Below are 57,671 nucleotides of genomic sequence, written 5' to 3'. Positions count from 1 at the left end.
GCGATGTTTCTCAGGTGTCATGACTTGCGGTTGCCATTGGCGTGGCCACCCATATTCAGCAGTTTCAGAGAGTAGCACCACATATGGCTGAATGGGAAGCTGCGTGGCGTCACTAATCGCCTCGGCATCCAACTGGGTGACGCGCATTGGCCAGCGCTCTGCTTCAATAAACGTCTCGCTCGCGCCCCAAACTCCGCTGAGTTGTGGTTGATAAAAAAATCCGTTCACGGTTAATTCACCTTGTGGAAGCTCTAAATCGGGTAGCTGTTCGCGATTTTGTCCCCAGGGAACCCAACCCAAATTGACCATGACAAAACGTGTTGTGTCATCGGCAAACTGTGCTTTGAGCAACCCAATAATTTGATAGCCAGCTTGTCCGTTTAAGATTTGATTGTCGAGTAACAGATAGCGGTTTAAAAACGTACCAGTTATCGAAACCTCAACGTAGCGATTGAGGGAGTCGATAGGATCTTGCAGAGCATTTAAGTGAATCGAGGTGATTTGCCGTGCGTCGTAATCAGCAAATAATTGTTCTTTTTCGGCTGCGCGGTCGAGCTGCCAGAATCCAAGCTTGACCAAAGTGATAATTGCCAGCACAGTGAGCAGTATCGCGATGAGTTTACTGGGACGTATTTTTTTACGCATGGTAAGCCCAACCGGAAACTTCTCGATAGGAAACGATGATGGTCATTACTGCAAAAATCATATTGGTACTACTCATGTTATTTATGGTCGTTAATTTGTTTCGCGCTTTATTTGCGATGTTGCGTAACGACCCGACCAAGCCATCAATGACAAAATACTTAGGCCAGCGCGTGCTGTTTTCAGCAATTGCGATTGTGTTGATCGTGATACTACTGGCATCCGGTGTGTTGGTGCCAAATCCGCGGCCGTACTGACGTGGTGCGCCAGTACGGCGTTAGTTACTCCAGTGACGTTAACGTTATAAAACGTACACAAATATAAATAGGCACACCCAAACCACATCAACAAAGTGCCAATACCAGCTGGTTGCTTGGAAGGCGAAGTGATTGTCTGGCGTGAAGTGTCCTTTGATAACGCGCAAGAACATGATGATCAACATCAAGGTACCTAAGGTTACATGCATACCGTGGAAGCCGGTGAGCATGTAGAAGGTGTTCCCGTAAATACCGGAGTCGAGTGTTAACCCAAGTTCTTCATAAGCATGCACATATTCGGCGCCTTGCAAGTACAAGAAGATACAACCCAAAATAATGGTAATACCTAAGAACAACGTCAGTTGCTTACGATTATTCTTCTCTAACCCAACATGCGCAAAATGACAGGTCACACTCGAAACGATTAAGATGATCGTGTTGTAGAGTGGTAAACCCATCCAACCCATCGCACCCGATTCGGTGCCGCCTGGGGTTTGCGTTAACGGCCAATGTGCTTCAAATGCTGGCCACAATACTTCATTGGTCATCGCATTATTGCTGGCGCCACCAAGCCATTCGACGGCAATCACACGAGCATAAAACAAAGCGCCAAAGAACGCGGCGAAGAACATAATTTCAGAGAAGATAAACCAACTCATACCTTGGCGGTAAGAATGGCCGAGCTGATTGCTATATAAGCCTGACATTGATTCATTGATTTGGTCGCGGAACCAACCAAATAACATCACAATGAGTACGGCAATGCCGCCAAATAGAACATTTGCGCCCCAGCCGTCGGTTACTTCATTTTTCATATCGATAACGGTGTGACCCGCACCAAAAGCGATCAAACCTAAACCTACAGCCCCAACAATGGGCCAAGGACTTGACGCTGGTACGTAATATTTTTCATGTTGTTGTGCCATAAAACGAATCCTCAGTCTGCCGACGTTGCTGCGTCAAATGAAGCGAGCACGTCCGGTTGAGCATTGGCTGTCATATCGTACATGGTGTATGACAAAGTCAACGTGTGTATGTGGTCAGGAATGTCTGGGTCTAAATAAAACTGCATTGGCATTTTGGTATCTGCACCGGCAGCTAGAGGTTGCTGGTTAAAACAAAAACATTCGGTTTTGTTCAGATATAACCCCGCTTCGCCGGGTGCAACAGAGGGGATTGCTTGAGCTACCATGTTTTGTCCGGTGGGATTACTTGCCAAAAAGTTGACGACTTTGGTTTCGCCTGGATGAACTCGAACAGATTTCACTTCCGGTTCAAAACCCCAAGGCATTCCTTTATTTACCCGAGTAATAAATTGCACATTGATGGTGCGCGAAGTGTCTACGCTACGAACGTTTGCAGCGGCCTGCTCATTTTTGGTGCGGCCGTTGAATCCGGTAATATCGCAGAACACTTCATACAACGGCACCAGTGCAAAGCCGAAACCAAACATGCCGACAACGACAAACAATAAGCGTCGCACAACGCGCGCATTATCTGCGCGCGGTGCTGGGTTTGGTGTTGGGCTATTGGTCGTCATGACTACTTCACCTCAGGTGGTGTTTCAAAGGTGTGGTATGGCGCCGGTGACGGTACTGTCCACTCGAGACCTTCTGCACCATCCCATGGTTTGGCAGGTGCTTTCTCACCACCGCGAACACATTTGATGACCACAGCTAGGAAAATCAGCTGCGATAAACCAAATGCAAAGCCACCAATACTAACGATTTGGTTAATATCAGCGAACTGTAGCGAGTAGTCTGGAATACGGCGTGGCATACCAGCAAGACCTGCGAAGTGCATTGGGAAGAACAGCACGTTCACGGAAATTAGCGAGCACCAGAAATGCCACTTCGCTAACGTTTCGTCGTACATGTGACCAGTCCACTTCGGTAACCAGTAATATGCTGCTGCCATAATCGAGAAGATGGCTCCGCTCACCAATACGTAGTGGAAGTGAGCCACTACGAAATAGGTATCGTGATACTGGAAGTCTACTGGTGTAATCGCAAGCATCAAGCCGGAGAATCCACCGATGGTAAACAAGATCACAAATGCTAACGCGAACAGCATTGGGGTTTCAAAGCTGATAGACCCACGCCACATGGTCGCAACCCAGTTAAACACTTTCACACCGGTTGGCACCGAGATAAGCATGGTGGCGTACATGAAGAAGATTTCCGCGGCTACCGGCATACCCGTTGTAAACATATGGTGTGCCCAAACGAGGAAGCTCAAGCCCGCAATTGCTGCGGTTGCGTAGACCATCGACGAATAACCAAATAGTTTCTTACGAGAAAATGCAGGGATAATCGCCGAGACAATACCGAATGACGGCAAAATCATGATGTACACTTCAGGGTGACCGAAGAACCAGAAAATATGCTGGAACAACACTGGATCGCCACCACCAGCTGCATCGAAGAAGCTAGTACCGAAGTACTTATCTGTTAACACCATGGTCACCGCACCAGCAAGTACTGGCATGACCGCAATCAATAAGAATGCAGTAATGAACCATGTCCACACAAACAACGGCATCTTCATATAGGTCATACCCGGCGCACGCATGTTCATAATGGTCACGATCACGTTAATTGCGCCCATAATCGACGAAATACCCATGATGTGTACTGAGAACACGAATAACGCCGTGGAATCGCTACTGTAGGTGGTTGAAAGTGGCGCGTAGAACGTCCAGCCGAATGCTGGGCCACCGCCTTCCATAAACAATGAAGCGAGAAGGATTGCAAACGCGAATGGAAGAATCCAAAAACTCCAGTTGTTCATACGCGGCAATGCCATATCTGGCGCACCAATCATCATTGGTACCATCCAGTTTGCAAGGCCAGTAAATGCAGGCATAACCGCACCGAACACCATAATCAGACCATGTACAGTCGTCATCTGGTTAAAGAAGTGCGGGTCGACAAGTTGTAAACCAGGTTGGAAGAGCTCGGCGCGAATGACCATCGCCATGGAACCGCCAACCAAAAACATAATAAAACTGAACCATAAGTACATTGAACCAATGTCTTTGTGGTTCGTCGTGAATAACCAACGGGTAATACCCGATGGCGCGTGGTGGTGATGATCGTGATGATCCATCTCGCCAGCAACTGTGCTCATATCGGGTCTCCCCTACTTATTCAAATATTCATTAACGTCAGCGGCCTGAATCAGGTCGCCAGTATTATTACCCCAAGCATTACGCTCATAGGTGATAACGGCCGCAAGTTCACGCAAGCTTAACTGATTACCAAAGGCCTGCATGGCTGTGCCAGCTTTACCATTGACGACGATGTTGATGTGACCAGGTTTGTCGTTCATCACCATCGCAGTGCCTTTCAAGCTCGGGAATACGCCAGGAATGCCTTCACCGTTAGGCTGGTGACATGCCGCGCAGCTACCAAGATAGACGCGCTCACCCAATTCCATAAGCTCGTCTTTGCTCATCGACATTGAAAGTAAACGTTGCTCTTCTTCTTTGGCGGCTTTAGCGATGGCTTCTTGTTCGCTGATCCAAGCCTCGAATTCAGCAGGCTCTTTGGCGATAACGACAACTGGCATAAAGCCATGGTCTTTACCACACAGTTCAGCACACTGGCCGCGATAGATGCCGGGTTCGTCGATTTTCGTCCAAGCCTCGTTGATAAAGCCTGGGTTCGCGTCTTTCTTCACCGCAAAATCAGGAACCCACCAGGAGTGGATAACGTCGTCTGAAGTGACTAAGAAGCGAACTTTTGTATCGGTTGGTAGAACCAATGGACGGTCAACTTCCAACAGATAGTTTTCGCCTTTCTCTAGACGGTTGTTGATTTGATCTTGGCGGGTTGCAAGTAAACTAAAATATTCAACATCACGGTCGAAATATTTGTAGTGCCATTTCCACTGTGAGCCGGTTACGAGAACAGTCACCTCAGCTTCAGACGCGTCTTCCATCGCAAACAGTGTCTTGGTAGCTGGAATGGCCATACCGACCAGAATCAAAAATGGAATAACGGTCCACAGAATTTCTACTTTAACGTTCTCATGAAACGTAGCAGGTTTGTGGCCTTTCGATTTGCGGTGCAAAATCATTGAAACAAACATTGCGCCGAAAACGATGACACCTATCACACAGCAAATATAAAAAATTGTCATGTGTAGGTCGTACACGCGTTGACTGATCTCGGTAACCCCTTGAGTCAGGTTCAACTGCGATTGCGCACTAGCAGCAAGTGGAATACTTGCTAATAGCGCAGTGATGAGTCTAGTACTCACGCGACATCTCCTCTCATTCTTCCGACGTGGTTTTCCCACGAATACACCGAAGTGCGAGCCTGAAGAACAACGAGGTGAGTAGAAAAAGGAACAGCATTTCAAAAGAAAATCGCTTTCCCCACTAACCCTTTGTTGTTATGTATCAAAGTTTATTATTGTTTATTGTGTTAGCAGTTAATGCACATTCAAAATACCATTTTCTGGTGAAAAAGAAACCGCCATTTCGAATAATTTTTACATTCAAGTATAAAAAAAGGGCTGCACTGCAGCCCTCAACTGACAACCTTCACAAGCAGGATTAGTGGAGTGGGGGAAGTGAAGGTAAATCGTTAAAGACAAAACTGTGTGTATGGCTGACTTTACTCGCCATTTTTAGACGCTGTTGCATGCGTGGTGACATTTCACCTAACCAGCTCAATACCAAGCTGCTGGTACCCGCTAGTAACGCCTGTTCAGTTGCCCATTCACGTTCATCTTGATTGCGACCGTGAACCCAGCGAATCCGAGTGCGGCTAATACCTGCTGCCACGAGTTGCTCAATCACTTCACGACGTGCGCCGATAACGGTCACCCATTGATGAGTGCGAAGCGATAAAGCATGCAAACGCGGTAACACACTTTCCAAATCAGTTTGACTGGCAGAAAGCTCTGGTGCACCCGACCAAATATCGAATGCTGATTCATTAAATTGATTGCCAAATTGATTTCTCATAACCATGCTCCGTTACGGATCACACCAACAGCTAACCCTTCTATGGTGAAGTACTGGTGAGTGAGATCGACTTGAATAGGTGAAAACTCGTCATTCTCTGGGTGCAACAGAATCATGTTGCCGCGACGCTCAAAGCGTTTCACAGTGACGTCGTCTTCAACGCGAGCCACAACAATCTGTCCGTTGCGTGCTTCATGTGTTTTGTGAACAGCAAGCAAATCGCCGTCCAAAATACCGATATCTTTCATGCTCATACCGTTAACGCGCAGTAAGAAGTCGGCGTGCGGTTTGAACAGGTTTTGGTCAACCTGATAGTGGCTCTCAATGTGCTCTTGCGCCAAAATGGGTTCGCCAGCAGCGACCTGACCTATAAGAGGTAGTCCTTCAGGTACATCTTCGTCCTCGACACCGATGAGACGAATGCCGCGTGACATACCCGGCATCATTTCAATCACACCTTTCTTCGCAAGCGCTTTCAGATGTTCTTCAGCAGCATTCGCTGATTTGAAACCAAGGAGCTGCGCAATTTCAGCGCGTGTTGGTGGCATTCCTGTCGCATCAATATTGTCTTTGATGAGACTCAGAATCTGCTGCTGTCGTGGCGTTAATGGTCGCATGTGAATACCTGTTTATCTATACAGTGATACTGTGAGTATATACAGGTGTTTTCGTTTCGCAACTTTTTTGTGCAAAATTTTTTCATTCAGACAAATTCAAGCAACAGTGGTATGCTTTATACGTTTGTATTTTGTGGGGATATTGCATGAGTCTGAAAGGCTTTTGGCGCGGCATAATGTATTGGCCAGTACGCTGGTTAACGCGCTTTGAAACAATTCTTGATGACGCGACAGCGCAGATTGTTGGCGACAATAATGTGGTCTATGTCATGCGCTCAACGTCGAACACCGACATGTTGGTGGCACAGCGTGCGTTGAAGCAGGCAGGCTTACCTGATCCAACCGAAGACTTGCTGATTAATGGTCAGCAGTTGGCTCGGGTCATGTTTTTGGATCAAACCGACCATGGTTCGGCCGAAAAAGCGATTGAGGATTTTGAAAAGTTAATTGCAGCCCATCAGCAAGATCAGCAACTGAACGTGAAAGTGGTTCCAATCGGGTTATTTTGGGGGCGCAAACCTGGCCAAGAAGCGCGCCAAGGTCATACTATGGTCGCCGATATTGATAACCCGGGTCACTGGCGTAAATTTTGGCTGACGATGTTTTCAGGTCGCCATATTTTAATTCGCGCGAGTTCACCAGTGCAGTTACGTGACATGGCAGAACAGCACGGGTCTACGCAACGCTTAGCGCATAAACTGGCGCGCGTGGCGCGTGTTCATTTTGTGCGCCTTCGCCATGCAGTAGCCGGACCGAAAATGACTGAACGAGCAGTAGTTATACAAGATTTGTTGGATACACCTGCGCTTCAGCAAGCTATTGCAGATGAAGCTCGCAGTAAAAAGATCTCTGTACCGCAAGCGCGAAAAACTGCGGAAAAATACCTTCATGAGATTGCTGCAAGTTACAGTGACACCTTAGTCCGCTTGCTTGACCGTTTCATGACTTGGTGCTGGAGCCGGATTTATAACGGCATCCACATTGAGGGCGGCGAACGTATTCGTGAGCTTGCAGAAGCGGGGCACGAAATTGTGTATGTGCCATGCCATCGTTCGCACATGGATTACTTATTATTAAGTTATGTGATTTATAAAGAAGGCTTGGTTCCACCGCACATCGCGGCTGGCGTGAACCTGGATTTCTTCCCAGCTGGCCCGTTGTTCCGTCGTGGCGGTGCATTCTTTATCCGCCGCAGCTTCCGCGGTAACAAACTTTATTCGACGGTATTCCGTGAGTATTTAAACCGCTTATTTCAAAAAGGGTACCCGGTTGAATATTTCACTGAGGGTGGACGCAGTCGTACCGGACGTTTATTACCGCCGAAAACGGGTATGGTCGCGATGACGGTGCAAGGAATGCTACGCGGTCAACAACGCCCGATGTCGCTCGTTCCAGTTTACTTAGGCTACGAGCATGTGATGGAAGTTGGCACCTACCTCAAAGAATTAAAAGGTAAATCGAAAGAGAAAGAATCGGTGTGGCAGGTGCTGAGCAGTTTGCGGCACTTGCGTAATTTCGGACAAGGCTATGTAAGCTTCGGCGAACCGATTAATCTTGGTGAAGCGCTTGAAAAGCTACAACCGAATTGGCGTGATTCAATCACCACCGGGGCTGAAGAGCCGGAGCGTCCGAAATGGTTGACCCCGACGGTTAATTTACTTGCAGACCAGATCATGTGCAGAATAAACAATGCCGCTGCGTTTAACAGTGTGAACTTATGTGCGCTGGCCATTCTGAGCTCGGAGCACCATGCGCTGACTCGTGAGGAGCTGGTGAGTCAGCTCAACCTGTACACACGCATTATGCGTGAAGTGCCCTACAGTAAAGATGCCTATGTGCCGGAAGAAGACGGTGAACAGCTGTGGCAACTGGCGAAGAAGCATGACAAGTTTATTGTTGAAGCGGATGGTATCGGCGAGTTGATTCGTCTCGATGGCTCCACTGCCATCGCCATGACGTATTATCGCAACAATATTATGCATATGGTGATTGTTCCAGCATTATTAGCGGCCTTTGCGCTTGGTCATAAACGCTTCACTGCTGAAGCTGCGGGCAAGTTATTAACCGAGTTACATCCATTGCTACAAAACGAATTGTTTATTAGCCATAACGCGGACGACATGACATTTTGGGTCAATGCGTTACTTGAGCAATATGTGCAATGTGGGTTGTTAACTGAGGCTGGCGAGGGTGTTTATGCGGTCGCCAAACGTGACTCACGCGCGTATTCACAGTTAGTGTTGTTGGCGCGTAGTTCAAGTGAAACGGCACAACGCTATGCCATTGTGTTGGAATTACTCCAGCAAGCACAACCGATTTCGCGCAGCGATCTAGAGCACCATTCAGTACAGCTCGCTGAGCGGTTGAGCTCGATTCATGGGGTGAATGCGCCGGAGTTCTTCGATAAAAAAGTACTCAGCACACTCATTGGTACGCTGAAATCCGAAGGTTATTTTAGTGTGATTGATTCTGGTGAAATGATGGCTGACCAGCGCGTCGGCGAGCTCAGCGACGCCGTTGATTTGTTGCTTGAACCTGCGGTTCTACAAACCATTCGTCAATCAGTGCAACAGTTGGTGAAGGCTGAACGTTAATCCGCTCGGCCTTAAACCTATTAAAACCAATAATGCGCAGCAACAGCGAGAGTTAATACCCAACCCACGTTGTTGTTGTGCAAAAATGCTTGAAAGCAACGCCCAGGCTCACGATACCAAATCAGGTAGTGTTGCCAGATAAATAGTAAGACAATCACGGCTAAGCCGGCCCAGTAAACCCAGCCAAACAACAATAAGTAACCCAGCCATCCAAGCAGTGCCAGCGTGATGAGTTGCAGCACAGCAATAGCAAACTTGTCGTGCCCACCAAACAAAATCGCAGTCGATTTCACGCCAATTTTAAGATCATCAGCACGGTCAGCCATCGCGTACTCAGTGTCGTATGCCACAGTCCAAGCGATATTGGCAACAAACAGTATCCAAGCAATCAGTGGCAGCCCTTGGTCTAACGCGGTAAATGGCATTAAGACCCCAAAGCTAAAAGCGATACCTAACACCACTTGAGGTAACTGGGTAAAGCGTTTGCAAAACGGATATAAAGTGGCGACGCCTGCAGCGGCAAAACTCATCAAAATAGTGGCCTGGTTAAATTGCAGAACAATCACAAATGCAATCAGTATCAGCAGACCAAATAGAGCAAGTGCATGCCACGGTTTAAGCTCGCCGGTGGCGAGTGGACGTAATTTCGTGCGGCTCACATGACCGTCTATATTGCGATCCGCGTAATCGTTGATCACACAACCGGCGGAGCGCATCACGAACACACCTAACATAAATAGTACTACGGTGCGTAGCGGTGGATTGCCGTCACCAGCAATTAGTAGCGCAACGAGTGTCGGCCAGCCGAGCAACAGGCTACCAATCGGGCGATCGGCGCGCATCAAACGCCAGCATGCACTAATAAACTGACCAGCTTTGATCATGACTGTATGTCCTCATTTGCGAGCTTGGCGGGAATCGACTCGCCAATAAAAACCTCAGCAACTAAAACCTTTTGTCCGGCAGCTTTAAAACAACTGCGGCGTCCCCAGAGTTGTTGCGCCGGATAACCTAACTGTTGGTTCAACCGGCCAATCGGTGAGTCTGGGGAAAACTTGGCAACTTCGATGGCGCCACGTTCTAAGTCGGGCTGCGCAAATAAATGCGCACCCAATGGGTTATTGCCAAGCTGACCGAGTTGTAATGCTTGTTCATCTAGTGCGCGTTGCGGAAATACACTGCGAGCAAATACCCAGGGCTTGCCATCACAGCAAAGTAAGACTTCGCGTATGGCAGCATGTTCATCATCACCGAGCCACCGTGCTTCGTCGCTGCGAATGGTGCCAGGTTGCTGGCCTATCACGCGTACTTCAAAGTTTGCGCAATGCTGCTTCAGTTTTGCGGTGAGCGAGTTGGGGTCAAGTAGCCAAGCTTGAAGCGCAGCGCTTTCGGGCAATGTCGCCGAGTTTGCTAACAGCCAATCAGCTTTTTGATGATGACGAATAATTGGAAAATCAAATTCGGTTTCCACAACAACATCCATGAATGTTACTTCTGACCGTAAATAGTTAAGGCGCGGATACCGGCGCCGACTAACAGGCCAGCAATCAAGCCAGCGGTGTGCGCGGTGTTGGCAATGTTCACCCACAATAGGCCGGTGTAGCCAATTACCAGCCACACTAACATGAAGATAATCAGGCCATTGGGCAAAAATAACGGGTGTCTTGGATTCTTCCATCCAACGACCGTTGCAATACCAAACAAGCCATACACCACACCCGAGAGACCACCAAAATAAGGGCCGCTTTCAATAAATTGCGAGGTGTTTGAGGCAAGGGCGCAAAACAGGAACGCTAGAATCAGCCATTTACTGCCGTAATAACGCTCAAAGCGGCCGCCAAGATACCACCACCAAAACACATTAAAAACAATATGCAAGACACTAAAGTGCAATAAGGCTGGGGTGAAAAAGCGCCACGGTTGTGTCCATGGCATGGCTTCATAACTATCTGGATTAAATAGAAACGCTCCAAGAATCGGTTCTGCCAACGGCGTGAGTAACCCGATAAAGGTTAAGATAACCACTGCGGCATAGCCGGTAGTAAACCATCCGGCCTGTTGCAGCAACTGCTGAAAAAAGCTTGGCGGTGCCTCTGTATTTGCGTGCTCTTGAATATCCTCGAGCACTTCCGCTACCGCTTCTTGTGGATTTTCTTTGAATGCTTGAATTAGTGCTTTCGCGTGCGCATGATAACTGGATACCGTTAACCATAGCTCTAATTCATCGCCATGTTCACTGACCGTTACCGGAACGTTATGGCGTTGCAAGTAGGCGTACAACATAGCCATTTCGTCGGCATTGCGCGTGGTCAGTAATTTTTTCATTTAACTACGCTCCACCGCCTCAGGAAACGCTTGAGCCCAAGCGGTCATGCCACCATCGAGGCTACTAACGGACTCGACTCCCTGGTGGGCGAGATATTGTGCCGCACCTTGGCTACTGTTGCCGTGATAGCAGACGACCACCACCTGGTCATGGTCGTCTAAATCGTCAAGAAACTGCTGAACATTGGCGTCAGTTAAACGCATCGAACCAGGAATATGCGCTGCAGCATATGAGCGCTCATCGCGGATATCCACAAACCGCGCCGTTTTGGAATTCCATAATTCATGCGCTGTTAGCGTGTTAATACGTTTAAAATCTGCCATGTTCTAATCCTTGATTGAGTGCCTTAGCTCCAGTCTAAAACAACTTTCCCAGACTGACCTGACGTCATGATATCAAACCCTTTCTGGAAATCGTCCACTGGCATACTGTGCGTCAAAATGGGTGAGAGGTCGAGCCCCGATTGTAGCAAGCTGGCCATTTTGTACCAGGTTTCAAACATTTCGCGACCATAAATACCTTTGATCACCAACCCTTTGAAAATTACTTGGTTCCAATCAATGGCAACGCTGGTTGGCGGGATACCAAGCATGGCAATCTTGCCGCCATGATTCATGGTCTCAAGCATTTGCGCAAACGCTGAAGGAACCCCAGACATTTCAAGACCAACATCGAAGCCTTCTTTCATGCCGAGCTCATTCATCACGTCTTTGAGCTTTTCTTTACTCACATCAACCGCTCGGGTAGCGCCCATTTTCTTGGCGAGGTCGAGACGGTATTCGTTTACATCGGTAATCACAACGTGGCGCGCGCCAACGTGACGAGCCACGGCTGCGGCCATAATTCCAATTGGACCAGCACCGGTTATTAACACGTCTTCACCGACTAAATCGAAAGCAAGTGCGGTATGTACGGCATTACCGAACGGATCAAAGATTGCAGCTAAATCATCGCTAATATCATCCGGCAATTTGAATGCGTTCTCGGCAGGAATCACTAAGTACTCGGCAAACGCGCCAGGGCGATTTACACCTACACCGACGGTGTTGCGACACAAGTGACGGCGTCCAGCACGGCAGTTGCGGCAGTGACCACACGTGATATGGCCTTCGCCCGAAACCCGGTCACCTTTGTTGAAGCCGCGAACGCCTTCACCCATGGCCTCAACCACGCCAACATATTCATGGCCGACAACCATCGGTACCGGAATCGTTTTTTGTGACCATTCGTCCCACTTATAGATGTGTACGTCGGTGCCACAAATGGCGGTTTTCTTAATGCGGATAAGCAAATCGTTGTAGCCGTATTCCGGCTTCTCAACGTCGGTCATCCAAATACCAGGTTCAGCGTGCAATTTCGCCAATGCTTTCATAAATCGTTCCCTTCAGCCTTTTAAAAAGACGATTAAATAATGCCGAGATCTTTACCAATGCGCGTGAATGCGTCAATGGCACGATCGAGTTGCTCACGAGTGTGCGCTGCAGACATTTGCGTACGGATACGCGCTTTGCCACGCGGCACTACTGGGAATGAAAAACCAACCACATAAATGCCTTCTTTCAACATGCGATCAGCCATTTCTGAAGCCAAGCGGGCATCACCAATCATTACTGGAATAATGGCGTGGTCAGCACCACTCAAAGTGAACCCAGCTTTGGTCATTTCGCTGCGGAAGTAGTTAGCGTTATCCCAAAGTTTTTGACGAAGATCATGGCCGTTTTCCAACATTTCAAGTACGCGAATCGACGCTTGTACAATGGCTGGGGCAACTGAGTTTGAGAATAGGTATGGGCGTGAACGCTGACGTAACCAATCAATCACTGGTTTTTTACCAGAGGTATAACCGCCTGATGCGCCACCTAGTGCCTTACCTAAAGTACCGGTAATGATATCGACGCGACCTAATACGTTGCAGTACTCGTGTGTACCTTTACCGTTTTCGCCCAAGAAACCAGTCGCGTGACAATCATCCATCATCACCAGAGCGCCGTATTCGTCTGCTAAATCGCAAATACCGTTTAAGTTCGCAATCACACCATCCATTGAGAACACACCGTCGGTCGCCACCAAAATATTACGTGCGCCGTCGGCTTTCGCTTGTTTGAGTTGCGCTTCTAAGTCTGCCATGTCGTTATTTTTGTAACGGTAACGCTTGGCTTTGCTTAAGCGAATGCCATCGATAATCGAGGCATGGTTAAGCTCGTCACTGATAATCGCGTCTTCAGGGCCCATTAATGTTTCAAAAAGGCCACCGTTGGCATCAAAACATGACGAGTACAAAATGGTATCTTCAGTACCTAAAAAGTTACTGAGTTTCGCTTCTAGAGTTTTATGAATATCTTGTGTACCACAAATGAAACGGACCGATGCCGTACCAAAACCATGTTCATCCAAGCCTTGCTTCGCAGCTTTAATCAGCTCAGCATTATTGGCTAAACCGAGGTAGTTATTCGCACAAAAGTTTAATACGGACTCGCCGTCACCCACTTCAATTTCAGCGTCTTGGTCGCCAAGAATAATGCGTTCGTTTTTGTATAAACCTTCGTTTTTCAGCTCTTCGAGTTGCGTTTCAAGCTGTTGATAAAAATCTTGCTTCATGTAATTCTCCGTGCTTTAGACCTGACGGGTGAACTTAAGTCTGTTTACTTAAGCTGTTACGATAAGCATAGTTTACCTGATCAGCAGGGGGCTGCGCATCCTCATTTCATCAGCTGGAGAAATTTCATGCATAAACGCGCCATTTATCCTGGGACCTTTGATCCGATTACGAATGGTCATGCTGACTTAATTGAACGAGCCGCAAACTTGTTTAGTGAAATTATTGTCGGTGTTGCGAATAGTCCCAGCAAAAAGCCGATGTTTACGCTTGAAGAGCGCGTTGAGCTTGTGCGTCAAGTGACAGCCGAGTTACCGAATGTTACCGTGGTTGGCTTTAGTGGTTTATTGGTGGATTTTGCCAAAGAGCAGGGCGCGACAGTACTGATTCGCGGTTTACGTGCGGTGTCGGATTTCGAATATGAGTTTCAGCTGGCAAATATGAATCGACGCTTGTTTCCAGGCTTAGAAAGTGTGTTTTTAACACCGGCTGAAGAAAATTCATTTATTTCATCCACGCTGGTTAAAGAAGTGGCAATTCACCACGGTGATGTGCGCCAGTTTACTGACGCGCGTGTAGCCGAGGCTTTAGAAAATAAGATCAAAGCGCGCAAGTAAGTGCTTGCTTACAGCGCGACATCGACAAATACCCAAGCCAATAACAGTGGGCAGATAAAACGTAAATGCCAGAACAATAAGCGGTAGCGCCATGACGTTGCCGCTAACTCGCGAACTCGGTTGCTACGCTGCCAAAACCATCCCAATACAATAAAGTAAAACAGCCCCGATAACGGTAATTGGAATTGTGTGACATAGGTCACCACCCAATTAAAGAGCGGTTCAAACCAAATCACCAAAGCACAGCCAATTAGCGCAATAATCGCTGCAATAATACGCGCGGCTTGGCGACGATTCAGCGGATGCGTTTCTATCGCATACGCAATGGGGACTTCGGCGGTCGCAATCGTTGAAGTGAGTGCCGCAATGCTCAACAGCGCAAAAAAGCCGAATCCTAACCAAGCGCCGGCATAGCCTAATTGCGTGAACAAATCAGGAAGCACTTGAAAGATCAGCCGACCTTCGCCGATCAGCTGCTCGCCCTCGGTGACGCTTAAGCCTTGTGCCATAGCCACGTAGAGTGCAGGGATTATTAATAGACCAGCCAAGAACGCGACTAATGTATCGAGCGCAGCGACACTCCAAGTCAGACGGCCAATACGGGTGCCTTTTTGCAAGTAACTCCCATAAATCATCATGCCGCCCAAGCCGATGGACAAGCTAAAAAACGCCTGACCCATGGCAGACACTAACAGGTCGGCATTCCACATCGCTGCAAAATCGGGAATTAAATAAGCTCTGAAGCCATCGGCTGAGCCAGGTAAGGTGCTCATGAAACCAATCAAGCCAATTAATAGCAACACCAGTAACGGCATGAGGCGGCGTGACCAACGCTCAATACCTTGCTGGACGCCATTGATGACGATACCAAAGGTAAGTGCGACAAAAACTAAGAGCAAAATGATATCGCGCAGCATCGAAGCATCAGCAAAAAACGGCGTTAACTCGGTTAATTGCAGAGCAGTGAGTAAAAAGGTGAAACCTTCGGCAAGCATCCAAGCGGCGACTAAATGGTAGAAACTCAGCATTAAAATCGCGCCGATAACGTTCAAATAACCCATTGTTTTACCGCTGATTGCGGTGATAGGGCGTGCCGTGGTACTCAATGTGCTGAGTGCTTTTACAGGGTTCGCTTGCGCGGCATGGCCTAGGCTTAACTCGGTATATAACGCCGGTACCGCAAGTATCACAACAACCAGTAGATAGACGAGTAGAAATGCAGCGCCGCCGTGATTTGCAACTTGGCTGGGGAAGCCCCAAATATTGCCAAGACCAATAGCAGAGCCTGCTGCAGCGAGAACGAAGCCTATCCGTGTGTGAAAACTATCGCGCATATTTTAACCATAACTTTTGCGGTAAAAGGCGCCATTCTAGCCTTAAAATGGCGACAAAGACTATCATTTTTGCGTGTTTGAGGTTAGAATCGCGCCCCAAGTTTACTTTTCAAATTTTTGCTCAAACCAGACCCGCAGGAGTCCGTCACATGACTGATCTGGATTTAGGCCATTACGGCATCACAGACGTCACTGAAATTGTCCATAACCCTTCTTACGAGCAGTTGTTCGAAGAAGAAACACGCACCGACCTTCAAGGTTTCGAGAAAGGTGTTGTCACCGATCTTGGCGCTGTTGCCGTCGATACGGGTATTTTCACTGGTCGCTCGCCAAAGGACAAATACATTGTACGTGATGACACCACCAAAGATACATTGTGGTGGGCGGATCAAGGTAAGAACGATAACAAAGCAATTACCCCTGAAATTTGGGCTGATTTAAAAGAAACGGTAACGGGTCAACTATCTGGCAAGCGTTTGTTTGTTGTTGATACCTACTGTGGCGCAAACGAAGATACGCGTTTGGCCGTTCGATTTATTACCGAAGTGGCATGGCAAGCCCACTTCGTGAAGAACATGTTTATTCGTCCATCAGCGGAAGAACTAGAAAACTTCACCCCTGATTTTGTGGTTATGAATGGTGCAAAATGCATCAACCACAAATGGCAAGAACACGGTCTTAACTCTGAAAACTTCGTTGCCTTTAACTTAACTGAGCGTATTCAGTTAATCGGCGGTACTTGGTACGGCGGCGAAATGAAGAAAGGTATGTTCTCAATCATGAACTATTACCTGCCACTTCAGGGTATTGCTTCAATGCACTGTTCTGCGAACGTTGGTGAAGATGGCGACGTCGCTATTTTCTTCGGTCTTTCGGGAACCGGTAAAACAACCTTATCAACCGATCCAAAGCGTCAGCTTATCGGCGATGACGAACATGGTTGGGACGACGATGGCGTCTTTAACTTCGAGGGCGGTTGTTATGCGAAAACTATCAACTTGTCAGCTGAAGCCGAGCCAGATATCTACAACGCAATTCGCCGTGACGCCTTGTTAGAAAACGTGACCGTTCGCGAAGACAGTAGCGTTGATTTTGATGACAATTCAAAAACTGAAAATACCCGTGTGTCGTACCCGATTTATCACATCGATAACATCGTGAAGCCAGTGTCGAAAGCCGGTCATGCGCAAAAAGTTATTTTCCTAACAGCGGATGCGTTTGGTGTATTACCACCTGTTTCTAAGCTGACGAAAGAGCAAACTGAATACTATTTCTTGTCCGGCTTTACCGCTAAGCTAGCGGGTACAGAGCGCGGTATTACTGAGCCAACGCCAACCTTCTCGAGCTGTTTCGGCGCGGCATTCTTAACGCTGCACCCAACGCAGTACGCTGAAGTATTGGTGAAGCGTATGGAAGCATCTGGTGCGGAAGCCTACTTGGTGAATACCGGTTGGAACGGCACGGGCAAACGTATTTCAATTCAAGCGACGCGCGCTATCATTGATTCGATTCTAGACGGCAGCATTGAAGATGCGGAATTTGTACAGTTGCCATACTTTAATCTAGCAATGCCAACAGCACTTGAAGGCGTTCAAGAGCAACACATCCTTGACCCGCGTAACACCTACGAAGATAAGGGTGACTGGGATGTGAAAGCTAAAGACTTGGCGCAGCGTTTTGTTGCGAACTTTGAAAAGTTCACTGACAACGCAGAAGGTAAAGCTCTCGTTGCTGCAGGCCCTCAGTTGTAGCAATAAGCTTTCGCATAAATAAAAGAGGCAGCTGACGCTGCCTTTTTTATTGTTTGTTCTAAACAATTGAGGCTAATGCACTGCGGCTCGAGCCGCTTTACCTAAGCGAGTACAATTGCGTCCGTCATGCTTTGCCTGATAAAGCCCGTTATCGGCACGCTGAACAATCGAAATGATGGTGTCTTCATCGAGACAATCGGTACAACCAATACTGACGGTTAAGTGAAGCTTTTGTTCGGTGAAACGATGCTCAGCTACCGCAATACGGATTTTTTCCGCTAATTCAACAGCACCTTCTTCATCGGTATTTGGCGCAATAACTAAAAACTCTTCACCACCCCAGCGCCCGAGGATATCGCTGGCTCTGATCTGAGCAGATAAAACTTGGCTGAGCTCTTTAAGTACTTGATCGCCAACAAGGTGTCCATAGTTGTCGTTAAGTGTTTTGAAATGATCGGTATCAAGAATCAGTACAGCAAGCTCATGCTGATAACGATGCGCACGCTCTAGCTCTTGTTCGAGCACATCATCTAAGTGCGAGCGGTTTTTCAATTGTGTCAGCGTGTCGGTTCTTGCGAGCACTTCAAGCTCACGATTGCGCTTTGCTAGAAAATTAAAAGCTTCTTCGCGTGACTTTTCATAATGGCGCGAGATGGTGAGCACTGCGACTAACGCCAGCGCAATATTAAACACGGCTGGTAGATTAATTGCGTAACTTGGCCACTGTGGAGAAAACCAGATGATAAACGCCACTAAAGCGGCAAGGAAGCCTCCGCTGACATAAAGCCCTAAACGTAAACCAAGTAAGAAAAACGCAAGCAAGGGCACCATGCTAAACCAAATAAATGAATAGTTGCGGCCGTGCGCTAAAACGAAATACATTCCGAGAAAGATGACAATAATGCCAATTAGCAGACGAGCGCTGCGCTCAATATTCAGGTGCTTGCGAAGATCAATTTGTAACGCCAAGATACCGCCGAAAAGTATTGCATCGGCGGCGGCCATCAGCAGATAGTCAAACAGAAAAATATTCAGAAAAAAGAATATGCCGGTATAAAGTTGCAGAATAAATTGAATATTCTGCATTAACTTCACTCGCCAGTAGCGCAGGTCTTCTGGCTGAAAAGGGTGGGGGATAACCCACCACCCTTTGTTAAATAGTCGCTTAAGACCTGCCATGAATACCCCTACTTCAGTTTTTCAGCATGTGGCAGTTCATGTGCTGGCGCTTCTTTATTACCTTCAACCAAGAAGTGCTGCATCCAACGCATTAAACGCATAGCATAGTCCAGTTGCGCCGCAACACGGCGGTTACCGTGACCTTCGCCGGGGTATAGGACTAAGCGTACCGGAACATTTCCGTGAGTTTTCAAGTAACGATAAAGCTCCATCGACTGGCTTGGATGTACACGGGTGTCTTCTTTACCGTGCATAATCAAGATAGGCGTACGTGCTTTTTCAGCGTGATAAATCGGGCTGCGCTCTAAGTACCACTGCCATTTTTCCCATGGGTAACTGCGCGCGTGAACGGCATGCATTTCTTTGGCGATATCGGTCGTACCAAACTTAGAAATGTTATCGCTGATACCAACGAACATGACGCTTGCGGCAAAGTGCTCGGTAAGTGCCGTGGCACCCCATGCCGACGCAAAACCACCATAAGAACCGCCGGTGATACCCACTTTCTTCGCATCAACTAAGCCCATTTTGACTAAGTGATCTTTACCGTCAACTAAGTCGTCAAACTCTTTGCCAGCATAATCATTTTGACCAAGCTTCGAGAATTCAACACCGCGTCCGGTACTGCCTCGATAGTTCGGGAAAAATAACGCATAGCCTTGCTGGGCGGCATATTTTACTGGGCTACCGTAACGATCCAGCCAACCATTACTGTAGTGCGCTTCCGGGCCACCATGCACAACCATGATCAGTGGATAGCGCTGACCTTCTTGATAATCGGTTGGGTACACAACAATACCTTCAAGATCTAAGCCGTCACGCGCCTTGTAACTTACTGTTTCTTGGCGCGGCATGGTGATGTCGGCTAACCAAGGGTTGGAGTCGGTGAGGCGTTCAATACGTTGACCACTAATGCGGAACAATTCAGTTGGGTGTGCGGCGCTATGCGCTCGAACAAGAACATCTTCGTGACCCGGCGTAACCTCAATATCAACCGCAACAAGCTTGCTGGGTTCCATTAAAATACGTGTCTCGAGCCATTGCATGGTCAGCGCTTGCACTTCACTTTGCGTGCCGCGGTGGCCTAACCAAACCAATTCGTCGTTTCGACGCCAAGCGATGTCTTGCACATGCCCTTGATAATCCGGCAGGACCTCTTTGCGTTCATTCTGCTTGCTGGTGTCGTATACGTATAAACGGCCATCAGCTGGATCATTATAATCAGCCGCACCAATCACCGCTAAGTAGCGACCGTCAGGCGAAAATTCTGCTTTGCCGAGTTTCCCAACCGACTCAAATGCACTGACTTGCTTACCTGAAAAATCAAGTAGCTGATATTGGCTACTCATATAATTGTCATCAACTAGGGCAGTTGGTGCGACACGAACTAACAATTGTTCATGACCCGGACGAAACGCAACAGACAGGACTTGCTGTGAGTTTGTCAGCTGTACTGGCTTGGCATTTTCGGTTTGCGTGTCATAAAGCCACAAATGCGTGAACTCATGCTCTTCTTCATAAACTTCAGCTTTGAAACCTTTTTTTGCGAGCTTGGCTTTCGTGTCATCAGCTTTGCTGCGGGCGCGAAAGGCAATGTAGCGTCCATCAGCGCTGATCGCGTAGCTACTGATGGCGGCATCATGACTAAGTGCAAGCTGCGCTTCGCCACCTGTGGTTGCCATTTTATAAAGGCTCGTATGCTTCACATCATCGCGTTTTGCTAAGAAGTAAATTGTTTGCCCATTGAAGCTCACTGCGCCGAGACTTTCTTTACCGGTAATAAAGGGCACGCTCACAGAGTTACCGCGCACGGTATAAAGTTCAATGTAAGAACTGCCGTCGTCATCAACGTATGGTTGGCGTGGTACCACTCGAGTGAAGGCCGCTAATTGTCCATCAGCGGCAAGAGCCGCACTATTTATTGATTTAACGGTAATGGTTTCTTCTAACGTAATATCTCGTGCATAGGTAGAAAATGACATTACCGCAGCGACTAATACAAGACTAATGCTGCGCAGCATGATGTACTCCTCGTTGCTTTGTTGTTCACTGATTATTCATAATTATTTAGCAATCTTACCAGCAAAATTATTGACTTCCCACGAAATAACGCCAATCTGTTAACAACATTTTAAGGTTTTGGAAAGTACATGGTTGACCAATTACTTATCGGCGCAATTATTATTGGTGCCCTGGTTCTGTTTGTCTGGGACCGCTGGCGCTATGACCTGGTGGCAATGTTTGCCCTATTAGTGGCGGCCGCCCTAGGGTTGGTGCCAACCAATGAAGTGTTTGCAGGGTTCGGTAATGCGGCTGTTATCACCGTGGCTGCAGTATTGGTCATTAGTCATGCAATGTGGCGATCGGGCGTGGTCGATGCATTAGCTTCTTTAATGAAGCGAGTGGGTGATACAGCCTGGATTCAAATGCTTGCGCTCACCAGCATTACCGCATTTTGCTCTGCGTTCATCAGTAATACCGGTACCATGGCCATCATGATTCCAGTTGCGCTGCAGTTATCGCGAAGCGGGTTAGGTCATGCTTCAAAGGTATTGATGCCAATGGCATTCGGTTCATTGTTGGGCGGTACGGTGACCATGATTGGTACGCCATCCAACATTATTGTGGCGGATATTCGCCGTGAATCGATTGGTGCAAGCTTCGGTATATTTGATTTTACTGCTGTTGGCGTTTCACTCACAGTTATCGGTTTAGGTTTCATGTGGCTGACTAGCAAATGGTTAGTACCGAAGACAAATAGCCGTGATAGTGCTAATTCGCCTTACGATATGAGCTCATACATGACAGAACTGTGGGTACCTCAGAGTGCAAGCTATGTTGGTCAAACGCTGTACGAGCTGGAAAGCCGCATAAAAGAAAACTTTGCGGTCGTGGCTATCAAACAAGATAAAACGGTGATGACTGCGCCGCCGCGCTATTACCGTATTAAAGCCGAAGACGTGCTGATTGTAGAAGCTGATACCGATACATTGCAGCAGATTATCGACGCGACGGGCTTTGAATTAAATGCAGAAGAAGAACTTGCGGATCGATTTTTGATTTCCGATGAAGTACAGGTCGTTGAGGGCGTTGTGGGTCCGGATTCACGCCTGGTGGGGCGTTCTGCCGCTGATTTACGCCTGCGTCATCGGTTTGGCGTGAACGTGTTAGCCGTTGCGCGTCAAGGGCAGCCGGTTAAGCCAAATCTGGCAAATATACGCTTCAAACCAGGCGATGTTTTATTGTTGCAAGGCGACGCTGAAATTCTCACCGATGTGTTTCGTCGTTTTGGTTGTTTCCCGTTGGCACAGCGCAGTATGCGTATTGGTGCCGGTAAAAAACTATTCACACCACTGGCGATATTCGCTACCGCAATTATGCTCAGTGCGCTGGGAGTTCTCTCCGTGCCAGTTGCGTTCACTGCCGCTGCTGGCGCAATGGTACTTGCGAATATCATTCCGCTGCGCGAGTTGTATGAAAACGTCGATTGGCCGATCGTGGTGTTGCTCGGGGCGACCATTCCGTTAGGTGGTGCGCTTGAACGCAGCGGTGCGGCGCATACGTTGGCAGATTGGGCACTTATGGTGAGTAGTGATGCTCCGGCAGCCGTGGCGCTGACAATTTTATTGGTGGTCACGCTCGCGTTATCTAACATCATCAATAATGCGGCTGCGGCGGTATTAATGGCGCCCATCGCCTTAAATATGGCAACCGGCCTCGACGTTTCCGTTGACCCGTTTTTGATGGTAGTTGCGATTGGTGCGGCGTTACCATTTATTACGCCAATTGGTCATCAATCAAATATTTTGGTGATGGGGCCGGGGGGGTATGCGTTTGGTGATTACTGGAAACTCGGTTTACCGTTAACCATTGTGTTGTGCGTTGCTACAGTGCCGCTGATTCTCTGGTTTTGGCCACTTGCCGCGTAGCCTCAGCACCGCGCGCAACCACGCGCAATTGCGCAATCGTTTGCTCGGTTAAGCGCTGGCGCTCTTTGGCGTCAGCATCAAGTGCATCGGCTCCAGCACTGAATACAATGCGAACAATCGCATCCGCTTGCAACTCGGCTAATTCACGGTCGAATTGTTGCTCATCAACTAAATAATCGACTAATTCGGCCGTGAAGTGTTCAACTTCGCGGGTTACTGCCAAGCGGAAATCACGTGAATTGCCGGATTTTTCCTGCAATAACAGACGAAAAATAGCGGTGTTGTTGATCACAAACTCCATAAACGTCGTCACCGACGCGCGGATAATCGAGCCACCTTTAGCAATTTGTTGGCGTGATTGACGTAATAATTGCCGCAGTGTCAGGCCGCCTTCGTCAACCAAGGTCAGCCCAAGCTCTTCCATGTTTTGAAAGTGACGGTAAAACGAAGTCGGTGCAATACCTGCCTCGCGCGCAACTTCCCGTAAACTCAAACTCGCATATCCGTGTTCAGCGCTGAGCTGATTCATCGCCGCTTGAATAAGGGCTCGACGGGTTTTTTCTTTTTGGGCTGCGCGAACACCGGCCATAGCATGGAACTCTCGTTAATTTTAGTCGTCGAACAGATTATGTCAGTGAACGCGTGTTCACGCAATTCAACGTTTTTCGACCGAATTTACTTGCACTGAATATAAAGCATAGGTAAATTGAGCGAACACGTGTTCACTGAATGCGCGAGTTTTTCTTTTTAGTAATTAAGTTGGTTCATATATGTCGTCACATCCTGGTTCAGCAACTGCTGAAAAACCTCCCATCATTTGGCTTAACTTCAGTGTTTTTGCCATTACTTTTTTAGTCGCCGCAATTGGTGTGCCATGGTATGGCTTAACGCACGGTTTTTCGGCTGGGCTGATTGCTGGATTGATCGGTACCATCGTGTTCGCTGGTATTTCGATCACGGCTGGCTATCACCGGTTATGGGCGCATCGCACATACGATGCGCACTGGTCATTGCGAATCCTTTTCGCTTTAGGTGGTGCTTTAGCGGTGCAAAACAGTGCTTTGCACTGGTCGTCTGATCATCGTGAACACCACAAACATGTGGACGATAACGACAAAGACCCTTATTCAGCGAAGCGCGGTTTTTGGTACTCGCACATCGGTTGGATGCTGCGTGAATATCAAGCATCGCGTTATAGCAACTACGACAACGTCAAAGATCTGCAGAAAGATCCGATTGTGATGTGGCAGCATCGCCACTACCTGTTGCTGACCATTTTGACTTCAGTTGGCTGGCCGATCGCTTTGGGCTTGATGCTCGGTGATGTGTGGGGTGCAGTCATTTTAGTCGGCTTCGCGCGTTTGGTGATTAACCATCACACCACGTTCTTTATCAACTCACTGGCACATATTTGGGGTAAGCAAACTTACACCGATCGCAATACGGCGCGTGATAATGGTGTATTAGCCTTATTAACCTTTGGTGAGGGCTATCACAATTACCATCATATTTTCTCTGCGGATTACCGCAACGGGATTCGTTGGTGGCATTTTGATCCAACGAAATGGTTGATTCGTGCGTGCTCATGGGTTGGATTAACCTCGAACCTAAAGCGGACAAATGGCTATCAGGTTGAGAAAGCGCGACTCGAGATGCAGTTTAAGAAAGCCAAAGAAAAAGCTCAGATTTCTTGTGAAACGACAATGGCAAAACTACACGATGAATTTGATCTCATGGTCGTAAAACTGCGTGATTACTACCAAGTGCGCAAGCAATTACTTGATACAAAAGCGAAAGCAATGGTTGATGGGATGCATGTACCAACGCTTGCGGAATTGCAGGCTAAAGCTGAAATCATGCGCGTGGCATTCCAAACGCACAAACAAGAATTTCAAGAGTTACTGCAGCGCACGATGCGAGCGCCGCAAACCGTTTAAAAGTATAACGGAAATAAAAAACCGACCTCAGTGAAGTGACCCCCAGTAATTGGAATGTCCAACTTTATGGGGTCACTTCACTGAGGTCGGTTTTTTTTCGAGCTAGAAGCCGCTATTTTTTCGCTTTTGCAAAGGCCTCGGCAAATGCAGAACCCATCGCTGAATTGGCACTAGACTGCGCAGCCGGTTGTGGTCGTGATTGACCGCCAGCATTGCGCGGCTTGTGCGTTGGCGATTTAGTTGAACTCGCTTTCGCTTGGTTTGGCGCTGCAGGTGTTGGCTCATCGCTAAGGCGCATAGTGAGGCTAATGCGTTTGCGTGGCACGTCGACTTCCAACACTTTTACTTTGACAATATCGCCGGCTTTGACGATTTCACGCGGATCACTGACAAATTTATCTGATAGCGCCGACACATGCACTAAGCCATCTTGGTGCACGCCGATATCGACAAAAGCGCCAAAAGCGGCAACGTTACTAACCACACCTTCAAGCGTCATGCCCGGTTTCAGATCTTTGATATCATCCACGCCTTCTTTAAAGCTCGCGGTTTTAAACTCTGGGCGAGGGTCACGACCGGGTTTATCGAGCTCGCGCAAAATATCTTGCACGGTTGGTAAGCCAAATTTGTCGTCGATATAATCCTTTGCATTGAGCTGCTTCAAAAAGCTGCTTTCACCGATAATATCGCTGACTTGTTTTTGGTTTTGCGCGGCAATACGTTCAACGACGGGATACGCTTCAGGATGCACAGCCGAGCTATCGAGCGGTTGTTCACCGTTCATGATGCGTAAGAAGCCTGCCGCCTGTTCAAACGATTTCGGCCCCATACGGGCAACTTTGAGCAATTGCTGGCGGGTTGCAAAGCGTCCGTTGCTATCGCGATGAGCAACAATATTTTGTGCTAAGGTTTTGGTCAAACCTGCAACGCGAGCGAGTAATGCAACGGATGCTGTATTTAAATCGACGCCGACTGCGTTGACACAATCCTCGACAACGGCATCAAGACTTTGCGCAAGCTGAGCTTGGCTGACGTCGTGTTGATATTGGCCAACACCTATTGATTTCGGCTCAATTTTCACGAGTTCGGCAAGAGGGTCTTGTAAACGTCGAGCTATTGAAACTGCCCCACGCAATGACACATCAAGTTCAGGGAATTCTTGTGCGGCAAGTTCTGAAGCCGAGTAAACCGATGCACCAGCTTCGTTCACAATCACTTTATTGGCTTTAATTTCTGGATTGGCTTTGAGCATTTCGCCAACTAATTTGTCGGTTTCGCGAGAGTAGGTGCCGTTGCCAATCGAAATAAGTTCAACTTTATGCTGCTTACACATGCCGGCTAGCGTGCGCATCGCTTTATCCACTTGGTTTTGTGGTTGGAACGGGAATACCGTATTGGTACCAAGTACCTTGCCGGTGCTATCCACGACAGCAACTTTAATCCCCGTGCGTACACCGGGATCAAGCCCCATAGTGACTTTGTCACCGGCAGGCGCGGCCATGAGTAAATCTTTGAGGTTATTGGCAAAAATTTGAATGGCATCGGTCTCGGCGCGCTCACGAACCGAACCAAATAATTCGGTTTCCATGTGCAATAGAATTTTAATGCGCCAGGTCCACTGGACTGTTTGTTGTAGCCAAGCATCGGCGGCACGGCCTTTATCTTGCCAATCGATATGCGCTGCAATCAGTTGCTCGCCGTAGCTACGAGCCTTCGGGTCGTCTTGTTGCGGATCGGGGTTTAACTTCAGTTGCAAGATGCCTTCATTACGACCACGGAATAGGGCTAACGCGCGATGCGAAGGTATCTTCTTCAGTGCTTCACTAAATTCAAAATAATCACGATACTTAGCGCCCTCAGACTCTTTACCCGGCGCTACTGTGCTCGTGATTTCAGCGTTATTCCATAAATAATCACGCACCTTTTTCAATAAGGCTGCGTCTTCGGCAAAACGCTCCATAAGAATAAAACGCGCACCTTCGAGTACGGCTTTTTCGTCGGCAAAGCCAGCTTCGCTATTGAAATATTTCTGCGCTTCAACGTCAGGTGTTAATTGTGGGTCACTAAACAGCGCATCAGCAAGTGGTTCAAGCCCAGCCTCAATGGCAATTTGCCCTTTGGTACGGCGCTTCGGCTTATACGGCAGATATAGGTCTTCAAGTTCGGTTTTCGAATTGGTTTCTTGTATGGCCTGTGCAAGTTCCGCCGTGAGCTTACCTTGCTCTTTTATGCTGCTCAGAATCACCGCTCGGCGTTCTTCAAGTTCGCGCAAGTAGGTCAGGCGTTGTGCTAGATTACGCAACTGCGTGTCATCTAGACCGCCCGTTGCTTCTTTTCGGTAACGCGCAATAAAAGGTACCGTGGCACCGTCATCTAATAGCGCGATAGCAGCTTGCACTTGCTGCGAACCGACCGCTAACTCGTTCGCGATTTGCTGAGTAATCGAGCTCATAACTTCTCTCATGATGTCGTGTATTAATTTAAGAATCGGGCAAGTATATCAGGCTGCTTCTTGCTTGTGTGTGATTCGATGTAGAGAAAGCGTAAATGCACCACTTTTCACACTAGGAACGCGTCAAAATGTAATCGATTTTGGTTACAATCCATGCTTTTGGACCGTTTGGGGTGATGACAGTGAACTCGTCATCGAGTTGCTTACCAAGCGCTGCCCGGGCCATAGGTGCATCAATCGAAATCACATCGTTGCGCTGATAAATCTCATCGGGCCCGGCGATAATGAAAGTGCGTTGCTGGCCATCGTCGTCTTCAACAGTGACGGTTGCGCCGAAGAAGACTTTACCTTCTTGCTGCGGTGAATAATCAACAATTTTGAGCTGTTCTAAGCGCTTGCGCAAAAATCGAATACGCTTGTCGATTTGCCGTAATTTCTGCTTATTGTACTTGTAGTCTGCGTTTTCACTGCGGTCGCCAAGGCTGGCTGCCCACGCGACCTTTTCGGTCGTTTCGCGACGCTCAACGCGCCATAAATGATCAAGTTCTTGTTGCAACTGCAGATAGCCAGAACGGCTAATTAAATTTGTCTTCATGTTGTGGCAATAAGCTCTTAAAAATAGGGTTGAATCAAAAGCTGGAGTTTACGACGAAGCGCAGTGAAATCAAATAGTCGCCTCATGGCACTGAAACCTTTCGTTACAAGCCTTTGTTGGCAAAAGAATTTGCTTCGCATATAGTTCACATAGTAACAGGAATAGTTGCCTACAAGAGCAAAACCTTATGAGCCAAGAAACGTTTAAAATTATTGTCGTGGATGACGACGCGCGTTTGCGTAGCCTGTTAGAGCGGTATTTAACCGAGCAGGGCTTTCATGTGCGAGCCGCGGGTAGTAGTGACCAGATGGATCGTTTATTAGAGCGCGAAAACTTCCATCTGATGGTGCTCGATTTAATGCTACCAGGTGAAGATGGATTATCAATTTGCCGACGTTTACGCCAACAAAATAACGAGATTCCCATTGTGATGCTCACGGCGAAAGGCGATGAGGTGGATCGTATTATCGGGCTTGAGCTTGGCGCCGATGATTATCTAGCCAAACCATTCAATCCACGTGAGCTGTTAGCGCGTGTGCGAGCGGTATTGCGTCGACGCGGGAAAGAAATTCCCGGCGCACCAAGTGCTGAAGATGAAGAAATTCGCTTTGGTGAATTTCGTTTAAACTTAGGCACCCGCGAAATGTTTCGTGGAAATGAGCCTATGCCATTAACCAGCGGCGAGTTCGCGGTATTGAAAGCATTAGTGACGCATCCACGCCAACCTATGTCGCGTGATAAATTAATGAATCAGGCACGCGGCCGTGACTACAGTGCGCTTGAGCGTAGTATTGACGTACAAGTGTCACGCTTGCGCCGTATGCTCGAAGCTGACCCGGCAAGCCCACGTTACATACAAACCGTTTGGGGGTTAGGCTACGTGTTTGTACCGGATGGTAAAGATTCCGGTAAACCGGCCTAGTATGAAGTTTTTCCCGCGCTCTGCATTTGCTCGTACGGTGGCGTTAATCGCCGCCTTGCTTCTCGTCAACCAAGTAGTCTCGTACATCATGATTGGGTTGTACGTGGTCAAGCCGAGTATGCAGCAAATTAGCAGTGTGGTTGCCCGACAAGTGCAAGGAATCATGGCGCTTGATGACTGGTTTAACGAAACCGACATATCGCCCGAGCAACAACAACTATTGGCGTTGAAATATACCGAAGCTACCGGAATTGAAGGGATTAGCGAAGACAAGGCCGTGGATTATGGCCTAGCGCAAACCACCACGTACAACTTTTTATCGGCCCAATTATCCGATTTACTCCAAGCCAACACCGAAGTACGAATCTCGCAAGGCGATGCCTATCGAGTCTGGATCCGCACCGAAGGTCTGCCGGGCTACTGGTTAGTAATTCAACTAGATAGCTTTGATGAAGCCCGCTTCTCGCCGATGTTATTCTATTTGGTCCTCATTGGCGCTTTGAGTGTGTTCGGCGGCATGGTGTTTACCAACTGGCAAAATCGCCCTCTAAAAGCGCTTGAAGCGGCCGCGAAGAAAATTGGTCAGGGCGATTACCCAGATGATTTGCCGGAGCGAGGTTCGAGCGAAATTATTGCGGTAACTCAAGCGTTTAATCAAATGACTCAAGGCGTGAAGCAACTCGAACAAGATCGTGCATTGTTGATGGCCGGGGTGTCGCACGACTTACGCACGCCGCTAACGCGTATTCGTTTAGCCACAGAGATGATGCCGCCAAGTGAAGATTACTTAGCTGAGGGTATTATCAACGATATCGACGATATGAATGCGATTATCGATCAGTTCATTGATTACGTTCGCAGTGATACTTCCGCTGATAACGACCAACAAAACTTAAATTATATCGTTGAAGACGTGGTTGCCCACGTGCCAGATTCTTGGCATAGCAAAATTGAGGTGATTTACAATGAGATGCCAGAGGTGCTCGTACGTGAAGTCTCAATTAAACGCGTCTTGCTCAATCTACTCGAAAACGCGGAGCGCTACGGTCACGAGAAAGTGCTTATCGAGACCGGCTATGACCAACAACGTCATATGGCATGGATAAAAGTGTGTGATGACGGACCGGGAATTCCAGCGAATCAAATTGAATATCTGCTACAGCCATTTACCCAAGCCGATAAGGCTCGTTCCACCAAAGGTTCAGGCCTCGGGCTTGCGATAGTGAAGCGGCTGGTAGAACGTCATCACGGTCGTGTGCTGTTTGGTAGCAGTCAACGGCTCGGCGGACTTTGTGTGCGGGTAGAGATACCCGCACAAACGCCAACTGCGAATTAACCGCGTACGCGGTTTAAGCCATTCAGTGCGGCGACGCGATAAGCTTCCGCCATCGTCGGATAATTAAAGGTTGTGTTGACGAAATACTCAATGGTATTGCCGGCACCTTTTTGTTCCATAATGGCTTGGCCGATGTGAATGATTTCAGCCGCCCGTTCACCGAAGCAATGAATACCCAGTACTTCATTGGTCTCGCGATGAAAAAGAATCTTCAAACTTCCCACCGCCATATTGGAAATTTGCGCCCGCGCTAGGTGTTTAAATTGTGCGCGACCCACTTCATAAGGCACTTTCTGCGCAGTGAGCTCTTCTTCGGTTTTCCCGACCGAGCTAATTTCAGGAATGGTATAAATGCCGGTTGGAATATCACTGATTAAACGTTGATCGCATTCACCGTCAATCATCGCCGTGGCACAAATGCGGCCTTGATCATAGGCTGCGCTCGCTAACGAGGGATAACCAATGATATCGCCGACGGCATAAATATTATCGACCGTCGTTTGATAGTGATTATTCACTTCAAGTTGACCGCGGTAATTCGGCTTTAAATTAACCTTTGCAACGTTGAGCGATTCAATATTGCCCGACCGACCATTTGCAAACAACAAGCAATCCGCGTCTATTCGCTTACCTGACTTGGTATAGAGCGTGACGCCGTCAGCGTGGCCTTCTATACGTTCATACTCTTCGTTATGCCGAATCACGACGCCGCTGTTGCGCAAGTGATAACTCAACGCATCTGAAATTTCGGCATCAAGGAAGCTTAACAGCCGCTCACGCGTGTTGATTAAATCAACTTTGACGCCCAAGCCACGAAAGATACTCGCGTATTCAGAACCAATGACGCCCGCACCGTAAATAATAATGCTACGCGGCTCATGTTCTAAATCGAGTACGGTATCGGAGTCATAAATTCGGGCATGCGAAAAGTCCACATCAGGCGGATGATATGGACGGGAACCGGTTGCAATAACAACTTGTTTGGTCGTAATAAATTCTATAGTGCCATCAGTTTGCGTGATTTTTAACCGGTTTTCATTTTCAAAAGCAGCGGTACCGTGAATCACCGTGACTCCATTGCGCTCGTAAAAGCTACTGCGCAATCGCACTTGTTTGCGGATAACCCCTTGCGCATGTTTCAGAATCTCAGCAAAGGTTAACCCACGTTGAATGCGCTCTGCGGCAAACAATGGATTCGCATTGTATTCAATGAGTCGACTGACAGAATGGCGCAAGGCTTTTGAGGGAATCGTGCCCCAGTGGGTACAGCCACCACCGATTGAGCTGTGCTTTTCAACCATTGCAACTTTACGGCCATTTTTCGCGAGTTGCATGGCGGCACCTTCGCCACCTGGGCCACTGCCTATCACTACCGCGTCAAATTGCAGATCTGCCTGACTCATCAAATGCTCCTTCTGGTTGTACCGCTTGCTTCTTTGCCGTTATAGTAACGAAAAGCCGATGTATTTAGCCAGTAATATGGAATTCTTATGGCGCATAAACCAGTTCCAGAAATTTTAACTCGCCAAATTGTAGCAACCAGCCGCCTATTGCGCATCGAAGCGGTCGATTTGCGTTTCAGTAACGGTGTTGAACGGCAATTCGAACGTATGGCCAGTAGTGGTCGTGGTGCCGTCATGATTGTCCCTTTTGTTGATGACGAAACATTGATGCTGGTACGAGAATATGCCGCAGGCCTCCACAATTATCAGCTGGGCTTCCCGAAAGGATTGATCGACCCCGGCGAAACGCCAGAAGATGCCGCAAACCGTGAGCTCAAAGAAGAGATCGGTTTCGGTGCCAAGCAACTAATCCCGCTCAAAAGTGTCACCATGGCGCCGCAATTTTTCGCGGCTACGATGCATATTTTCATCGCTCGCGACCTATATCCTGAAAGTCTGCCAGGCGATGAGCCGGAGCCGCTCGAGCAGGTACCGTGGTTGCTGAGCAAAGCGGACGCGTTATTAGAACAAGAAGATTTTACCGAGGCGCGTAGTATTGCGGCCTTATTAATGACGTTGCGGGAGCTGACCAAGTGACAACAACGAGTTCGATCGAGCAATTACAGGGCTGGCTGCAAGGCGCCGCTGATATTGCGATGCGCGCTGGCGATTTGATTCTTGAATTATATGAAGAACAAGCCTATGAAATGTATGAGAAAGATGATGAATCGCCAGTAACGAGCGCGGATTTTGCCGCCAATCGGCTGATTGTTGATGGATTGGCTGCGCTCACACCGGATATTCCCGTGCTTTCTGAAGAGGGTTCGCATTTAGCGTTTGAAGAGCGTCGAAAGTGGCCGCGCTATTGGATGATTGACCCGATTGATGGCACACAAGAATTTATTGCCCGCAGTGGTGATTTTGGCGTGATCATTGCCTTGGTTGAGTACAACCAACCGGTGCTAGGGGTGATTTACTGGCCCGCTGGCGATGTGCTGTACACCGCCCAGCGTGGGCAGGGTGCTTTTCGCCGTGATGTACATGGCATACAACGTATTCAAGTTCGTCGCCTTGCCGATCCGCTCAATGACGTTTTGCATTTAGCAATAAGTCGGCGTCAACCACGCGAGCGGGTGTTGCAACGCATGACCAGCGATCGCGAGTTACAATTGGTTCCAGCCGGGAGTTGTTCACTTAAAGCCTGTATGATTGCCGAAGGGCGTGCCGATTGCTTTTTGCGGGTTGGACCGACGGGTGAATGGGATACGGCAGCTGCCGAAGTCATTGTCGGTGAAGCGGGCGGGCGTATTGTCAGCGAGAGCTTCACTCCGCTCACCTATAATCAAGAAGCCAATTTAGGTAATCCAAATTTTATTATTTTGGGCGACCCAGAAGTGCCATGGCAGCACGTGTTTACTCATCATCGAAACGCTGATTAGCCGGTAAAATATTCACCGTTTCGTGTAACTCCGACCAAACTAATACGGCCTCGCCCGAACGTAATTGGCGACGAACATCCTCGACTTTTTCTTCGAGGGATTTTTCTTCGTCGCCATAATCAGTGCCTTCGCGCAGCACAAACATCTCGATTAAGTTTGTTAACGTCTCGGGGTCGATTTGTTGCCATGGGATTTGCATTAATCTTGTGCCTCTTGTAGCGCTTCCTCAGCCGTCATCCATTCTTCTTCGGCTACCGCGAGATTGGCTTGTGCCTGCGCTTGTTGCTGCAGAATATCGGCTAATTCCGCTTTGCGTGCCGCTTCATAGAGTCCGGTGTCCGCGAGCAATGCGTTAAGCTCAGCCAATTTTTGTTCGGCTTGATGAAGTGTCTTTTCTGCTTTGATCACGCGATCTTTTAGTGGCTTCAGTGCTTGTCGTCGTTCCGCGGCTTGACGTTTCTCGGCTTTCTTGTCCGCCTTTCCGCTCCCGTTGTTGGTACTTGAAACTGATAGTTGTGCCTGCTGCTTCAGCCAATCATGGTAGGCATCTAAATCACCAGCAAATGGCTCGACTTGCTGGTGCGCAACCAAATAGAATTCATCGACTGTGGTGCGCAATAAATGACGGTCGTGCGACACAATAACCATAGCGCCGGTGAAATCTTGCAGTGCATAAACGAGTGCCTCACGCATGTTGCTATCTAGATGGTTGGTTGGCTCATCGAGTAATAACAGATTCGGTTTTTGATAGACAATCAGCGCCAACACTAAGCGTGCCTTTTCGCCGCCTGACATGGGGCCGACCAGGCTGGTGGCCGCATTGCCAGAGAATCCGAAGCCACCAATAAAATCTCGCAGCTGCTGTTCGGTTGCAAATTTATCCAACCGCTGCAGATGCTGTAACGGTGTTGCTTGCGCATCAAGCGTTTCAAGTTGGTGCTGTGCGAAATAGCCGAGTTTTACGCCTGGATTTAGGGCAACAACACCACCTTGTGCCGTTAACTCTCCAGCAAGCAGTTTGACTAGGGTCGATTTACCGGCGCCATTGCGACCCAGCAGACCAATACGACTGCCGGGCACGAGGTTAAACTGAATATTCTTCAAAATAACCGTATCGCCATAGCCAGCTTGCACTTTATCCAGCGTTAATAATGGATTGGGTAATTGCTCCGGCTCTTTAAAGCTAAATTGAAAGCCGCTGGCGGCGCGTAACGGTGCACTTGCTTGCAAACGCTCAAGCGCTTTAATTCGGCTTTGTGCTTGTTTTGCTTTGCTCGCTTTGTAACGAAAACGGTCAATGTAACTCTGCAGATGTTTACGTTGCGCTTGTTCTTTCTCAAATTGTGCTTGTTGCTGTGCCAGTTGCTCGGCCTGCTGGCGCTCAAAACTACTGTAGTTGCCGCTGAAACTGGTTGCGCGCTGATGCTCTATCAGCACAATTTGTTGTGCAATCGCATCAAGGAAATCGCGGTCGTGCGAAATGACAATAAGTGTGCCAGGAAAGCGCTGCAACCAATCTTCGAGCCAAAAAATCGCATCAACATCCAAGTGGTTGGTCGGCTCATCGAGTAAAAGTAAATCGGCTCGCGCAATCAATGCTTGCGCTAAGTTGAGTCGCATCCGCCAACCACCAGAAAATGACTTCACCGGTGCATAGATTTGTTCAGGTTGAAAACCTAATCCTGACAATAGAGCGGCCGCGCGCGCTGGCGCTTCATAACCACCAATGGTGGCTATGGCATCATGCAAGAGACCAATCGCGTTGCCATCGTGCTTCGCTTCGGCGTCAGCTAATTGTTTTTCGAGATCACGGAGCTCTTTATCGCCATCAAGTACGTACTCAATAGCGGACTGTTCAAGCGCTGGGGTTTCTTGCTTTACACTGGCAATACGCCAACCGCTTGGCAACTCACAGGAGCCTTGCTCAACACTAAGTTCGCCGCGCAGTAGGGCAAACAATGATGATTTACCCGTACCATTGCGGCCCACAAGGCCCACGTGGTGGCCAGGGAATATGGTAATGTTGGCGTCTTCGAGCAATAACTTGCCGCCGCGCATTAACGACATCGCGCGAATGTTTATCATGGGTAGTCCTAAACTTGGTGTTCGACTCAGTTTCTGCGACAATTATACCTGATAGCCACAGAGGTGAATATGACTCAAACTCGTAAACGTTTTATCGCTGGCGCTGAATGTCCAGCATGTCATGCGCACGACACATTGTTGCTCAAAATAACCGGCGAGCAAGAAGAAGTCAGTTGTGTTGAGTGCGGCCACACGTTTTCCGAGCGTGGAGCAAAGCCACCAGCGGCACAGCAAGCCCCCGCAAATGCACCAACCGCATCGGGTAAGAGTGTCGAATCAGAAAGCATTATCGGAATTTTCAAACCCGAATAATTGCCATTGCAGAGCTTGTGATTAGCCGCTACTGTAATGTTTCTTACATTCATCAAAAGGTATGGTCATGAATCATCTCGTCTATGCGGGTGTTTGGGTTATCTTAGCCACAGTGATGGTGCAATGGATTATCGCCAGTGGCAGCAAGGCTAAGCAGCCGGGCGCTATTCCCGGCAAAATTAATGAAAGTCTGAGCCATCATTCCTTTGTTTTTCGTGCTCATCGCACATTTCAAAACAGTATTGAGAATGTTCCGTTCTTTCTTGGCGCTGTATTCCTCGCAATTTTCACCGGTGTCGACTCACAGTGGTTCGCCATATCGGTTTGGGCATTTGCATTCGCCCGTATCATTCATATGTTGCTGTACTACGGTATTGCGACAGAGCGGAATCCGAGCCCGCGTAGTTATTTTTTCATGATTGGCATCATCGCGAATATTGCCGTGTTAGTGCAAATCGCCATTAAATTATTGGCTTAAAACGAGATTCAAAAGGTTCAACAATGACAGAGCAGCAGTACCCAATCGGCACGCCTGGGCAACCATGGGGTGCCGAAGAAAAGCAGCAATGGCTACAACAACAATCTGTTAAGCGCTCATACTTTGACGATGTTGTAACGCAAATTAATCAACTGCATGATCAATTTGATGTCGAACAGTATGGTGCGTTGGAATATCCCAATAATACGTTCCCGTTGTTTTTGCTGAAAACGCGTGATTGGGATGATAAGAAACCAAATGTTTTGGTCACCGGCGGTGTGCATGGCTACGAAACATCGGGTGTTCATGGTGCTTTAGCATTTGCCAAGCAACATGCTGAGCATTACAACCAATGGTTCAACATTCTGATTGCGCCTTGTATTAGCCCATGGGGATATGAAACCATCAATCGTTGGAATCCGTCGGCGATTGATCCGAATCGTTCGTTTAAAGAAAATAGTCCTGCGGGCGAGTGCGCCGCAATCATGGATTATCTTGCCAGTCATAAGCTTGAGTTTGTCATGCATATCGATTTGCATGAAACCACTGATACTGATAATTCTGAGTTTCGCCCAGCGCTTGCTGCTCGCGACGGTAAAGTAAATACCAATTGGAATATTCCGGATGGTTTTTATACGGTGGGTAACTCGGAAAAACCAACCCCAGAATTCCAAAGGGCGATTATAGATTCCGTACGTCAGGTAACTCATATCGCGCCGGCCGATGACGAAGGCAAAATCATTGGTGCACCTGTCGAACAAGAGGGCGTGATTCACTACGCTGGTAAAGAGCTCGGTTTATGTATGGGCTTAACCGATGCGCCTTACGTGAGCACAACCGAAGTATATCCTGATAGCGCCAATGCCTCTCCAGAAGAGTGTATTGAAGCGCAAGTTGCCGCTGTCAAAGGTGCTTTAGAATACATGCGCAAGCAATAATTAAAAGAATCGTTATTTTTGCAAACGGAATGCAGTACTACGTAGATGAGCCCAACATCACGTAGACCGAACATTATAAGGGCAAATAAAAAGGAAAAATAACATGAATTGGTATCTTGCCGTTCTAAAAAAATATGCCGTGTTCAGTGGTCGCGCGCGCCGCTCTGAATATTGGTTCTTTGTTTTGTTTAACGTCATTATTGGATTTGTGCTTGGCTTCATTGATGGCATTTTAGGGCTCGGTAACCCAGAGGCCGGTGTGGGTGTGCTGGGGACAATTTATAGCTTAGCTGTACTAATACCATCGATTGCAGTTGGTGTGCGTCGTTTGCATGACACCGACCGGTCAGGTTGGTGGTTATTGATTGGCTTAATTCCGCTGATTGGTGCCATTGTATTGATTGTCTTCTTTGTCATGGATAGCACGCCAGGCGACAACCGCTTTGGTCCAAATCCAAAGGCCGTTGCATGAAGCCAAGAATCTCCTTTATTACCTTAACGGTGGATAATTTGGAGCAAGCCGTCGCGTTTTATCGCGACGGCTTAGGCTGGCCAACGGAAGGTATTATTGGCGAGCAATACGAAAATGGTGCTGCGGCATTTTTTAAGCTTGAAAATAACTTGATGTTTGCGCTGTGGCCGCGCCAAAGTTTGGCGAATGATAGCGGTTTACCGGTGGGTAAAGCCGAACCTACGCATGTTTTGTTGGCACACAATGTTGATTCAGAAGCCGCTGTTGATGCTGTTCTTTATGAAGCGAAAGCGGCAGGTGCAAGTTGGGTCAAGCTGGCGCAAACCACTTCATGGGGCGGTTATGCAGGCTACTTTATGGACCCCGAAAAACATTTATGGGAAGTGGTATACAATCCGTATATATGACAACTGATCACACCGCGCATATTATCGCTCAGACCAAAGCTTGGGTTGACCAAGTTATCGTCCAATTTAATTTATGTCCTTTTGCCCGCCGTGAAGTTGAGCAGGAAACTATCCATTATCACGTAGAACCGAGCGCCGATTTAGCTCGGCAACTGCAAACGTTATTGCAACTGCTTAAACAACTCGACACCAACACTGACATTGCGACCACCCTGTTAGTTTTGCCCGAAGGCGTTGACGATTTTGATGATTATCTTGATTTAGTTGATTACGCAGAGCGTTTACTCGAACTTGAAGGGTACGATGGCATTTACCAACTGGCGACCTTTCATCCTCACTATCAATTTGCCGATAGCGATGCTGATGATGCTGCCAACTATACCAATCGTGCACCATACCCAATGTTGCATGTGCTGCGTGAAGAAAGCGTCGCCAATGCGCTAGCAAGTTACACCAAGCCCGAGCGTATTCCTGAACGCAATATTGATTTTGCTCGGCAAAAAGGCGCTGAATTTTTTGCTAAAATTCTTGCAGATATCAAGAAATCAAAACAATAACGTAAGACGATTGTGGAGGACATATGCAAACTCAATGGCATGCCATGTCACCTGCAGATGTTCTTCAACAAACGCACAGTAACCTGCAGGGCTTAACGCCAGAAGAAGCGCAACGGCGACTCCAACAGCAAGGTCCGAATACGCTCCCGACGGTCAAATCTGAACCAGCATGGCGACGATTAGCACGGCAATTTCATAACGTCCTCATATATGTCCTCATTGGGGCAACTGTCGTCACGCTATTACTTCAGCATTATGTTGATGCAGGGGTTATTTTCGCCGTCATCATTATCAACGCAATTATTGGTTATTACCAAGAAGGCAAGGCTGAGTCAGCGATTGCCGGCTTGCGCCATATGCTGGCACCGACTGCGGTAGTGATTCGTGAGGGCAAGCAACACCACATTCCAGCTGAGCAGTTAGTTGTCGGGGATATCGTGATTCTCGAGGCAGGGGCGCGAGTGCCCGGGGATTTACGGTTACTCGAAACGCACAGCCTGCAGGTTCAAGAGGCGGTACTGACCGGCGAATCTGAAGCAGTGAGTAAGCAAATCGACCTACTTCCGGAGCAAACTCCGTTAGGTAGTCGTGCTTGTATGGCGTATCTCGGCACTTGGGTGACCACCGGTCACGCGCAAGGTGTTGTCACCGCTACGGGTTCGAATACTGAGTTTGGGCATATTGGCGTGATGCTTAGTGAAGTATCGCGGTTAACGACACCGCTTGTTGAGCAAACCGCACGCTTTTCAAAGTGGCTGACCTTGCTGATATTAATCAGCGCTGGAATTTTGCTCGCCTATGCCAGTTGGTTAGATCTCAAACCCTTTGCTGAACTGTTTATGATTATGGTGAGTATCGCCGTCGCCGCAATTCCTGAGGGGTTGCCGGCGGTGATGACCATTACATTAGCGGTCGGGGTGCAAGCGATGGCGAAGCGTCATGCCATCGTGCGTCACCTTCCTAGTATTGAAACCTTGGGCGCGGTTTCAGTGATTTGTACTGACAAAACCGGAACCTTAACGCGCAACGAAATGATGGTTGCTGCGTTAACGACCGCAACAGCTCAGCTCAATGTATCTGGTGACGGTTATTCCCCAGATGGCGAGGTTCTGGATGCCGCCACGCCGGTGTCGAATCATCCCAATAGTCCGATAAACGATGCTGGCAGAATTGCTTTGTTGTGTAACGATGCGCAATTGCATCAAGCGGACGACGGCTGGCAGGTTGCGGGCGACCCAATGGAAGGAGCGTTACTTGCGTTTGCGGCAAAACTCGGTTGGTCGCTTGATCACGATCGTCGCCAATGGCATCGCCATGATGAAGTTCCGTTCGATGCAGAATCGCGTTATATGGCCACCTTAAATCATGATCACCGCGGTAACGCTTTCATTCATGTTAAAGGCGCTCCAGAGCAGGTGCTCAGCATGTGTTCACACCAGCTTGTTGGCAATCAATCGGAACATTTGGTTCAAGAATATTGGCTGAATCAGGCACAACAACTTGCCGCTCAGGGGCTACGGGTACTAGCGCTGGCGCAACGCCAAGTTGCTGACACAAAAGTGGTGCTGGAACAGAACGACGTAATTCAGGGCTTAACCTTGGTCGGTCTTGTTGGTTTGATTGATCCTCCACGGGCCGAGACAATTGCCGCCATTCAACAGTGTCAGCAAGCCGGTATTGGGGTCAAAATGATTACTGGTGATCATCCAGGAACGGCCGTAGCGATTGCACGGCAAGTTGGCATTGAAAACGCTCACCATGTACTCACCGGCACCGACCTAGACTTGCTATCCGACAGTGACTTTAGTGCGGCGGTGCGACACACCCATGTGTTTGCGCGGACGAGTCCTGCGCATAAATTACGGCTGGTTCAAGCATTGCAGGAGCAGCAGCATATTGTTGCCATGACCGGTGATGGGGTAAACGACGCGCCTGCTTTAAAACGAGCCGATGTCGGCATCGTGATGGGAATTCGTGGTAGTGAAGCCACCAAGCAAGCTGCTGATGTCGTGCTCACGGATGATAACTTCGCCTCAATCGTTGCGGCTATTCGGCAAGGGCGTACTGTTTACGACAATCTCAAAAAGGTTATTAGTTGGGATATACCGACCAGTGTCGGGGAGTCGATGGCAATTATCATTGCCTTATTGCTTGGTTTGGCGTTACCGATTACGCCAGTGCAATTATTATGGGTCAATTTGGTGACGGCGATTACCTTAGGGCTGACATTAGCGTTTGAACCGACTGAACCTAATAGTATGCATCGCCCTCCACGGCAACGCTCCGAACCACTGCTGCGCGGCGCTTTGGTTTGGCATGTTGTGTTTGTTTCGGTGTTATTTGTGGCCGCACTTTATGGCGCGTTTCAATACGCACTCAATCAAGGGCAGAGTATTGAAGTCGCGCGCAGTATGGCGCTCAATACCGCGGTTGTGCTTGAAATTTTCCACTTGTTCTTTATCCGTAACATATACGGCCCTTCACTGACGTGGCGGGCGTTGCGTGGCACGCAGCCTTTATGGCTAGCTGTGGGCCTTATTTTATTGGCCCAAGCTTTGGTTACTTATGTCTCTCCGTTACAAAAACTCCTAGGTATTGAAGCGTTAAGCTGGCAGCAAGTCGGTTTGGTCATGTGTCTTGGGGTAGCGCTACTTTTGATTGTTGAAATCGAGAAGCAAATTCGCATTCGTTTATTTAACTGGCGACTTTAAATTCCCCCTCAAGAATTGTGGTTATCTGCCGATAACTAAAGTCATCTCAAGTTGTAAAATAGGCCAGCGAATACCCATGAACTTATCAACGTTGCTCGGCATGCTCTCAGGCATTGCCATTGTTGTCCTTTCAATTTTCTTAACCGCAGCGGATGCTTGGGCATTTGTGAATTTGCCAGGTCTTGCCATCGTACTTGGTGGTACCTTCGCCGCAACCTTATTGGCGTATCCATTACGAGAAGTGGTGCGGGTATTCAAAATTTTATGGATTGTGCTTCGCAATGAGAAAATGTACGCCCACGATGACCAAAAAGAGCTGGTTGAAGTGGCACGGCAACTCGTTCAAGGGCGTATTGCTAACGCCGAAGATCAATTGGCTCAGGTTAAGAATCCGTTTTTAAAAACCGGTTTGCAACTCCTTATTGATCGTACGCCAACACAAGACATCGCTGAGCTACTGGAATGGCGTATCTTAAAAATGAAAATTAAAGAGCGCGCCGAAGCACAGGTGTATCGCACCATGGCGGCATTTGCACCAGCATTCGGGATGTTGGGAACCTTGGTTGGCCTCGTCAACATGCTACATGGCATGGGCAGTAGTAGCATGACGGAAATCGGCGTGGATATGGCGTTTGCATTGTTGACGACATTATATGGCGTGGTATTAGCCAATATGTTCTTTAAGCCAATAGCGATTAAATTTGAACGTCGTACCGAGCGTCGCGTACAGCTGATGAACATGATTCTTGAAGGTATTTTGCTTATCGCTCGCGGACGCAGTCCTGGCTATATTCGCGAATATTTGGCAACGTTCTTTGCCCATGTCGAAGACGAGTTAGATATCGACGAGCACCAAGCCTTACAGAATAACGCTGCGGCTCCGGCACAAGAGCGGAGTTAAGCATGGCACCTGAACCGACGTTAAATGACTTAATGGAACGTCACGCTGGTGCGCCGGTCGCAACCAATCGTGAACGCGAGCAAAGCACCGATGATGGCGCACAAAATATTACGAGTCGAATGCTCAGCCGCACCCCTAAAAGTCACCTCGATGAATTGCCCGACGCGAATCAGGAGGAAGACAGCTGGGTAACCACCTATATGGATTTGCTGACGTTGCTACTCGTGCTATTTGTCGTTCTATTAGCGAATGCTGATTTGTCAGGTGATAAGCAATCAGCACAGCCAAGCATGGCTGCACAGAGTGGGTTAGGTGCTATGCAGTCGCGTATTCAAGAGCAGTTTGCTGGCGCTGGATTGGGTGACTCGGTTAATGTAAGTCTATCGCCAGGTAAACTGAATATCCGCTTGAACGACAAAATCTTATTCGACAGTGGTGAAGCCGAGTTTAATCAACAAGCCGCACGTGTCATGCAACCGTTACTGAGTACATTAGCCGATTCCAATCTGCAGATTAGTGTTGAAGGTCATACTGATAATATTCCTATCAGTACGGCACGTTTTCCGAGTAATTGGGAGCTATCAGCCGCTCGAGCTATCTCGGTTGTACGTTTTCTGCAAAACAATGGCATTGCCGCTCAGCGCCTTCGTGCCATTGGTTATGCTGATAGTCAGCCGTTACAACCAAATGACACCGCAGAGGGACGTAGTGAAAACCGTCGCGTGAATCTCATTTTGACCGAAGCACCGACGTCTCCTGAGGAATAAGCAAAGATTTACTTAATCCTTTCATAAATCGGATTGTCCGTATTTGCGCTGCTCGCTATGATGCATCCGTTATTTTAACGGTAAGCTAAGTGGGGAGCGCAACCATGTACAAGTTCTTATTGGGTCTCATTATGAGTACGATGGTGATATTGGTGGCATGTAGCCCGCAAGAACAGGAAACGTTCACTCAGTCACCGCGCGGCCAAGAGCCGTCTACGGCAACGGTTAAGCATCACGCGGGAGCCCCTTCTTCACAGCGCGTACAAGCCGAATTACCTGTTTTTCAACTTTAACCGTACCACTGCGTTGCCGCTCAAGTGCCCAATCGATATGCTCGGCAACCATCGCAGATACAGCTGAACGCCTTTGCTCAAGCGCCACTATAATATCGGTATCCGTTGGCGCATTTCCCATCGCAACGGCTAAATTGCGTAACCAACAGTCGTAACCAATACGCCGAATCGGCGAACCTTCAGTGCGCTTCAGAAAGGTCTCTTCATCCCATTGCCACAACTCAAGTAGCTCTGGCGCATGCAAATCTTTTCGTGGTGAAAAGTCACCTTCGTCGGTCAATTGCGCATAGCGATTCCAAGGGCAAATCAGTTGACAATCATCGCAACCGTAAATGCGGTTGCCCATCAGAGGTCGGTACTCCTCAGGAATACTGTCACGTAACTCAATCGTTAAGTAAGAAATACAGCGCCGCGCATCAAGCACATAAGGTTCGACAATGGCTTGGGTGGGGCAAATGGTAATGCAGGCACTGCAACTACCACATTTTTCCTCAACTTCTCGGTCGGTCGGTAGCGGAAGGTTCACCAGTAATTCACCGAGGAAAAACCACGACCCGCTGCCTTCATCAAGCACCAGTGTGTGTTTTCCTCGCCAGCCAAGCCCTGCTTTAATCGCCAGCGGCTTTTCCATGATTGGAGCCGAGTCGACAAATGGACGAAAGTCGAGTTCAGCGCAGGCCTCTTGAATGCGATCGCCAAGTTGCTTGAGGCGTTTGCGCATTAATTTGTGGTAATCACGGCCCAGTGCGTAGCGGCTGATATAGCCTAGTCGCGGGTTATTCAGTGTTTTAGCGAAGCCAGCTTCGGCGGGTAAGTAGTTCATACGAACAGAAATAGCGCGAACTGAGCCTTCATGCAGTTGATCAGGGCTCGTACGCAATTCTTCATGGCGCGCCATCCATTCCATATCACCATGCATACCTTGCTCTAACCAACGGCGCAGATGCTCACGTTCGGTACTGAGATCGACATCGGTAATACCAACTTTTTGGAAGCCTAATTCAGCGCCCCAACGTTTAATATCTTCGGCTAGTTGGTGATAATCCATAGAATTCGATTTATCCTCTACACTAATACGCAGCGTGATGTGGCGCTAACATAGCAAAAACGGCCAAAGGATGCACCGATGTCAGTTGATTTAACCAGCATGATCTACACCGCAGAACAAGTGCGCGATGGCGAGCAAGATGCTGCCGCACAATGTGACGTGAGTATGGCACAACTGATGCAGCGCGCCGCACAAGCGTGCCTTGATGTTATTCAACACAAACGAGCTGCCCCTGCCAACCTATTGATCTTATGCGGACCCGGTAATAACGGCGGCGACGGTTGGGTGTTAGCTCGCCTAGCACAACAAGCGGGCTACCGAGTTCAGATTGCGGCAACCGAGCCGCGTTCAGAATTAGCGAAGCTAGCCGCACAAGCGTGGCGTGATCAAGGTGGCACCGTTATCGATTTAGCAACGTTAACAGCAATGCATGTTGAAAGCGCTGATGTGATTATTGATGCCATGCTTGGCAACGGGCTGGATCGTGAGTTGTCGATGTTGTTTATTGAGGCGGTCGATCTCATTAATCGGCGCAACTCTGCTGGCTGGGTGTTATCCATTGATGTTCCTACCGGGTTAAATAGCGATACCGGTGTGGCAATGCCGACAGCAGTGAAAGCAAGCTGCACGGTAACCATGATTGCTTTGAAAACCGGTTTGGTTACCGGCGCTGCAGCGACCTATTGCGGTGAGCTTATACTTGCCGATCTCGGTGTCAGCCGCGCGTTTTTTAAAACCCCTCCAACATTGCGGGCGATTGAAAGCTCTTTAGTAAGTGAGCACTTACATCCACGCAACAAATCTGCGCACAAGGGCGATTTTGGTCATGTTCTGATTGTCGGTGGTGGCCCTGGTATGAGTGGTGCTGCGTTGCTTGCCGGACAAGCGGCGTTGCGATGCGGTGCCGGTAAGGTATCGATTGCCTGTCACAAAGAGTCGCACTTAGCGATTGCAGCGGCGCAATCGGAATTAATGGTTCATGCCGTCGATAACGATTTATCTGCTTTATTAAAACGCGCGACGGTGGTGGTAATTGGGCCTGGACTAGGTCAAAGCCTTTGGGCTCGTGCTTTGGTTGAGCAGGTTGCGCAATGGCAAGGCGCCGTTGCGTGGGATGCTGATGCGCTGAATAGCCTTGCGGCGCAGCCCATCGCTAAGCCTGCCGCAAGTGTCTGGTTGTTCACGCCACACCCTGGCGAAGCCGCGCGTTTGCTTAACCTTAGTACAAGTGATGTCAACGCGAATCGATTGCGCGCACTTACACAAATTTGTCAGAACTTTCAGGCGTATACTCTACTCAAAGGAGCAGGCACTTTAGTGAAATCGCCACAACAGCAAGACGCATGGGTGTGTCGGCGCGGCTCACCGGCATTAGCAGTTGGTGGTAGTGGTGATGTGTTAAGTGGTGTAGTAGGCGCGTTGCTGGCGCAACAAACAGCTGAACAAATCCCTATTGATGAGGTGTTGGCTATCGCCGCGTGGTTGCACGCTGTGGCCGGCGAAATGGCTGCGCAGCGAGGAGAACGTGGTACACTACCGAGCGATTTATTGGGTGAGCTGCGCACCCTTGTGAATCCGCACCAAGGCATTAAAATCGGCGCTTAAAAACTTGAATGAGTAGGGGTTCATGCACAAGCACAGGTTATTTTTAAAAGATGAAGCGGCGTTACTCGAAGCTGCGCGAAAGTTGGCGAATGCCGTTAAAGCGCATGAAGACAGTGTGGCAGAAAGCGCACTGACGATTTATTTGTTAGGTGAGCTCGGGGCAGGGAAAACCACCTTTAGCCGTGGTTTTATTCAACAACTTGGGCATCAGGGCCACGTCAAAAGCCCAACGTATACCCTTGTGGAAAGTTACGACTTAGCACCATGGCAGATTAATCATTTCGATTTGTATCGGCTTGCTGATCCAGAAGAGCTTGAATTTATGGGCATCCGTGATTACCTTGGGACTCATAGAATCATTCTCGCGGAATGGCCGCAGCGTGGCGAAGGTTATTTGCCGCAGCCAGATATAATTATAACGATTGATTATGCGGATACGGCGCGATCAATCACGTTAGAAGCGCTAACAGAACGAGGCCGAGAGTTACTCGATACCATGTAATGCGAAACTTTTTAGCGAAAGTGGCGATGTTGTGTTGCTTGCTGAGCAGCGCAGCTTACGCGAACGAGATTGAAAATATTCGGATTTGGCCTGCGCCAGACAATACCCGTGTTGTCTTTGATATGGGTGCGGCCGCCGATTATAGCTATTTCACGCTCTACCAAGCGCCGCCTTACCGCTTAGTGATTGATTTCAATGCGACGAAGCTGAATGTTGATTTAGCCAAGCTACAAAATGAATCGTTGTTGATCAATAAAGTTCGTACCAGCACCCCAAAAGATAAAAACTCAACCCGCATTGTCATCGAGCTGACTGATAAAATTGATGCGATTGTGTTTCCGTTGGCAGCGAACGACCGTTATGGCGAACGCTTGGTGATTGACCTGCCGGGACGTTCCATTGAGCGCCGCACGGAAGCTTTAACGGTTGAGCAATTGAAAGAACGTAAAGTCACCATCGCCATTGACGCCGGTCACGGCGGTGATGACCCCGGTTCGATTGGCCCACGTGGAACTTATGAGAAACATGTGGTGCTGAAAATTGCCAAAGCACTTGCTGACATCATTAACCAAGACAGCGCCATGCAGGCTTATCTGATTCGCTCAGGCGACTATTATGTGGGCTTGAAAGCCAGAACGCGCAAAGCCGAAGATATTAAGGCTGACTTGCTGGTGTCGATTCATGCGGATGCGTTTACCAGTCCGAAACCACGCGGTGCCTCGGTGTGGGTGCTGTCTACTCGGCGGGCAAATAACGAAATGGGTCGGATGCTCGAGGATAAAGAGCGCATGTCGGATGTTCTCGGTGGGGTCGATATGCGTCTTGAAGAAGATGACACCTACGGATATATCAGCAAAACTATTCTCGATTTAAGTATGGGCCATGCCATGAGCACAGGTTATGAGATGGCTAAAGAAGTTATCGCTGAAATGAAGCGTGTGGCGCACATGCATAAGCATGAACCTCAGCACGCCAGTCTAGCGGTATTAACTTCAGGAAATGTACCGTCGATGCTGGTTGAAACGGGCTTCATTTCGAACCCGCAAGAAGAACAGCAATTACTCACGAATAAGCATCAGCAACAACTGGCGCGCGCTATTTATCAAGGGGTACGCAACTATTTTCAGCGGCGACCTCCTGATGGCACCTTGTTTGCGACCAGCCGCAGTCGCACGCATATTGTTCGCTCTGGTGAGTCGTTGTCGGTTTTAGCACAACGCTACAACACCACAGTGAAAGCCATTAAAGATCGTAATAGTCTTTCAAGTAACGTGCTACATATTGGCCAGAAGCTAGAAATTCCGTCTTCATAAATTAGGTTTTAGACATGCCTATTCAATTACTGCCAATTAGTCTGGCGAACCAGATTGCGGCAGGAGAAGTGATTGAACGCCCCGCATCCGTTGTTAAAGAATTAGTCGAAAACTGCCTTGACGCGGGCGCGACAGAAATAACCATCGACATCGAGCAGGGTGGACGGCGGCGTATACGCGTACGCGATAATGGTGGTGGTATTCCGCGCGACGAGTTAGCGCTTGCTTTAAGCCGACATGCCACCAGTAAAATTAGTTCGCTAAGTGATTTAGAAGCGATTCAAAGCCTAGGCTTCCGTGGCGAAGCATTAGCAAGTATCAGTTCGGTTTCGCGATTAACTTTAACCTCCAAAACGCCAACAGCCGAGCAAGCATGGCAAGCGTGGGTAGAGGGGCGCGATATGCAGGCCGAGCTAGCGCCGGCAAGTCACCCGCAAGGCACCACCGTTGATGTGCAGGATTTATTTTTCAATACGCCAGCGCGGCGAAAATTTTTACGTACCGACAAAACCGAATTCGGTCATATTGATGAAGTGCTAAGGCGTATAGCTTTAGCGCGTTTTGATGTGCGATTTCAATTGCTCCATAACGACAAAATAGTGCGTCAATATGTGGCTGTGCAAAGCCCAGAGCAATACATAAAACGCGTAGGACAAGTCTGCGGTGGAACCTTTACTTCCGACGTCTTGGCTATTGATGAGCAATCGGGACCCGTTCGATTGTGGGGCTGGGTGGCACCGGCGAATGCTTGCCGCCATCAGGCCGATGTACAGTACTTTTATGTGAATGGCCGCATGATGCGCGACCGACTGTTAGGGCATGCCGTGCGTCAAGCGTACGGTGATAGCTTAACCGATGATAGGGCGCCGACGTTTGTCTTATATCTTGAGCTACCTGCCCAAGATGTGGACGTGAACGTACACCCAGCAAAACATGAAGTGCGATTTCACCAAGCCCGCCAGATTCATGATTTTGTGCTAACTGCGGTGCGCCAAGCGATTGCTGCACAGCAACCGCAACCAAGTGCAGAACCGATAAATCGCGCGCAACACGGCTACACGGAAAGCTCTGCCGCTTTGGCGCAGCAAGTGCGAGAATTACAGCCACAGCACCGTGAAATCTTTCCGACTCGAGCATCGGTATCACCAACTCAAGTTGCCAGTTATGCCGATTTCGTAACGCCGGCAAAATCACCGACGCCTATTGCAGCACACGGCAGTACCGAAACGAATAAAGTGCTGACCATCATTCAGCAACGGTTTGCGTTGGTCGAGCGAGAGTCTTTAGCACTGCTCAACTTGCAACAGGTGCAACATTATTTTTTACAGCAACAATTAAACCAACAAGCTAAAATTGGTTTGGCTGGCCAGCCGCTGCTAATCCCTGTGAAACTGTCTGACCCAGACATTGTGTCGGCATTAAAATCAGCGGACTTGAAACAGCTGGCTCTGCTTGGTGTGCGTCTTGAAATTGGCAAGCAATCGGTGACAGTGCTCGATGTCCCATCGGCACTGCGACAAACAGATATCGCGACAAGTATGCGAACGTTACTCAGCAAATTAGACAATCAGCAAGAACTTATCGCTTGGTTGGCATTGCACCAAGTGCAATCGCATTACTCTTTGGCACAAGCAGAGCACTGGCTTGCCTATACGCTTGAGCTAAACGACAGCCCAGCGTCATTTTGGTTAGCTGTATCGTTACCGCAAATCCCGGAGGCCTTACGATGACGCAGCCACATGTGATTTGTCTGTATGGCCCAACAGCAGCCGGTAAAACTGGGTTAGCAATAGCGCTCACGAAACATTTACCGTGTGATATCGTTTCGGTGGATTCTGCGTTGATTTATCGCGGGATGGATATTGGTACCGCGAAACCAACCGCCGAAGAGTTAGCGCAAGCACCGCATCGTTTAATTGATATTTGCGACCCTGCTGAGAATTATTCGGCAGCACAATTTGCTGCGGATTCGCGTCGCGAAATCGATCAAATTATTGCCGCCGGCCGAATTCCATTGCTGGTTGGCGGTACCATGCTGTACTTCAAAGCATTACTTGAAGGTATGTCAAAATTGCCAGAGGCTGATGCTGCGATTCGAGCTGAGTTAAATCAGCAATTGGAACAGCAGGGCCTTGAAGCGTTGCATGCTGAATTGCAGAAAATTGACCCAACCAGTGCGCAACGCATCCATCCTAACGATCCACAGCGATTATTGCGCGCGCTCGAGGTGTATCGAATTAGTGGCAAAACGCTGACTGAATTAACGGCGACGCGTGACGGCGCATTACCCTATCCGATTATTCAAATGGCAGTCGCGCCAAGTGATCGTGCGGTGCTCCATGAACGTATTGCGTTAAGATTTCGTCAAATGGTGGAACAAGGCTTTCTTAATGAGGTCGAAGCACTACGACGACGGTCTGATTTACATATCGATTTACCTTCGATACGTTGTGTTGGTTACCGTCAGGCTTGGCAGTATCTCGATGGCGACTATGATTACGAAGAAATGATTAATCGCGGCATTTTTGCCACTCGTCAGTTAGCCAAGCGACAATTGACATGGTTACGGAAATGGCCTGGTGTTCATTGGCTTGATACTGAGTCACCAACGTTGGTGACAGATGCTTTAGCAATTTGTGCAAAACCAGCGCAGTTATTTACACAAAACAACCTTGAAAACTAAAACATTCACCTTATATTCAGTATAAGCTGAAATAAAATACAGTCTGCTGTGAAATTGCGGGAATTCAACTATATTAGAAGTGACTGGCATGAGCGGGCGGTAAGTTGTTGCCAGACACAAACAATAACAAAAAAGGAAATCGAATATGGCTAAGGGGCAAACTTTACAAGACCCGTTTTTGAATGCGTTGCGCCGTGAACGCGTTCCGGTGTCAATTTACCTCGTTAATGGAATTAAGTTACAAGGCCAAATTGAATCATTTGACCAATTTGTCATTTTATTGAAAAACACGGTAAGCCAAATGGTTTACAAGCATGCCATCTCGACTGTTGTTCCTGCGCGTATTCCGCAGAACTATCTGCCTATTGGCGAAAACAGCGAAGAGGCAATTGATTAAGACAACCAATAAGGAGCAGTGATAGCTTGTTTGATAGGTTTGAAAGTGGTGAGCGGGCTATCCTGGTCCACGTTGATTTCCCAGCCGAAATCGATCGTGAAGACCTTTCTGAACTCAAACTATTAGTGTCATCCGCTGGCGTGGAAACTCTCGGCGTGGTGACAGCTTCGCGTAGTACCCCTAGCTCAAGGTTCTTTGTCGGCTCTGGTAAAGCGGAAGAAATTGCCGATCAGGTTAAATTGCTCGACGCCAATATCGTCATATTCAATCATAGTTTAAGCCCAACCCAAGAGCGTAACCTCGAGAAATTGTGTGAGTGTCGCGTGCTCGATCGTACCGGTTTGATCCTTGATATCTTCGCGCAGCGTGCGCGTACTCACGAGGGTAAGCTACAGGTCGAGTTGGCGCAGCTTCGCCATATATCAACCCGTTTGGTTCGTGGTTGGACCCACTTGGAACGCCAAAAAGGTGGTATTGGTTTACGCGGGCCGGGTGAAACTCAGCTAGAAACCGACCGGCGATTAATTCGCGGTCGTATCAAAAATATTTTAGGTCGGCTTGAAAAAGTGCAAAAGCAGCGCGAGCAAGGTCGTCGTGCACGCCAGCGCGCGGAGATTCCGACGGTTTCGTTGGTTGGTTATACGAACGCCGGCAAATCCACGCTATTCAATCGGATTACGGAAGCGCAAGTGTACGCCGCCGACCAATTGTTTGCTACGCTCGACCCAACCCTGCGTAAACTTGAGTTGCCCGATGTTGGACCGATTATCCTGGCTGACACGGTAGGTTTTATTCGTCATTTGCCCCACGAGCTTGTCGCTGCATTTAAAGCGACGTTACAAGAGACACAAGAAGCCGATTTATTGCTTCATGTGATTGATGTGGCAGACGAGCGTCAGGCGGAAAATATTCATCAAGTTCAGGAAGTTTTAAACGAAATCGGCGCCGATGAAATCCCGCAGCTGTTGATTTGTAACAAGATTGATAAACTAGCAGACGGTAACGCACGTATAGATACCAATGATGATGGCTTACCAATACGTGTCTGGTTATCGGCGCAAACTGGTCAAGGAATTGATTTGTTACAAGAAGCGCTGGTGCAACGCTTGCGTCCAAGCATGGTTGACGTATCCTTACGAATTCCGCCGTCAATGGGCAAGTTACGTGGTAAGCTGTATGCGATGAAAAGCGTGACCGGTGAAAAAGCCTGTGATGATGGCCAATTGGCGCTGCATGTGCGCATGTCCGCAGTTGATTGGCAGCGCTTAAGTAAGCAAGTCGCCGAAGAGTATGGCGATAGCCTGCAAGGCTTTGTAGAATAGCGACAAGAATTAAAAATTTATTTATAAACTACCCAGAGTTGGAGTAATCAATGGCCTGGAATCAACCGGGAAACGGTAATAACAATGACCGTGATCCATGGAAAAACCAAGGCGGCCGCGATCAAGGCCCGCCTGATTTAGATGAAGCAATTCGTAACTTGCTTGGCAAGTTAGGTCTTGGTGGCAATAAAGGTAACGGTGGTGGCAACAATAAAAGCGGTGGTGGGATTCCATCTCGCGGTATTGGCGTCATTGTCATTCTCGCCGTTGTCATTTGGTTTATTGCGGGCTTCTACACGGTGAAAGAAGCTGAACGTGGCGTGGTCTTGCGCTTCGGCCAATATCACAATCTTGTTGAGTCTGGCCTACACTGGCGGCCATTCCTAGTTGATACCGTCGAAACCGTTGACGTCAGTAACGTTCAACAGTTCCAGTCGGAAGGCTTCATGCTGACGCAAGACGAAAACGTTGTGCACGTTGAGCTTGACGTTCAGTATCGCATTGTGAATCCGCGTGATTACCTTTATGCGGTTGAAAATGCTGACCGTAGTTTGGCACAGGCAACCGATAGCGCATTGCGTTTTGTCGTGGGGCACACCACCATGGACGAAGTGCTGACAGTTGGTCGTGAAAGCGTACGCCAAAACACCTTAGAACTGCTTGAAAATATCATCGCACCATACCAGTTGGGTATTCAGGTGGTTGACGTCAACTTGCTACCAGCGCGTCCGCCAGAAGCAGTCAAAGACGCATTTGATGATGCGATTGCGGCACAAGAAGATGAGCAACGCTTTATTCGTGAAGCTGAAGCTTATGCACGTGAAATTGAACCGCTCGCACGTGGTCAAGTACGCCGTATTTTGCAAGAAGCTCAGGCTTATCGTGAACAGACCGTGTTAAAAGCTCAGGGTGAAGTTGCACGTTTCGAAGAGTTACTACCTCAGTACAAAGCTGCACCGGTTGTAACCCGCGAGCGTTTGTATCTTGAAACCCTTGAAAAGATCTACAGCAACACCGCCAAAGTTATGGTTGATGTTGAAGGTAGCAATAACATGATGTACTTGCCGCTCGATAAAATTCTTGAGAAGCAACGCGCAACGCAAGAACCAGCGCGTAACGAAGCGCAGGGCACGAATTCGAGCCCAACGCGTAGCGCAACGAGCAATGAACCAAGCAATACATCACGTTCAAGTAATAGCGTTCGTACCAGCGATCGCTTTAACGATGGTCGGGGGTAAACGATGAAAAACTTTGTAGCTGTATTAGTTATCGTCGCTGTCGTTCTTGGCTTTTCGTCAGTGTTCGTGGTGAAAGAAGGTCAACGCGCTATTGTTGTGCAGTTCGGTAAAGTTCTGCGTGATGCGGATACCGGCGAAGCAACAGTGTACGCCCCAGGTTTGCACTTCAAGTTACCATTTATTGAAGATGTAAAACGCCTTGATGCACGTTTCAAAACACTGGATGGTAATCCGGATCGTTTTGTAACCAGCGAGAAAAAAGACTTAATCGTTGATACCTATGTGAAATGGCGTATCTCTGATTTTGCGACTTACTATCTTTCGACCAATGGTGGTAACCAAGCACAAGCTGAAGCGCTTTTAACCCGTCGTGTTAGCAGTGGTCTTCGTGCTGAATTTGGTAGCCGTACCATCAAAGAAATCGTGTCAGGCGAGCGTGACAACTTAATGCGCGAAGCACTGATTCGAGGTGCTGATAGTGCGCAAGAACTGGGTATTGAAGTGATTGATGTGCGGGTGATGCAAATTAACTTGCCGACCGAAGTCAGTCAGTCAATTTTCCAGCGTATGCGCGCGGAACGTCAAGCCGTGGCGATGGAGCACCGCTCAGAAGGTCGTGAGCAGGCTGAGTTCATTCGTGCCGATGTTGATGCACGCGTAACTGTTATGCTTGCTGATGCGGAGCGTGAATCACGTCAATTGCGTGGTCAAGGTGATGCGGAAGCTGCTGGCATTTATGCCGGTGCATACAGCAAGGATCCTGAGTTTTTCTCTTTCATTCGTAGCTTACAAGCTTACGAAAAGAGCTTCGAAGAGGGTAACGATGTTTTGGTACTTGAGCCAGACAGCGACTTCTTCAAATATCTAAACAAAGCGACTGCGAATTAATAAAAGCAAAAGCGATATTAGCTTTTAGATATTAGCTATTAGATATTGGATATTAGAAACCCGCGGTTGTCCCGCGGGTTTTTTGTGTTTAATCTCAAGCGAATAACGAACGACGAATAACGAACAACGGACAGCAGCTCATGACGTATAAACAGCACTACAGTCGCTACTTTAAAGAACATCCTCAAAGTCTGCATTTTGCGCCGCACAGCCATCACTATTGGCCGGATGTGACACGCGATGCCCAACTGGCTTATTGGGACGATAGTGCGCGTGGCGTAGACCATAAGTGGGATATCGTGTTTGGCGAGCGTGTTCCTGCGGTACAACGATATTTGGCCGCGTTATTGAATCATCCACACCCTGAGCAATTTGTATTCGCGGGTAATACCCATGAGTTGCTGTATCGCGTCATTTCAAGTTTTGCGCCAGACAAACCGTTAAAGATATTAAGCACCGATAGCGAGTTTCATAGCTTCGCAAGGCAAATTCGACGCCTACAAGAGCGTTCTAACGTACAATTTGAAAGCGTTCCAACCGAACCCTATGAGACGTTTGAAGCGCGCTGGCTTGATGCAATTAAACAAGGTTCGTTTGATATCATCTTCACCAGCCAGGTATTTTTCAATTCAGGGGTGGTGGCGCCCGATCCTTTAACTTGGCTAGATGAAGTGCCAGAGCAAACACAGATTATTATCGACGGGTACCATGGTTGTGGTGCTATCCCCACAGATTTATCTACCATCGCTGACCGTGTATTTTACCTCGCCGGTGGCTATAAATATTTGCAGGCTGGGGAAGGGTGCTGTTTCATGGCCGTGCCCAAGGGCTGCCAGTTACGGCCGGAATTTACCGGCTGGTTCGCGGATTTCGTCAATCTTGCCAAACCACAACAAGCTAGCGTTCAATACGCCGACGATGGTATGCGCTTTGCCGGTGCAACGATGGATTTTTCAGCCGTCTATCGGCTTGAGAGTGTGCTGGCTTGGTGGCACCGAGATGGGCTTACTGTCGATACGATGCACGCGTACGTGCAGCGCTTACAACGGGAATTTCTGACTATTCTTGAAGAGGTGCAACATCCCCACATTCATCGTGGCAATTTGATCGTCAATGATTTAGCACACCACGGGCACTTTTTGACGTTTAGACTCAACAACGCAGCGCTTGTTGAGCAACTTGCGGAGCAACTTAGCCATTGCGGTATCGAAACCGATTATCGCGGCGAACGGTTGCGCTTTGGCTTTGCCATTTATCACGACGTTGCCGACTATCAACAATTCAAAAAAGCGTTGAGTCAGAACTGATCGGGCTACCGTCGCCCCGAAATACCTGTTAAAATCGCCGCCTGTTTTTTCAACAGTAACTGCTGGTAGCGAGATCATGGGTAAAAATGTAGTAATTCTAGGTACACAATGGGGTGACGAAGGTAAAGGCAAAATCGTTGATTTGCTGACCGATAAGGCGTCGCTAGTCGTTCGCTATCAAGGCGGACATAACGCTGGGCACACCCTGGTCATCGACGGTGAAAAAACCGTTTTACACTTAATCCCATCGGGTATCTTGCGCGCAAACGTTAAATGCGTGATTGGTAACGGCGTGGTGTTGTCACCTGAAGCTCTCATGACCGAAATCGCCATGCTTGAGCAACGCGGCGTGCCAGTTCGTGATCGTTTGCTTATCAGCGAAGCTTGTCCGTTAATTTTGCCTTACCACATCGCGTTAGACCAAGCGCGTGAAAAAGCCCGCGGAAACAAAGCCATCGGCACAACCGGACGTGGTATCGGTCCTGCATACGAAGATAAAGTTGCGCGTCGTGGCCTACGCGTCGGCGATTTGTTTAACTTCGCACGATTTGAAGAAAAGTTGCGTGAAGTAATCGAATTCCATAACTTCACGTTGGTGCACTACTACAAAGTTGAGCCAGTGAATGTTGATGACGTACTCGCATACTGTGAAGACGTTGCCAAACAGCTTCAAGGCATGGTTGCTGACATTCCTGCGTTACTTGATGAAACTCGTAAAGCGGGCCAGCACATCATGTTTGAAGGTGCGCAAGGTACCTTGTTGGATATCGATCACGGCACTTATCCGTACGTGACCTCGTCCAACACAACTGCAGGTGGTGTATCGACCGGCGCTGGTTTTGGTCCGCGTTACATCGATTACGTATTGGGTATCGTGAAAGCGTATACCACACGTGTTGGTAGCGGCCCATTCCCAACTGAGCTTGAATGCGAAGTGGGTCAACATTTAGGCGTGAAAGGCCATGAGTTTGGCGCAACAACAGGGCGTAAACGTCGTACTGGTTGGTTTGATGCAGTAGCAGCGCGTCGTGCGGTACAAATTAACTCTGTCAGTGGCTTTTGCTTAACCAAGCTTGATGTATTAGATGGTCTCGAAGAACTGAAGATTTGTGTTGGCTATAAATTACCAAACGGCGAAGTGGTAGAATATCCACCAATGGCAGCAGAAGATTACGAAACTGTCGAGCCAGTATATGAAACCATGCCAGGTTGGAATGATAGTACTGTGGGTATCACGCAGCACAAAGATCTGCCGACCGCAGCACTTGCGTATATTAAACGAATTGAAGTTTTAACTGGTGTGCCAGTGGATATTATTTCAACAGGCCCAGACCGCGGTGAGACGATTATTTTGCGCCATCCGTTCGCAAATTAACCAATCGAACCAAGAAAGCTAAAAAAATTGGTATTTACTATTGCATCATCAAAATCGATACAATAGAATGCGCTCCACCTAACCGGGGTGCCGGCATAGCTCAGTTGGTAGAGCAACTGACTTGTAATCAGTAGGTCCCGAGTTCGACTCTTGGTGCCGGCACCATTTTAAAATCTGGTTTTGGAGGGGTTCCCGAGCGGTCAAAGGGATCAGACTGTAAATCTGACGGCTCAGCCTTCGCAGGTTCGAATCCTGCCCCCTCCACCACTTTTTAGCATGGTCATGCGAATGCGGTGAGTCCAGAATGGTTTGAGGTGGCCCGATTCAAGGCATGCGGGTATCGTATAATGGCTATTACCTCAGCCTTCCAAGCTGATGATGTGGGTTCGATTCCCACTACCCGCTCCAAATAATCTGTATTGTGCTGATATAGCTCAGTTGGTAGAGCGCACCCTTGGTAAGGGTGAGGTCGGCGGTTCAAATCCGCCTATCAGCACCACGCATCAGGCCAACTCTTCCCTTGTCTCGCTTATTTCGGCATAATCGCCGGCTAAAGATTTTCAATTGTTGGTGTTAAACCACCGTACGTTGTCCAAAAAGAGGCTGTCATGGCAAAAGAAAAATTTGAACGTTCCAAACCGCACGTTAACGTCGGTACTATCGGCCACGTTGACCACGGTAAAACTACTCTGACCGCTGCGATCACCACAGTATTGGCGAAAACCTACGGTGGTTCAGCACGTGCATTCGATCAAATCGATAACGCACCAGAAGAAAAAGCGCGTGGTATCACCATCGCAACTTCACACGTAGAGTACGACACTCCATCACGTCACTACGCACACGTAGACTGCCCAGGGCACGCTGACTATGTTAAAAACATGATCACCGGTGCTGCGCAGATGGACGGCGCTATCTTGGTAGTAGCGGCAACTGACGGCCCAATGCCACAAACTCGTGAGCACATCTTGTTGTCACGTCAGGTTGGCGTTCCATACATCATCGTGTTCATGAACAAATGTGACATGGTAGACGACGAAGAGTTGTTGGAATTGGTTGAGATGGAAGTTCGTGAACTTCTTTCTGAGTACGACTTCCCAGGCGACGACTTGCCAGTAATCCAAGGTTCAGC

Annotated in this window: 54 protein-coding genes and 4 tRNA genes (1 of these 58 running past the window's edge); 35 read left to right on the top strand and 23 right to left on the bottom strand. The window is 48.4% G+C overall.

Annotated features, from left to right (window positions below; translation table 11 throughout):
- Positions 1-645 carry the 5' portion of an SURF1 family protein gene (locus tag BM292_RS08825; protein ID WP_092857712.1) on the bottom strand. The gene continues 93 nt to the left of window position 1, outside the view, so only the first 645 of its 738 coding nucleotides appear in the window; it begins with the start codon at positions 643-645; its stop codon lies off the left edge, out of view.
- Between the two features lie 35 nt (positions 646-680).
- On the opposite strand from BM292_RS08825, the gene BM292_RS08820 reads away from it, so the two are divergent.
- Entirely contained in the window at positions 681-899 is a 219-nt protein-coding gene (locus tag BM292_RS08820) for a DUF2909 domain-containing protein (RefSeq protein ID WP_342742010.1), read from the top strand.
- 44 nt (positions 900-943) lie between these two features.
- Here the strand turns inward: BM292_RS08820 and BM292_RS08815 are convergent, their stop codons facing one another.
- The 6 genes from BM292_RS08815 to lexA all read right to left on the bottom strand — a co-directional run bounded on the left by BM292_RS08815 (position 944) and on the right by lexA (position 6,491).
- Positions 944-1,825, bottom strand: a complete 882-nt coding sequence (locus BM292_RS08815) for a cytochrome c oxidase subunit 3 (protein WP_092857709.1) — start codon at positions 1,823-1,825, stop codon at positions 944-946.
- 11 nt (positions 1,826-1,836) lie between these two features.
- The gene (locus BM292_RS08810) at positions 1,837-2,439 is read right to left on the bottom strand and encodes a cytochrome c oxidase assembly protein (protein ID WP_092857708.1); all 603 of its coding nucleotides are present in this window, start codon (positions 2,437-2,439) and stop codon (positions 1,837-1,839) included.
- Positions 2,440-2,441: 2 nt separating this feature from the next.
- Positions 2,442-4,028 (bottom strand): cytochrome c oxidase subunit I, encoded by a 1,587-nt coding sequence (gene ctaD, locus BM292_RS08805; protein WP_092857707.1) that lies wholly within the window; start codon positions 4,026-4,028, stop codon positions 2,442-2,444.
- A 12-nt stretch (positions 4,029-4,040) separates the two neighbouring features.
- Positions 4,041-5,162, bottom strand: coding sequence for a cytochrome c oxidase subunit II (gene coxB, locus BM292_RS08800; RefSeq protein WP_092857706.1), 1,122 nt, complete (start codon positions 5,160-5,162; stop codon positions 4,041-4,043).
- A 298-nt stretch (positions 5,163-5,460) separates the two neighbouring features.
- A complete protein-coding gene (locus BM292_RS08795) occupies positions 5,461-5,874 on the bottom strand; it encodes an ImuA family protein (protein ID WP_092857704.1) in 414 nt (137 codons plus the stop codon).
- Entirely contained in the window at positions 5,871-6,491 is a 621-nt protein-coding gene (lexA, locus tag BM292_RS08790) for a transcriptional repressor LexA (RefSeq protein ID WP_092857702.1), read from the bottom strand. Before lexA ends, BM292_RS08795 begins: the two co-directional genes overlap by 4 nt.
- 146 nt (positions 6,492-6,637) lie before the next feature.
- On the opposite strand from lexA, the gene plsB reads away from it, so the two are divergent.
- Complete coding sequence (gene plsB, locus BM292_RS08785; RefSeq protein WP_092857700.1) at positions 6,638-9,085, top strand: glycerol-3-phosphate 1-O-acyltransferase PlsB; 2,448 nt, start codon at positions 6,638-6,640, stop codon at positions 9,083-9,085.
- A 20-nt stretch (positions 9,086-9,105) separates the two neighbouring features.
- Here plsB and ubiA read toward each other — a convergent pair whose 3' ends face one another.
- The 6 genes from ubiA to BM292_RS08755 are packed head-to-tail and all read right to left on the bottom strand — an operon-like array spanning position 9,106 to position 14,009.
- The gene (gene ubiA / locus BM292_RS08780; protein ID WP_092857698.1) at positions 9,106-9,969 is read right to left on the bottom strand and encodes a 4-hydroxybenzoate octaprenyltransferase; all 864 of its coding nucleotides are present in this window, start codon (positions 9,967-9,969) and stop codon (positions 9,106-9,108) included.
- Positions 9,966-10,568 (bottom strand): chorismate--pyruvate lyase family protein, encoded by a 603-nt coding sequence (locus BM292_RS08775; RefSeq protein WP_092857696.1) that lies wholly within the window; start codon positions 10,566-10,568, stop codon positions 9,966-9,968. Before BM292_RS08775 ends, ubiA begins: the two co-directional genes overlap by 4 nt.
- 5 nt (positions 10,569-10,573) lie before the next feature.
- A complete protein-coding gene (locus BM292_RS08770) occupies positions 10,574-11,410 on the bottom strand; it encodes a rhomboid family intramembrane serine protease (RefSeq protein WP_092857694.1) in 837 nt (278 codons plus the stop codon).
- Positions 11,411-11,734, bottom strand: a complete 324-nt coding sequence (gene glpE, locus BM292_RS08765; protein ID WP_092857692.1) for a thiosulfate sulfurtransferase GlpE — start codon at positions 11,732-11,734, stop codon at positions 11,411-11,413. It lies immediately after the preceding gene.
- Positions 11,735-11,757: 23 nt separating this feature from the next.
- Positions 11,758-12,783, bottom strand: a complete 1,026-nt coding sequence (gene tdh, locus BM292_RS08760) for an L-threonine 3-dehydrogenase (protein WP_092857690.1) — start codon at positions 12,781-12,783, stop codon at positions 11,758-11,760.
- Between the two features lie 32 nt (positions 12,784-12,815).
- Positions 12,816-14,009, bottom strand: coding sequence for a glycine C-acetyltransferase (locus BM292_RS08755; RefSeq protein WP_092857688.1), 1,194 nt, complete (start codon positions 14,007-14,009; stop codon positions 12,816-12,818).
- A gap of 126 nt (positions 14,010-14,135) precedes the next feature.
- Here BM292_RS08755 and coaD point away from each other — a divergent pair, with 126 nt between their 5' ends.
- Positions 14,136-14,624: a pantetheine-phosphate adenylyltransferase gene (gene coaD / locus BM292_RS08750; protein WP_092857686.1), complete on the top strand. Its 489-nt coding sequence runs from the start codon at positions 14,136-14,138 to the stop codon at positions 14,622-14,624.
- Positions 14,625-14,632: 8 nt separating this feature from the next.
- On the opposite strand, the gene BM292_RS08745 is transcribed toward coaD, so the two are convergent.
- On the bottom strand, positions 14,633-15,958 hold the full coding sequence (locus BM292_RS08745; RefSeq protein ID WP_092857684.1) for a sodium-dependent transporter: 1,326 nt from the start codon (positions 15,956-15,958) through the stop codon (positions 14,633-14,635).
- Positions 15,959-16,107: 149 nt separating this feature from the next.
- Between BM292_RS08745 and pckA the strand changes: the two genes are divergently transcribed.
- The gene (gene pckA / locus BM292_RS08740) at positions 16,108-17,709 is read left to right on the top strand and encodes a phosphoenolpyruvate carboxykinase (ATP) (protein ID WP_092857682.1); all 1,602 of its coding nucleotides are present in this window, start codon (positions 16,108-16,110) and stop codon (positions 17,707-17,709) included.
- Between the two features lie 72 nt (positions 17,710-17,781).
- Here the strand turns inward: pckA and BM292_RS08735 are convergent, their stop codons facing one another.
- Both BM292_RS08735 and BM292_RS08730 read right to left on the bottom strand, forming a co-directional pair.
- Positions 17,782-18,888: a GGDEF domain-containing protein gene (locus BM292_RS08735; protein ID WP_092857680.1), complete on the bottom strand. Its 1,107-nt coding sequence runs from the start codon at positions 18,886-18,888 to the stop codon at positions 17,782-17,784.
- A gap of 8 nt (positions 18,889-18,896) precedes the next feature.
- Positions 18,897-20,909, bottom strand: a complete 2,013-nt coding sequence (locus BM292_RS08730; RefSeq protein ID WP_092857678.1) for a S9 family peptidase — start codon at positions 20,907-20,909, stop codon at positions 18,897-18,899.
- A gap of 129 nt (positions 20,910-21,038) precedes the next feature.
- Between BM292_RS08730 and BM292_RS08725 the strand changes: the two genes are divergently transcribed.
- Positions 21,039-22,817 carry an SLC13 family permease gene (locus BM292_RS08725; protein ID WP_092857676.1) on the top strand — a complete coding sequence of 593 codons (1,779 nt, stop codon included), beginning with the start codon at positions 21,039-21,041 and terminating at the stop codon, positions 22,815-22,817.
- Here BM292_RS08725 and fabR read toward each other — a convergent pair.
- Entirely contained in the window at positions 22,774-23,406 is a 633-nt protein-coding gene (gene fabR, locus BM292_RS08720; RefSeq protein WP_092857674.1) for an HTH-type transcriptional repressor FabR, read from the bottom strand. The genes BM292_RS08725 and fabR overlap by 44 nt on opposite strands.
- A 181-nt stretch (positions 23,407-23,587) precedes the next feature.
- Between fabR and BM292_RS08715 the strand changes: the two genes are divergently transcribed.
- Positions 23,588-24,754, top strand: a complete 1,167-nt coding sequence (locus BM292_RS08715) for an acyl-CoA desaturase (protein WP_092857672.1) — start codon at positions 23,588-23,590, stop codon at positions 24,752-24,754.
- A gap of 112 nt (positions 24,755-24,866) precedes the next feature.
- Here the strand turns inward: BM292_RS08715 and BM292_RS08710 are convergent, their stop codons facing one another.
- Both BM292_RS08710 and greB read right to left on the bottom strand, forming a co-directional pair.
- Positions 24,867-27,206, bottom strand: coding sequence for a Tex family protein (locus BM292_RS08710; protein ID WP_092857670.1), 2,340 nt, complete (start codon positions 27,204-27,206; stop codon positions 24,867-24,869).
- Positions 27,207-27,318: 112 nt separating this feature from the next.
- Positions 27,319-27,801: a transcription elongation factor GreB gene (gene greB / locus BM292_RS08705; RefSeq protein WP_092857668.1), complete on the bottom strand. Its 483-nt coding sequence runs from the start codon at positions 27,799-27,801 to the stop codon at positions 27,319-27,321.
- Between the two features lie 187 nt (positions 27,802-27,988).
- Between greB and ompR the strand changes: the two genes are divergently transcribed.
- Together ompR and envZ are read left to right on the top strand one after the other, a co-directional pair.
- Positions 27,989-28,723: an osmolarity response regulator transcription factor OmpR gene (ompR, locus tag BM292_RS08700; RefSeq protein ID WP_092857665.1), complete on the top strand. Its 735-nt coding sequence runs from the start codon at positions 27,989-27,991 to the stop codon at positions 28,721-28,723.
- A 1-nt stretch (position 28,724) separates the two neighbouring features.
- Positions 28,725-30,059, top strand: a complete 1,335-nt coding sequence (gene envZ / locus BM292_RS08695; RefSeq protein WP_092857663.1) for a two-component system sensor histidine kinase EnvZ — start codon at positions 28,725-28,727, stop codon at positions 30,057-30,059.
- On the opposite strand, the gene sthA is transcribed toward envZ, so the two are convergent.
- Entirely contained in the window at positions 30,056-31,462 is a 1,407-nt protein-coding gene (sthA, locus tag BM292_RS08690) for a Si-specific NAD(P)(+) transhydrogenase (RefSeq protein ID WP_092857661.1), read from the bottom strand. The genes envZ and sthA overlap by 4 nt on opposite strands.
- An 87-nt stretch (positions 31,463-31,549) precedes the next feature.
- On the opposite strand from sthA, the gene nudE reads away from it, so the two are divergent.
- Together nudE and cysQ are read left to right on the top strand one after the other, a co-directional pair.
- A complete protein-coding gene (gene nudE, locus BM292_RS08685) occupies positions 31,550-32,098 on the top strand; it encodes an ADP compounds hydrolase NudE (protein ID WP_092857659.1) in 549 nt (182 codons plus the stop codon).
- Positions 32,095-32,940 carry a 3'(2'),5'-bisphosphate nucleotidase CysQ gene (gene cysQ, locus BM292_RS08680; protein ID WP_281247505.1) on the top strand — a complete coding sequence of 282 codons (846 nt, stop codon included), beginning with the start codon at positions 32,095-32,097 and terminating at the stop codon, positions 32,938-32,940. The genes nudE and cysQ overlap by 4 nt, the downstream gene beginning before the upstream one ends.
- Here the strand turns inward: cysQ and BM292_RS08675 are convergent.
- Positions 32,915-33,139, bottom strand: coding sequence for a YheU family protein (locus BM292_RS08675; protein WP_092857657.1), 225 nt, complete (start codon positions 33,137-33,139; stop codon positions 32,915-32,917). The two genes, cysQ and BM292_RS08675, sit on opposite strands and share 26 nt — an antisense overlap.
- Positions 33,139-35,025 carry an ATP-binding cassette domain-containing protein gene (locus BM292_RS08670; RefSeq protein WP_092857655.1) on the bottom strand — a complete coding sequence of 629 codons (1,887 nt, stop codon included), beginning with the start codon at positions 35,023-35,025 and terminating at the stop codon, positions 33,139-33,141. Before BM292_RS08670 ends, BM292_RS08675 begins: the two co-directional genes overlap by 1 nt.
- Positions 35,026-35,094: 69 nt before the next feature.
- Here BM292_RS08670 and BM292_RS08665 point away from each other — a divergent pair, with 69 nt between their 5' ends.
- The 9 genes from BM292_RS08665 (at position 35,095) to BM292_RS08625 (ending at position 42,568) form a co-directional block, all read left to right on the top strand.
- Positions 35,095-35,337 carry a YheV family putative zinc ribbon protein gene (locus BM292_RS08665; protein WP_092857653.1) on the top strand — a complete coding sequence of 81 codons (243 nt, stop codon included), beginning with the start codon at positions 35,095-35,097 and terminating at the stop codon, positions 35,335-35,337.
- A gap of 67 nt (positions 35,338-35,404) precedes the next feature.
- The gene (locus tag BM292_RS08660; RefSeq protein ID WP_092857651.1) at positions 35,405-35,815 is read left to right on the top strand and encodes an MAPEG family protein; all 411 of its coding nucleotides are present in this window, start codon (positions 35,405-35,407) and stop codon (positions 35,813-35,815) included.
- Positions 35,816-35,838: 23 nt separating this feature from the next.
- A complete protein-coding gene (locus tag BM292_RS08655) occupies positions 35,839-36,753 on the top strand; it encodes a M14 family metallopeptidase (RefSeq protein ID WP_092857649.1) in 915 nt (304 codons plus the stop codon).
- 103 nt (positions 36,754-36,856) lie between these two features.
- Entirely contained in the window at positions 36,857-37,225 is a 369-nt protein-coding gene (locus tag BM292_RS08650) for a DUF805 domain-containing protein (protein WP_092857647.1), read from the top strand.
- The gene (locus BM292_RS08645) at positions 37,222-37,632 is read left to right on the top strand and encodes a VOC family protein (protein ID WP_092857645.1); all 411 of its coding nucleotides are present in this window, start codon (positions 37,222-37,224) and stop codon (positions 37,630-37,632) included. The genes BM292_RS08650 and BM292_RS08645 overlap by 4 nt, the downstream gene beginning before the upstream one ends.
- Complete coding sequence (locus BM292_RS08640) at positions 37,629-38,189, top strand: DUF1415 domain-containing protein (protein WP_092857643.1); 561 nt, start codon at positions 37,629-37,631, stop codon at positions 38,187-38,189. Before BM292_RS08645 ends, BM292_RS08640 begins: the two co-directional genes overlap by 4 nt.
- Positions 38,190-38,212: 23 nt before the next feature.
- Complete coding sequence (locus BM292_RS08635) at positions 38,213-40,900, top strand: cation-transporting P-type ATPase (RefSeq protein WP_092857641.1); 2,688 nt, start codon at positions 38,213-38,215, stop codon at positions 40,898-40,900.
- A 76-nt stretch (positions 40,901-40,976) separates the two neighbouring features.
- Complete coding sequence (locus BM292_RS08630; RefSeq protein ID WP_092857639.1) at positions 40,977-41,801, top strand: motility protein A; 825 nt, start codon at positions 40,977-40,979, stop codon at positions 41,799-41,801.
- 2 nt (positions 41,802-41,803) lie between these two features.
- Entirely contained in the window at positions 41,804-42,568 is a 765-nt protein-coding gene (locus BM292_RS08625) for an OmpA/MotB family protein (protein ID WP_092857637.1), read from the top strand.
- A 225-nt stretch (positions 42,569-42,793) separates the two neighbouring features.
- Here BM292_RS08625 and queG read toward each other — a convergent pair whose 3' ends face one another.
- On the bottom strand, positions 42,794-43,909 hold the full coding sequence (gene queG, locus BM292_RS08620; RefSeq protein WP_092857635.1) for a tRNA epoxyqueuosine(34) reductase QueG: 1,116 nt from the start codon (positions 43,907-43,909) through the stop codon (positions 42,794-42,796).
- Positions 43,910-43,987: 78 nt separating this feature from the next.
- On the opposite strand from queG, the gene BM292_RS08615 reads away from it, so the two are divergent.
- The 16 genes from BM292_RS08615 to BM292_RS08540 form a co-directional block, all read left to right on the top strand.
- Positions 43,988-45,514, top strand: a complete 1,527-nt coding sequence (locus BM292_RS08615; protein WP_092857633.1) for an NAD(P)H-hydrate dehydratase — start codon at positions 43,988-43,990, stop codon at positions 45,512-45,514.
- A 22-nt stretch (positions 45,515-45,536) separates the two neighbouring features.
- A complete protein-coding gene (gene tsaE / locus BM292_RS08610) occupies positions 45,537-46,016 on the top strand; it encodes a tRNA (adenosine(37)-N6)-threonylcarbamoyltransferase complex ATPase subunit type 1 TsaE (protein WP_092857631.1) in 480 nt (159 codons plus the stop codon).
- Positions 46,016-47,329 (top strand): N-acetylmuramoyl-L-alanine amidase, encoded by a 1,314-nt coding sequence (locus tag BM292_RS08605; protein ID WP_092857629.1) that lies wholly within the window; start codon positions 46,016-46,018, stop codon positions 47,327-47,329. The genes tsaE and BM292_RS08605 overlap by 1 nt, the downstream gene beginning before the upstream one ends.
- Before the next feature lie 14 nt (positions 47,330-47,343).
- Positions 47,344-49,059 (top strand): DNA mismatch repair endonuclease MutL, encoded by a 1,716-nt coding sequence (mutL, locus tag BM292_RS08600; protein ID WP_092857627.1) that lies wholly within the window; start codon positions 47,344-47,346, stop codon positions 49,057-49,059.
- A complete protein-coding gene (miaA, locus tag BM292_RS08595; protein WP_092857625.1) occupies positions 49,056-50,012 on the top strand; it encodes a tRNA (adenosine(37)-N6)-dimethylallyltransferase MiaA in 957 nt (318 codons plus the stop codon). The genes mutL and miaA overlap by 4 nt, the downstream gene beginning before the upstream one ends.
- A gap of 145 nt (positions 50,013-50,157) precedes the next feature.
- The gene (gene hfq / locus BM292_RS08590; RefSeq protein WP_092857623.1) at positions 50,158-50,409 is read left to right on the top strand and encodes an RNA chaperone Hfq; all 252 of its coding nucleotides are present in this window, start codon (positions 50,158-50,160) and stop codon (positions 50,407-50,409) included.
- A 26-nt stretch (positions 50,410-50,435) separates the two neighbouring features.
- On the top strand, positions 50,436-51,731 hold the full coding sequence (gene hflX, locus BM292_RS08585; protein ID WP_092857621.1) for a ribosome rescue GTPase HflX: 1,296 nt from the start codon (positions 50,436-50,438) through the stop codon (positions 51,729-51,731).
- A gap of 50 nt (positions 51,732-51,781) precedes the next feature.
- The gene (gene hflK / locus BM292_RS08580) at positions 51,782-52,969 is read left to right on the top strand and encodes an FtsH protease activity modulator HflK (RefSeq protein WP_092857619.1); all 1,188 of its coding nucleotides are present in this window, start codon (positions 51,782-51,784) and stop codon (positions 52,967-52,969) included.
- Between the two features lie 3 nt (positions 52,970-52,972).
- A complete protein-coding gene (hflC, locus tag BM292_RS08575; RefSeq protein ID WP_092857617.1) occupies positions 52,973-53,857 on the top strand; it encodes a protease modulator HflC in 885 nt (294 codons plus the stop codon).
- 140 nt (positions 53,858-53,997) lie between these two features.
- Complete coding sequence (locus BM292_RS08570; protein ID WP_092857615.1) at positions 53,998-55,164, top strand: aminotransferase class V-fold PLP-dependent enzyme; 1,167 nt, start codon at positions 53,998-54,000, stop codon at positions 55,162-55,164.
- 76 nt (positions 55,165-55,240) lie between these two features.
- Positions 55,241-56,539 (top strand): adenylosuccinate synthase, encoded by a 1,299-nt coding sequence (locus BM292_RS08565; RefSeq protein ID WP_092857613.1) that lies wholly within the window; start codon positions 55,241-55,243, stop codon positions 56,537-56,539.
- 89 nt (positions 56,540-56,628) lie between these two features.
- A tRNA-Thr gene (locus BM292_RS08560) sits at positions 56,629-56,704 on the top strand.
- A 17-nt stretch (positions 56,705-56,721) separates the two neighbouring features.
- Positions 56,722-56,806: transfer RNA gene (locus BM292_RS08555), tRNA-Tyr, on the top strand.
- Positions 56,807-56,872: 66 nt separating this feature from the next.
- Positions 56,873-56,947 (top strand) — tRNA-Gly (locus BM292_RS08550).
- Between the two features lie 15 nt (positions 56,948-56,962).
- Positions 56,963-57,038: transfer RNA gene (locus BM292_RS08545), tRNA-Thr, on the top strand.
- A gap of 109 nt (positions 57,039-57,147) precedes the next feature.
- Positions 57,148-57,671 (top strand): GTP-binding protein (locus BM292_RS08540; RefSeq protein WP_143434086.1); only part of this gene is annotated, 524 nt, incomplete at its 3' end.

It is taken from the genome of Pseudidiomarina tainanensis, from assembly GCF_900115255.1.
Lineage (GTDB): Bacteria > Pseudomonadota > Gammaproteobacteria > Enterobacterales > Alteromonadaceae > Pseudidiomarina > Pseudidiomarina tainanensis.
The sequence above is the reverse complement of the archived record's forward strand: the minus strand, read 5'-3'. Positions and strand labels throughout refer to the sequence as shown.

Excerpts from the sequence above, each read along its gene's own strand:
- BM292_RS08820 (WP_342742010.1), top strand. The coding sequence starts at position 681 with ATGATGGTCATTACTGCAAAAATCATATTGGTACTACTCATGTTATTT.
- BM292_RS08815 (WP_092857709.1), bottom strand. The coding sequence starts at position 1,825 with ATGGCACAACAACATGAAAAATATTACGTACCAGCGTCAAGTCCTTGG.
- BM292_RS08810 (WP_092857708.1), bottom strand. The coding sequence starts at position 2,439 with ATGACGACCAATAGCCCAACACCAAACCCAGCACCGCGCGCAGATAAT.
- ctaD (WP_092857707.1), bottom strand. The coding sequence starts at position 4,028 with ATGAGCACAGTTGCTGGCGAGATGGATCATCACGATCATCACCACCAC.
- BM292_RS08795 (WP_092857704.1), bottom strand. The coding sequence starts at position 5,874 with ATGAGAAATCAATTTGGCAATCAATTTAATGAATCAGCATTCGATATT.
- lexA (WP_092857702.1), bottom strand. The coding sequence starts at position 6,491 with ATGCGACCATTAACGCCACGACAGCAGCAGATTCTGAGTCTCATCAAA.
- plsB (WP_092857700.1), top strand. The coding sequence starts at position 6,638 with ATGAGTCTGAAAGGCTTTTGGCGCGGCATAATGTATTGGCCAGTACGC.
- ubiA (WP_092857698.1), bottom strand. The coding sequence starts at position 9,969 with ATGATCAAAGCTGGTCAGTTTATTAGTGCATGCTGGCGTTTGATGCGC.
- BM292_RS08775 (WP_092857696.1), bottom strand. The coding sequence starts at position 10,568 with ATGGATGTTGTTGTGGAAACCGAATTTGATTTTCCAATTATTCGTCAT.
- BM292_RS08770 (WP_092857694.1), bottom strand. The coding sequence starts at position 11,410 with ATGAAAAAATTACTGACCACGCGCAATGCCGACGAAATGGCTATGTTG.
- glpE (WP_092857692.1), bottom strand. The coding sequence starts at position 11,734 with ATGGCAGATTTTAAACGTATTAACACGCTAACAGCGCATGAATTATGG.
- tdh (WP_092857690.1), bottom strand. The coding sequence starts at position 12,783 with ATGAAAGCATTGGCGAAATTGCACGCTGAACCTGGTATTTGGATGACC.
- BM292_RS08755 (WP_092857688.1), bottom strand. The coding sequence starts at position 14,009 with ATGAAGCAAGATTTTTATCAACAGCTTGAAACGCAACTCGAAGAGCTG.
- coaD (WP_092857686.1), top strand. The coding sequence starts at position 14,136 with ATGCATAAACGCGCCATTTATCCTGGGACCTTTGATCCGATTACGAAT.
- BM292_RS08745 (WP_092857684.1), bottom strand. The coding sequence starts at position 15,958 with ATGCGCGATAGTTTTCACACACGGATAGGCTTCGTTCTCGCTGCAGCA.
- pckA (WP_092857682.1), top strand. The coding sequence starts at position 16,108 with ATGACTGATCTGGATTTAGGCCATTACGGCATCACAGACGTCACTGAA.
- BM292_RS08735 (WP_092857680.1), bottom strand. The coding sequence starts at position 18,888 with ATGGCAGGTCTTAAGCGACTATTTAACAAAGGGTGGTGGGTTATCCCC.
- BM292_RS08730 (WP_092857678.1), bottom strand. The coding sequence starts at position 20,909 with ATGCTGCGCAGCATTAGTCTTGTATTAGTCGCTGCGGTAATGTCATTT.
- BM292_RS08725 (WP_092857676.1), top strand. The coding sequence starts at position 21,039 with ATGGTTGACCAATTACTTATCGGCGCAATTATTATTGGTGCCCTGGTT.
- fabR (WP_092857674.1), bottom strand. The coding sequence starts at position 23,406 with ATGGCCGGTGTTCGCGCAGCCCAAAAAGAAAAAACCCGTCGAGCCCTT.
- BM292_RS08715 (WP_092857672.1), top strand. The coding sequence starts at position 23,588 with ATGTCGTCACATCCTGGTTCAGCAACTGCTGAAAAACCTCCCATCATT.
- BM292_RS08710 (WP_092857670.1), bottom strand. The coding sequence starts at position 27,206 with ATGAGCTCGATTACTCAGCAAATCGCGAACGAGTTAGCGGTCGGTTCG.
- greB (WP_092857668.1), bottom strand. The coding sequence starts at position 27,801 with ATGAAGACAAATTTAATTAGCCGTTCTGGCTATCTGCAGTTGCAACAA.
- ompR (WP_092857665.1), top strand. The coding sequence starts at position 27,989 with ATGAGCCAAGAAACGTTTAAAATTATTGTCGTGGATGACGACGCGCGT.
- envZ (WP_092857663.1), top strand. The coding sequence starts at position 28,725 with ATGAAGTTTTTCCCGCGCTCTGCATTTGCTCGTACGGTGGCGTTAATC.
- sthA (WP_092857661.1), bottom strand. The coding sequence starts at position 31,462 with ATGAGTCAGGCAGATCTGCAATTTGACGCGGTAGTGATAGGCAGTGGC.
- nudE (WP_092857659.1), top strand. The coding sequence starts at position 31,550 with ATGGCGCATAAACCAGTTCCAGAAATTTTAACTCGCCAAATTGTAGCA.
- BM292_RS08675 (WP_092857657.1), bottom strand. The coding sequence starts at position 33,139 with ATGCAAATCCCATGGCAACAAATCGACCCCGAGACGTTAACAAACTTA.
- BM292_RS08670 (WP_092857655.1), bottom strand. The coding sequence starts at position 35,025 with ATGATAAACATTCGCGCGATGTCGTTAATGCGCGGCGGCAAGTTATTG.
- BM292_RS08665 (WP_092857653.1), top strand. The coding sequence starts at position 35,095 with ATGACTCAAACTCGTAAACGTTTTATCGCTGGCGCTGAATGTCCAGCA.
- BM292_RS08660 (WP_092857651.1), top strand. The coding sequence starts at position 35,405 with ATGAATCATCTCGTCTATGCGGGTGTTTGGGTTATCTTAGCCACAGTG.
- BM292_RS08655 (WP_092857649.1), top strand. The coding sequence starts at position 35,839 with ATGACAGAGCAGCAGTACCCAATCGGCACGCCTGGGCAACCATGGGGT.
- BM292_RS08650 (WP_092857647.1), top strand. The coding sequence starts at position 36,857 with ATGAATTGGTATCTTGCCGTTCTAAAAAAATATGCCGTGTTCAGTGGT.
- BM292_RS08645 (WP_092857645.1), top strand. The coding sequence starts at position 37,222 with ATGAAGCCAAGAATCTCCTTTATTACCTTAACGGTGGATAATTTGGAG.
- BM292_RS08640 (WP_092857643.1), top strand. The coding sequence starts at position 37,629 with ATGACAACTGATCACACCGCGCATATTATCGCTCAGACCAAAGCTTGG.
- BM292_RS08635 (WP_092857641.1), top strand. The coding sequence starts at position 38,213 with ATGCAAACTCAATGGCATGCCATGTCACCTGCAGATGTTCTTCAACAA.
- BM292_RS08630 (WP_092857639.1), top strand. The coding sequence starts at position 40,977 with ATGAACTTATCAACGTTGCTCGGCATGCTCTCAGGCATTGCCATTGTT.
- BM292_RS08625 (WP_092857637.1), top strand. The coding sequence starts at position 41,804 with ATGGCACCTGAACCGACGTTAAATGACTTAATGGAACGTCACGCTGGT.
- queG (WP_092857635.1), bottom strand. The coding sequence starts at position 43,909 with ATGGATTATCACCAACTAGCCGAAGATATTAAACGTTGGGGCGCTGAA.
- BM292_RS08615 (WP_092857633.1), top strand. The coding sequence starts at position 43,988 with ATGTCAGTTGATTTAACCAGCATGATCTACACCGCAGAACAAGTGCGC.
- tsaE (WP_092857631.1), top strand. The coding sequence starts at position 45,537 with ATGCACAAGCACAGGTTATTTTTAAAAGATGAAGCGGCGTTACTCGAA.
- BM292_RS08605 (WP_092857629.1), top strand. The coding sequence starts at position 46,016 with ATGCGAAACTTTTTAGCGAAAGTGGCGATGTTGTGTTGCTTGCTGAGC.
- mutL (WP_092857627.1), top strand. The coding sequence starts at position 47,344 with ATGCCTATTCAATTACTGCCAATTAGTCTGGCGAACCAGATTGCGGCA.
- miaA (WP_092857625.1), top strand. The coding sequence starts at position 49,056 with ATGACGCAGCCACATGTGATTTGTCTGTATGGCCCAACAGCAGCCGGT.
- hfq (WP_092857623.1), top strand. The coding sequence starts at position 50,158 with ATGGCTAAGGGGCAAACTTTACAAGACCCGTTTTTGAATGCGTTGCGC.
- hflK (WP_092857619.1), top strand. The coding sequence starts at position 51,782 with ATGGCCTGGAATCAACCGGGAAACGGTAATAACAATGACCGTGATCCA.
- hflC (WP_092857617.1), top strand. The coding sequence starts at position 52,973 with ATGAAAAACTTTGTAGCTGTATTAGTTATCGTCGCTGTCGTTCTTGGC.
- BM292_RS08570 (WP_092857615.1), top strand. The coding sequence starts at position 53,998 with ATGACGTATAAACAGCACTACAGTCGCTACTTTAAAGAACATCCTCAA.
- BM292_RS08565 (WP_092857613.1), top strand. The coding sequence starts at position 55,241 with ATGGGTAAAAATGTAGTAATTCTAGGTACACAATGGGGTGACGAAGGT.